We start from the raw sequence: 56,850 nt of genomic DNA, 5'->3' as shown, positions 1-56,850 counted from the left end.
TGGCGCGCGCGGGCGTAGCGGCCGGCGAAGCCGGCGCCCTCCGCGTCGGGCCTGGCCTGGGCCTCGAGGTCGGCCGCCGCATTGGCGACCATCTCGTCGGTATAGGGCGTGCCGAGCGCCTTCTGCGCCGCCAGCCGCGCCTTCATCGACCCGGTATCGAGCGGCCGGTCGAGGAAGGCGTAGGGCGGCATCACGCTCTCCGGCACCAGCGCGCGCGGGCTGCGCAGGTGCGCGGCGTGCCAGTCGTCGGAATACTTGCCGCCGAGCCGCGCGAGGTCCGGGCCGGTGCGCTTGCTGCCCCACTGGAAGGGGTGGTCGAACATCGATTCGGCCGCCAGGCTGTAGGGGCCGTAGCGCTCGGCCTCGTCCCGGAAGGGGCGGACCATCTGGCTGTGGCAGGTGTAGCAGCCCTCGCGCACGTAGATGTCGCGCCCCGCGAGCTCGAGCGGGGTATAGGGCCTGACGCCCTCGACCCGCTCGATCGTGGTCTCGATGGTGAAGAGGGGCACGATCTGCACCAGGCCGCCGATCGAGACCGTGATGAGCGTGAGCACGCCCATCAGGATCAGGTTGCGCTCGATGATGCCGTGGTCTCGGAGGAAGCGGAACATGGATCGGCGCTCCTTCACTCGGCTGCCGCGGGCGCGAAGCCGGGCTGCGCGGCATAGGCCTGCTCAGCCAGGGCCTCGGAGCGCACGGTCTTCCAGAGGTTGTAGACCATGATCAGCGCGCCGCTGAGGTACAGCAGGCCGCCGAACATGCGGATGACGTAGTAGGGATGCATCGCCGCGACGGTCTCGACGAAGCTGTACTGCAGGAAGCCGAGCTCGTCGTAGGAGCGCCACATCAGGCCCTGCATGATGCCGCTGACCCACATCGCGGTGATGTAGAAGACGATGCCGAGGGTCGCCAGCCAGAAGTGCCAGGAGACCAGCTTCTCGCTGTACAGCGCCGACTTCCGCCAGAGCTTCGGGAAAAGGTAGTACATGGCGCCGAAGGTGATGAAGCCGACCCAGCCCATGGCGCCGCTGTGGACGTGGCCGATGGTCCAGTCGGTGTAGTGCGACAGGCTGTTCACCGCCTTGATCGACATCACCGGCCCCTCGAAGGTCGACATGCCGTAGAAGCCGACGGCGGTGACGGAGAAGCGCAGCGCCGGGTTGGTGCGCAGCTTGTCCCAGGCGCCCGAGAGGGTCATCAGCCCGTTGATCATGCCGCCCCAGGACGGCATCCACAGCACGATCGAGAAGACCATGCCGAGCGTCTGCGCCCAGTCCGGCAGCGCGGTGTAGTGCAGGTGGTGCGGCCCCGCCCAGATATAGAGGAAGATCAGCGTCCAGAAGTGCACGATGGACAGCCGGTAGCTGTAGACCGGGCGCTCGGCCTGCTTCGGGATGAAGTAGTACATCATGCCGAGGAAGCCGGCGGTCAGGAAGAAGCCCACCGCGTTGTGGCCGTACCACCACTGGATCATCGCATCCTGCACGCCCGACCAGACGATGTAGGACTGGCCGCTGCCGCCGCCGACCGGCAGGGCCGCGTTGTTCACCAGGTGCAGCATGGCGATGGTGATGATGAAGGCGAGGTAGAACCAGTTCGCCACGTAGATGTGCGGCTCCTGCCGGCGCAGGATCGTGCCGCCGAAGGCGATGAGGTAGGCGACCCAGACGACCGTCAGGAACAGGTCAACGTACCACTCGGGCTCGGCGTATTCCTTGCCCTGTGTCACGCCGAGCACGTAGCCGAGCGCTGCGGTGACGATGAAGAACTGGTAGCCCCAGAACAGGAACCAGCCCATGTCCTCGCCGCCGAACAGGCGCGCGCGGCAGGTCTTCTGCACGACGTAGAGCGAGGTGCAGATCAGCGCGTTGCCGCCGAAGGCGAAAATCACCGCCGAGGTATGCACCGGGCGCAGCCGCCCGAAGGTGGTCCATTCCAGGTCGAGGTTGAGCAGCGGCCAGGCCAGCTCGGAGGCGATGGTCACCCCCACCAGGAAGCCGACCACGCCCCAGAATACCGTGGCGATGGCGAAGGCGCGGATCGGCGCCTCGACCATTTCGAAATCCCGCTCCGGAACCGGTCCGGCGGCGGGGTCTGCATAGCCCGCGACGGCCATGAAGCTGATCTCCCCTAAGGGCGCGGCGGGGAGGCTGGCGGGAAGGTCCGCCACGCCGCGCGTCGCGGCAGATCGCCCGGAAATGCCATCCGCGTCCTTGATCCGGATCAAGCATGCGTGGGCGGAAAACCGTCATGCTGGTATATCGACACGCACCCTTGGGCGGTGGCCCGCGGGGAGGGAAGCCATGACGACAGACACCATTCCGACCACCGGTCAGCCGGCGCCGCGCGTCCGCCCGGTGGCGACCGACCGTCCATGGGTCTGGCTGACGGCGGGCTGGCAGGACATGCTGGCGGCCAGGCCGATCGCGCTGGCCTATGGCGGCGCCGTCTGCCTCGCCGGCTGGGTCGTGTCGCTGCTGCTGTTCGAGGCGGGGACGCTCTGGGCCATCCTGCCGGCCACCTCCGGCTTCTTCCTGATCGGCCCCCTGGTCGCCGCCGGGCTCTATGAGGCGAGCCGGCTGCGCGAGCAGGGCCAGGCGCCGACCTTGGCCGACATGCTCGCGCCGTTCCGCCGCAACGGCGGGCAGATCGCCTTCATCGGCGTGGTGCTGCTGGTCCTGCACCTGTTCTGGGTGCGCATCGCCGGGCTGCTCTTCATGCTGTTCTTCGGCATGAGCGGGATCCCGAGCCTCGAGCGGCTGCCGCATGCGATGCTGAACTCCGGCCAGCTGCTGCCCTTCCTCGTGATCGGCACCGGCTTCGGCTGCATCCTCGCCGCCGCCAGCTTCGCGGTCTCGGCCGTGTCGATCCCGATGCTGGTCGACCGCGAGATCTCGGCGCTAGAGGCGATCACGGTCTCGATCCAGGCGGTGCTGGAGAACTGGAAGCCGATGCTGCTCTGGGCCGGGCTGATCGTGCTCTTCACCGGGCTGGCGCTGGTGCCCTTCTACCTCGGACTGGTGCTGGTCTTTCCGCTGGTCGGGCATGCGACCTGGCATGCCTACCGCGACGTGGTGCTGCGCTAGCGCCCGGAGGCCGCGGCGCGGCGGCGGCTAGAACAGCCAGACCTGGTCCGTCGCCGCCGCCGGCGGCGGCGTGGCCGGGCCGGACGGCCCGCCCGTCCCGGCCCGCCAGGCGCCGTCGGTGCCGAGCGCATCCGCCACCCAGACCCCGCCTTCCGGCTGGTGGCCGAGCGACTCCGCGCCGAGCGCCAGATCCACCGCCAGCTGCGCCCGGCTGACCCCCGCCGCCAGCCGGCCGAGCTGCGTCGCCAGTTCGGCCTCGCCGGGGTCGCGGCCGAGCGCATTGCGATAAAGCGTGCCGACCGCATCCGCGTCGGTGCCCCCGAGCCCCCCCAGCCCCGCCGCGATGTCGGTCCAGGCAACCCCCGCCTCGGCCCGCGCCACCAGCCCGGCCAGCGCCCGCGGCTCCGCCGCCTGGCTGCCCAGCGCCTGGACCAGCGCCGCCGCCTGCACGCCGGTGCTGCCGGCGCCGACATCCTGGAAGCCGTCGACGAACTGCACCCGCTGCACCGCGGGCAGCACGACCTGGGTGCCCTCCTGCAGGGTCAGCAGCCGTTCCCCGCTTGCCAGCGCATCCAACTGCGCCAGGTCGCGGCTCTCGCGCAGCGCCAGCACCGCCCCGGCCTCCACCAGGCCGAAGCCGCCGCGCGTCGCCCCCGGCGGCAGGTCGGCCAGGCGGGCATCCGGGTCGACCACGGCGACCGGCAGCAGGAAGGCGGCCGACTGGTGGCCGTCGGAGACCTCGACGATCAGCGGCCGCTGCGGCATGTCGTCGAGCCCGAGGCTGATGCCCTCGCGCAGCTTCAGCACCCCGTCCACCACCTCGAACCGCCAGTCGTCATCCGGGCCGACGCTGAAGCGGAAGCCGGCGAGGGTGTCGGGGTCGGCGACCGCCAGCCGGCCGATCGCCGCGCCGATCGCCCCCGCCACCACCGTGCCGCCGCTGGCGAAGGTGAGGCCGGTCGGCGCGGTGTCGTCGACGTCCAGCACCGAGACGCTGCGGGTGACCGGGTCGTCCCAGGTGCTGCCATCGGCGAAGCTGAGGCGCAGCGAGACGTTGAGCACCGGGCCGGCGAGCGATTCGAAGTCGACCATCGCGCCCGGGATGATCCGCACCGCGTCCAACCCCGGCAGCAGGCTGGCGCCGAAGCTCAGCGCGTCGCAGCCGAGCAGCTCGACGCCGGTCAGCCCCGCGAGGTCTCCGCCGAGGGACAGGGTCGCCGCCCAATCCCCGGGGCGGCTGTTCTCCACCATGGTGGCGGGCAGCACCCCCGACACCACCAATGCACGCGGCATGCGGCCTCACCTCCTGGGACAATCCCAGAATGCGAGACGAACGGTAAATATCCGGCAAACCATGGGACGGCGTCGCCTGCCGCGCGACGCGTCCCGGCCCCGGATCAGGCCACCAGCCGCGCCGCCATGGCCAGCAGCACCATCCCGTTCAGGGCAAACAGCGCCCCGCCCGCCACCCGCGTCCAGCGGCCTTGCCGGCGCGCGAAGAACCGCCCGAGCAGCGCCACGCCGGCCAGCGCCGGCACCGTCCCGAGCACGAAGGCCATCATCCCGAGCCCCCCGGCCAGCGCGCTGCCGCCCGCCGCCGCAGCCGCCAGCGCCGCGTAGAGCAGGCCGCAGGGCAGCGCCGAGAGCAGCACCCCGAGCAGCACCCCGCGCCACCCCGTCGGGTCCGCCAGCAGCGCGCCGACCCTGTGCTCGATCGCCCGCGGCAGCCGCGGCGAGGCCAGGCCAAGCCGCGGCACCCAGCCGCCGAGCCGCTTCGAGGCCTGCGCCAGCATCAGCAGCGCCGCCAGCAGCAGCAGCGCGGCCAGGGTCCAGCGCAGCCCGCTCGCCAGCGTCACCAGCCCCGCCGCGCCGCCCGCGACCGCGCCCAGCGTGCCATAGCCGAGCATCCGGCCGGCCTGGTAGGGCAGCAGCGCCGCCCCGGCCAGCCGCCGCAGCCGCCCGCCGCCCGCCCCCACGCCGGTCGCGGCCTGGGCCAGCACGAAGGGCGCGCACATGGTCGAGCAATGGGTGGCGCCGCCCGCCAGGCCGGCGAGGAAGAGGGCACCGAGCAGCGCCGGCAATCCACCGGGGCCGAGTGCGGCCAGGTCGTGCAGGCAATCCGCGAGCATGCCGCTTCCTAGCCCAACCGCGAGGCCAGGGGGATTGCGCCGCCGCAAGCCGCCCGTGATAGGGTCGCAGTGTAACGACGGCCCGCCCCTGCCGGGCTGCCGGTCCAAGGGAGGACGACAATGAAGAGCATCACCCTCGCGGCCCTCGCCGCGCTGGCCCTCGCGCCGGGCCTCGCCGCGGCGCAGCCGGCCAACCCGCAGCAGATGACCTTCTTCGTCACCAGCACCAATCCCGGCAAGGGCGGCGACCTCGGCGGCCTCGCCGGCGCCGATGCGCACTGCAAGGCGCTGGCCACCGCCGTCGGCGCCGGCAACCACACCTGGCGCGCCTATCTCAGCACCCAGGGCGCGAATGCGGTGAATGCCCGCGACCGGATCGGCAAGGGGCCATGGCGCAATGCCAAGGGCGAGGTGGTCGCCAAGGACCTGGCCGACCTGCACGAGGGCGCCGCCGGCCTGACCAAGCAGACCGCGCTGACCGAGAAGGGCACCGTCGTCAACGGCCGCGGCGACACGCCGAACATGCACGACATCCTGACGGGCTCGCAGGCCGACGGCACCGCCTTCCCGCCGGGCGAGGACCGCACCTGCGCCAACTGGACCAGCGGCGATGCCGGCAACGCCATGCTCGGCCATGCCGACCGGATCGGGCTGAACGACTCGCCGCCGATGAAGTCCTGGAACACCTCCCACCCCTCGCGCGCCTGCAACATGGACGCGCTGAAGGCGACCGGCGGGGCCGGGCTCGTCTATTGCTTCGCGGCGGACTGACCGGGAAGGAAGGCCGGGGCGAGGTATCCCCCCGCTCCCCCTTCCAAGTCTGTGGGTTTGCCGGCGGCACGGCCGGGACTACATCCCCTGCATGAGCCAAGCCCCCCTCGCGCTTACCATGGGCGAACCCGCCGGCGTCGGCGGCGAGATCGCCATCAAGGCCTGGCACCAGTTGCGCCAGACCGGTCCGGGCTTCTTCCTGATCGACGACGCCGAGCGGCTTTCCGGCGCGCCGGTCCGGCGGATCGAGCACCCCGAGCAGGCCGCCGCCGCCTTCGCCGGGGCGCTGCCCGTGCTGCACCGGCCGCTGCCCGCCCGATCCGTCCCCGGCCGGCTCGACCCCGCCAATGCCCCGGCCGTCATCGCCGCGATCGACGAGGCCGTGGCGCTGGCCAAGGCCGGCCGCGCCGCGGGCATCGTGACCAATCCCATCCAGAAATCCGCGCTCTACGCCGCCGGCTTCGCCCATCCCGGCCATACCGAGTACCTCGCCGAGATCGCCGGCACCGGCGTGCCGCCGGTCATGCTGCTCGCCTGCCCCGAGCTGCGCGTCGTGCCGGTGACGATCCACGAGCCGCTGCGCCAGGCCATCGCCCGCCTCACCCCCGACCTGATCGTCGAATGCGCCCGCCTCACCGCCGCCGGGCTCCGCCGCGACTTCGGCATCGCCGCGCCGCGGCTCGCCATCGCCGGGCTCAACCCGCATGCGGGCGAGGACGGGACCATCGGCACCGAGGACCGCGACATCGTCGCCCCGGCGGTCGCCGCGCTGCGCGCCGAGGGGATCGACGCCCGCGGCCCCGTCCCGCCCGATACCATGTTCACCGCCAAGGCGCGGCCGGGCTACGACGTGGCGCTCGGCCTCTACCACGACCAGGCGCTGATCCCGATCAAGACGCTCGACATGACCGGCGGGGTGAACGTGACGCTCGGCCTCTCGATCGTCCGCACCAGCCCGGACCACGGCACCGCGCTCGACATCTCCGGCCGGGGCGTGGCCCATCCCGGCAGCCTGGTCGCCGCCATCCGCCTCGCCGCCGAGATCGCGGCCCATCGCAGCAAGGCCATCCGATGACCGCAACGCCGGATGGCGCGGGGGTCTGAACCGGCTGGCTTTTTCAGGAACACGCCCGATGCGCCTTTCCGTGAACATCGATCATGTGGCGACCCTGCGGAACGCCCGCGGCGGCAGCTTTCCCGATCCGGTCGAGGCCGCCCGCATCGCCATGGCGGCCGGCGCCGACGGCATCACCATGCACCTGCGGGAGGACCGCCGGCATGTCCGCGACCAGGACCTGCACCGCGTCGCCGCCGAGGTCGAGGCCCGCCTCAACTTCGAGATGGCGGCGACCGAGGAGATGGTCGGCATCGCCACGCGGCTCCGCCCGCCCGCCTGCTGCCTGGTGCCGGAGAAGCGCCAGGAACTGACCACCGAGGGCGGGCTCGACGTCATCGCCGCCGGGCCGCACCTGGCCGAGGCGGTGCGGCGCCTGGCGGGCGCGGGGATCGAGGTCTCCATCTTCATCGAGGCCGACCCGCGGCAGATCGAGGCCGCCGCCCGCATCGGCGCCCAGGCGATCGAGCTGCACACCGGCACCTATGCCGATGCGCCGGCCGCCGACCGCCCGCCGATCCTGGCACGGCTCAGGGCCGGCGCCGCGGCCGCCGCCGCCGCCGGGCTGCAGTGCCATGCCGGGCACGGCCTGACCTACGACACCGTCGGCGCCATCGCCGCCATGCCCGAGGTCTCCGAGGTCAGCATCGGCCATTTCCTGATCGGCCAGAGCGTCCTCGAGGGCCTGCCCGCGGTGGTGCGGCGCTTCAAGGCGCTGATCGCGGCCGAACGGGGCGGGGTTTAGGATCTGAGGCGCCTAAACCCCACAATTCCGCTCAATTCCCACCAATCCGCTTGAGGCCGATCCGGCCCTGATCCGCGGCCGGCCAGGCTGGGCGCCGGTTTCGCGCCGCGCCGGCTTTGGACTTCAGGACTTGAGGAATTGAAGCGCGGCCCGGCGGGGCGGGGCGGGCGGGCACGGCTGCGCCGCTGACGGCGGCAGCCTGCCACGACCCGCCGGGAAACGCCAGGAATCGTTGCGGCGGGCTAGGCGCCAGGCCGCCCCCGGCTTCGCCTCGGGCAACAGCGGCCCGGGCTGCGGCAGCTTCCGGCGTGACGCCCTTTCCCGGCCCCTGCCCCGGCATCCCCCTGGGCGCGGCCGCGCCGACCGGGCCGTGCTGCGCCCCCGCCGCCGGCATGCTGCCGGTTCAGCGCCTGTGCCGGCGGGACGAGCCTCTCCGGCCGGGCCAGCCCCGCCACCGGAAAGCCGCATGTCGCCATCGGCGCGGGCGCGGAGCGGCGGGGCGGTCGGGGCGATCTCGAAGCGCCGGTCACAGGACAGCCCGCCAGCGGCCGCCGCGATCGGCACCACCTCGGGGACGCCGTCCTGGATGAGGGCGATCCGGCCGGGGGCGATCGGCGGCCTCCCCGGCCCGGCGCCTTCGGATGGCGGCAGCTCGCGCCGTGCCGCAACCGTGGCCCCGACGCAGGACGGGGCGGCGCCGTCCCCGGCGCCGCCCCGTGGCTTCGCCCGCATCGCCGGGTCAGCGGCGGCTTGGTGCGATGTCCCGCTGCGCCAGCATGCTGGCGCGCGCCTCGGCCGGGCTGCGGGTCAGGGTGCGGTCGTCGCCGCCGCCCTGCAGCGTGGCGAAGGCCGACTGGCCCTGGGTGCTGCGCGGCGCGTAGGTCGCGCTGCCGTCGTCGCCGCCGCCCTGCAGCGTGGCGATGCCGCCGCCGGCCAGGTTGTCGCGCGCCCCGCCGGTCCACCGCACCTCGAAGCTCTCGCCGCCCTGCAGGACCTGCATCTCGTGCGCCGCGGCGGCCTGGGCCAGGCCGAGCAGCGCGCCCAGCGCCAGGACAGGACTCAGCTTGTGCATCATGATCGTCTCTCCTCCACCGGGGGCCGGGATGGCCCTGCCGATGGGCGGACTATTATCTTTCGCCCGTCGCATTTTCTGTGCGTGCCGGCACAGGCGCCGAACGGCTGGCGCCGGGCGCCGCCGCCGCGCAGGATGCCGCCGAGCAGCACGACGGAGAGCCCATGCGACCGCTGGAATTCGGCTGGTACCTGCCGAGCAACGGCGACACCCTCAGCTATGCCGAAGGGACCGACGTGGTCCCGGCCGGCACCCCGATGTTCGACCGCGTGGTGGCCGCGGCCGAGGCGGCGGGATTCGAATACATGCTGGTCCCCGTCGCCGTCCCCTGCTGGGAGGCCTGGGTCACCACCGCCTTCATGGCGGGACGGTCCGCCTCGATCCGCATGCTGGTCGCGGCCCGGCCGGGCTACGTGAACCCGGTGATGCTGGCGAAGATGGTCACGACCTTCGACCAGCTCACCGGCGGCCGCATCGCGGTGAACCTGATCGCCGGGCAGTCGGAGGCGGAGAACGCCGCCGACGGGATCCGCTACGGCAAGGAGGACCGCTACGCCCTGATGGCGGAGGAGGTCGCCATCATGAAGGCGCTCTGGACCGCGCGCCGGCCGCTCGACTGGGACGGCGCCTTCCACACCCTGCGCGGCGCGCGCGTGATCCCGCCGCCCTTCCAGCAGCCGCATCCGCGCTTCTACCTCGGCGGCGGCAGCGCCCAGGCCTGGGCGATCTCGGCGCGGCATGCCGACGTGCACCTGTTCTGGGGCGACCGGCCGGAGACGGTCGCCGGCCAGATCGCCGAGATCCGCGCCCTGGCCCGCGACCACGGGCGGGAGGAGCGCTTGGGCTTCGGCATGCGGCTGCAGATCATCTGCCGCGAGACCGAGGCCGAGGCCTGGGAGGCCGCCGACCGCCTGGTGCGCGGCGTCGGCGAGGCGCGCAGCGCCGCGGTCAGGGCGAACGTGGCGAATTCGGTGGCGAACCAGCGGGTGCAGGCGCTGCTGGCGGAAACCGGTGGGCTGATCGCGCCGAACCTTTGGGCGGGGCTGGCGCGGGTGCGCCAGGGCGCCGGGGTCGCGGTGGTCGGCGACCCCGCGCAATGCGCCGCGGTGCTGCAGCGCTTCATCGACGTCGGCTGCCACAGCTTCTGCCTCTCGGGCTACCTGCACGACGAGGAGGCGGAGCGCTTCGGGCGGCTGGTGCGGCCGATCCTGGCCGAGCAGAATGCCGGGCGGATGGTTGCCTGAGCACGGGCGCGAGCGGCTGGAGGCGACGGCCGGTGCCCGCCCGCGGCGACGGCCCGGGTGGCCTTCCCCGCCGCCGGCGCCGGGCGGATCATCCTGCGGTCGTCCCGCATCGCCGCGGCGGAGGCAGGCGGGATGGCCCTCGCCCGCCGTCAGGGAGCGTGCTGCGCGGCCAAGGCACCCGCACGCGACGCCGCCGGTGTCTAGCCCGGTGACGGGCTGCTCGACGCCGCACGCGACCGGCGTCAAGCGCCATGCGGTCCGCCCTGGCGTCATCGCGCGCCCGGGCCGCCGGGAGCACGTGCCCGTCAGCGCGGCGGCGACGCCCCGCCTCGGCGCGGTGCCGAGGCCGTCCCCGCCGCGACGGTGGGTGGAGGCGACCGCGCGGAGCACGTTGGCTGGCCCGGCGCGGCCCGCTCTCCGGGCGCTCGCAAACGTCCATGCGGCGGACGACCGGCCTCCGCGCCGGCACCCGACCTGGAAGGCCCGGCGGGAATGGGCACCGAGATGTGAAAATGCGGTGCGTGGTTCCCATGGCCCGGCTGCGCCGCCCGGCATGGTAGCCTGGCCCGGCATTAGAGCACGGGCTGCATAAAGCGGAGGGGCGTATGACGCTGCTCGTAAGGCTGCTGGCCGGCATCACGCTTGAACGAACGACTGTTCTGGCAGCGATCGCAACGCTGTTGTGGGCCTATCCGGCCCGGTCCGTCGATATATGGACGGTCGGCATCGACAACACCCGCCAGGGCTGGAACAAGTTCGAGACGATACTGAAGCCCGCGAACGTGCCGGGGCTCAGGAAGACCCGCGAGTTCATCGTCGACGAGAAGATCGACGTCACGCCGCTCGTCGTCGGCAACAAGCTCTACGTGTTCACGATGACGAACACGGCGTTCATCTTCGACGTCAACACCGGAGCGCAGATCGCCAGACGTCAGCTCGCGCCGCCGTTCGACCCCGCCGACATCGCCAACCCGCGGGGTCCGAATTGCTGCGGCATGGACAAGTGGAACATCTACCGGAACTGGGGCATCACCGCGACGCCGGTGATCGACGTCGCGACGAACACGATCTACGCGACGACCTTCGGAAAGCCCGCCGCGGACAGCAGCAACCAGGAGCGCATCAACATGCTCTGGGTGCTCAACGCGGACACGCTCGACAACCGGCAGGAGCCCGTCCTCATCGAGGGCGAGGCCGACAACGGCGGCGGCGGGATCGCAAACCGCTTCGCCGTACCCTACCAGAAGATGCGGGCGGGCCTGGGGCTGCTGACCGAGCCCGGCGGCAACAAGGCCGTGGTCATCTCGTTCTCCATGAATGGCGAGAATCCGCGTGGGCCGGGACACGGCTTCGTCGTCGCCTACGACGTGCGCGGCCTCCACCGCCAGGCCGGCTTCGCGCCGAGGCCCGCGATCTGGAACGTCACGCCGGGGGGCGGCGCCGGCGGCGTGTGGATGTCAGGCTCCGGCCCTGCCATCGACGGCAACGACATCTACCTCGCCACGGGCAACGGGATGGATCCCGGCAAGGCGAGGGCCGAGAACCTGCCCGACAGCTTCGCCGAGAGCTTCGTGAAGCTTCGCTACACCGCCGGCACGCCGAACGCCAACGACGGGAAGCCGACGCTCGCCGTCGCGGACTTCTGGAATGCGTTCAGCGACTTCGGGCGCGCGGACGAGGACCAGGACCTCGGCGCCGCGGGGATCGTCCTGGTGCCCGAGCGGGGCAACCTGATCGGCGGCGGCAAGGACGGCATCCTCTACAACCTGAACAAGGACAACCTCGGCCAGACCAGCTGGAATCCCCACTTCAATCTGCCCTTCGTGGCGACGTACCTGCCCAACCTGCCCAACAACAAGGCGGGCCTGGCGACGAATGCGGCGGTCGATCCGCAATGGCCCATCGTCGACCTCGACCGCAACACCCCCGCGCGGACGCCGAACGGCAAGAGCTTCCACATCCATGGCACGCCCGTGTACATGGAAACGGCGACGGGCGGGATCGTGTATCTCTGGGGCGAGAACGAGCGCCTGAAGGCCTACAACCTCGACTTCGCCACGAAGCGCATCGCGGGGTTCCGTGCCCAGGGGGCGCAGTTCGCGTCGGGCGCCAACATGCCCGCGCCCGGCGGCATGCCGGGCGGCCGCCTCGTGGTCTCTTCCAACGGCACGGCCAAGGACACGGGCGTCGTCTGGGGCGTGTATCCGACCGACGGCGACGCGAACGCCGGAAGCCGTCCCGGCGCGCTCGTTGCCTACGACGCAACGACGATCATCGGCGGCAACCAGATGAGGCAGCTTTTCCACAGCGGCAACAATGCCAACAAGCTGGGGAATTTCGCGAAGTATTCCACGCCGGTCGTCGCCAACGGGAAGGTCTATGTCGGCACCTTCGGCACACCCGGTCCCGATGGCCAGCTGATATACAAGGTCGTGCAGTACGGCCTTTGAGGAACCATCGGTCCGGCCCGTCCGACGCGTCGCGTCTTGCGCCCTGCATCGACAGAGCTTGATGACGGATGTGGACGCAAGATCTACCGCTTCATTCCAAACCCAGGTTCGCCGGGAGGCCCCGATGAGGAACGTCATGGTGTCCGCGGCCATGGCCGTGCTGGCCTGCAGCGTGATGCATCCTGCACGGGCACAGCCGGCGGCCCAGGCACAGGAACAATCCGCCGCGAACATCGCATCGGGACGTGATGGCCTGGGCGACCTGGAGAAGATGACGTTCGACTGCCCCAGGGCCGGACTGAACGCGGCGGCCCGGGAGGCATCGAAGCATCCCTCCCAGGGATCGTATCAGTTCGCCTACTTCAAGATCATCAACGGCTCCCACCACTCATCCTATGAGATCGCCTTCCAGAGCAACCAGGACGCCGAGCCGGAACTGAAGTACTGCGTGTCCGTCTACTGCCAGCAAGGCTGGGATCCGGCGAGCAAGACCTCGGTCACGCTGATGCCCAGCGGGCGCCCGCCCAAGGGAGCGTCGGCCCACGTCGCGGCCTGCGGTCGCGGCCATGCCCCCGTGAAGCGTTGATCGGCACGATGCGGGTGCGGGTCGAGAGCGGCGCCGGCGGATCCTCGGCAGCGGCATTGCTGGCCGGCGCGTCCTGAGCGGCACCGTCGCCCCGGCTGGGCGCAGGCTGCCGGATGCGGGCCGCCTCGGCCCGGCGCCGCGCGTCCCGAAGCCAGCCGGCGCGCTGCGCCGGCTGGTGGAAGGGGGCGGCACGCCGGCGTGCCGCCCGCGGGTGCAGGACAGCCTGCTCGCCCTGCCAGGCGGGGCGCCGAGGGTCGTGTCCGGCGACAACACGGAGGCAGCGGCCGTCAGCGCGGCACGGGCCCGGGCCGAGCCGCACCCATCCTGCGGCCGGCATCCGCCACCGGCGGCCGGAACGCGCCCCGGCCTCCTGCCAACCGCGCGACGGGTGAAGCGTCGCGCGCGTCAGGCGCCGGGCCGACCGATTCCGCGGCCCTCGGCGCCGCCATGCCGGCGGCGGGTCCCGCGGGTCGGAGGTCGGAACTTCGGGCGCCGGGCCTCAGCCGCCGACCGGCTTGAAGTCGTAGGTGCCGACGCCCTGCAGGATGGCGAAGCGCGCCCGGCCGCCATCCTGGCCGGTGACGCGGTGCGCGGTATGCGGCGGCACCGCGTGCATCTGGCCCGGCTGCAGCACGGTCACGCTGTTCGGCGCCCGGGTCTCGATCACCATCGGGCCCTCCATGCACCAGAAGGTGTCGGTCACCTCGGAATGCCAGTGCCAGGGCACCTCCTGCCCCGCCGCCAGGGTCAGGATCTGCATGCGCAGGCCGGCGGCCTCGGCGACCAGCTCGCGCTGCTCAAGCGGGTACATGGCGTTCACTCCTGGGCCGGGTGGGTGGCGAGCCAGTGGCGGGCGATCTCGGCGCGGCGGCAGACCCAGACGTCGCGGTGGCGCGCCACGTGCTCGAGGAACCGCTCGAGCGCCGCGGCGCGGCCGGGCCGGCCGGCGAGGCGGCAATGCAGCCCGACCGACATCATCTTCGGCGCCTTCGCCCCTTCCCGCATCAGGAAGTCGAAGCTGTCCGTGAGGTGCCGGGTGAAGCCCTCGCCCGAGGTGAAGCCGGGCGGCACCGCGAATTTCATGTCGTTGTTGTCGAGCGTATAGGGCACGACCAGCAGCGGCCTGCCGGCGCAGCGGACGTAGTAGGGCAGGTCGTCGGCGTAGCTGTCGCTGTCATAGAGGAAGCCGCCGTGCTCGGCGACCAGGCGGCGCGTGCGCAGGCTGATCCGGCCGGTGTACCAGCCGACCGGCTTCTGGCCGGTGGTGCGCTCGATCACCTCGACGCAGCGGGCGATCTCGGCGCGCTCCACTGCCTCGGGCACGTTCCTGTAGTCGATCCAGCGCCAGCCATGGGACGCCACCTCGTGCCCGGCCTCGGCGAAGGCGCGGGCGACCGTCGGGTTCAGCTCGAGCGCGCGGCCGACGCCGTAGATCGTCAGCGGCAGGTCGCGTTCCTTGAACAGCCGCAGGATGCGCCAGACCCCGGCGCGGGCGCCGTAGTCGAACTGCGTCTCGGTCGAGAGGTCGCGCTCGGGGCGGGACGGGCCGCCCGGGACCTCGTGCAGGTACTGCTCGGAGCCGGCATCGCCGTTGAGGACGGTGTTCTCCGCCCCCTCCTCGTAGTTCAGCACGAAGGAGAGGGCGAGGCGGGCGCCGCCGGGCCATCGCGGGTCGGGCGGGGTCGGGCCATAGCCGAGGAAGTCGCGGGGGTGTTCGGTCTCGGCGGCGAGGATGGTCATGCCGGGGATGCTACGCCGCTACGTTACGGCCGCAAGCGGCAAGGCCGGGGGAGACGGTGTTCTCCCCCGGGCCCCCTCATCCATTCTTCCGGGTCCGGCATCCGCCGCGCCGCGAGTGCCGACCGGACGCTCAGTTCTTCGCCTTGTCGACCAGGGCGTTCTTCTTGATCCAGGGCATCATGGCGCGCAGCTTCTCGCCGACGTCCTCGATCTGGTGCTCGGCGAGCTTGCGGCGGGTCGCCTTGAAGCTGGCCTGGTTCACCTTGTTCTCCAGCATCCAGTCGCGGGCGAACTTGCCGGTCTGGATGTCGGCCAGCACGCGCTTCATCTCGGCCTTGGTCTCGGCGGTGATGATGCGCGGCCCGGTCACGTACTCGCCGTACTCGGCGGTGTTGGAGATCGAGTAGTTCATGTTGGCGATGCCGCCCTCGTAGATGAGGTCGACGATGAGCTTCACCTCGTGCAGGCACTCGAAGTACGCCATCTCGGGGGCGTAGCCCGCCTCGACCAGCGTCTCGAAGCCGGCCTTGATCAGCTCGACCAGGCCGCCGCAGAGCACGGTCTGCTCGCCGAACAGGTCGGTCTCGCATTCCTCCTTGAAGGTCGTCTCGATGACGCCGGCGCGGCCGCCGCCGATGGCGCTGGCATAGGACAGCGCGATCTCGAGCCCGTTGCCGGACGGGTTCTGGGCGAGGGCCACCAGGCAGGGCACGCCGCCGCCGCGCTGGTATTCGCTGCGCACGGTGTGGCCCGGGCCCTTCGGCGCGATCATGAAGACGTCGAGGTCGGGGCGCGGGTCGAGCAGGTTGAAGTGCACGTTCAGCCCATGCGCGAAGGCGAGCGCCGCGCCCTGCTTCATGTTGGCGTGCAGGTGGTCGCGGTAGAGGTCGCCCTGGCCCTCGTCCGGGGTGAGCACCATGATGACGTCGGCCCACTTCGCGGCCTCGGCCGGCGGCAGCACCTTGAAGCCCGCGGCCTCGGCCTTCTGGGCGGAGCCGCCGGGGCGGAGGCCGATGACGATGTCCTTCTGCCCGCTGTCGCGCAGGTTCATCGCATGGGCATGGCCCTGGCTGCCGAAGCCGATGATGGCCACCTTCTTCGACTTGATCAGGTTCACGTCGGCGTCGCGGTCGTAGTAAACGCGCATGGCTGCGCTACTCCCTCTCTCTTCAGGATAGTCGTGTCAGGCCTGCAGGCCGCCGGGGCCACGCGCGATGGCGACGACGCCGGTGCGCGACACCTCGGTCAGCCCGATCGGCCGCATCAGCTCGATGAAGGCGTCCAGCTTCTCGCCCGCGCCCGTCATCTCGAAGACGAAGCTCTCGGTCGTCGCGTCCACCACCCGGGCGCGGAAGGCGTCCGCCAGGCGCAGCGCCTCCATCCGGTGCTCGCCGCGGCCGGCCACCTTGATCAGCATCATCTCGCGCGCGAGGTGCGGCCCTTCGAGGGTCAGGTCGGAGACCTTGTGCACCGGCACCAGCCGGTCGAGCTGCGCCTTGATCTGCTCGATCACCATGTCGGTGCCAGAGGTGACGATGGTGATGCGCGACAGCCGCCGCGCCTCGTCCACCGGCGCCACCGTCAGGCTCTCGATGTTGTAGCCGCGGCCGGAGAAGAGGCCGACGACGCGCGCCAGGATGCCCGCCTCGTTCTCGACGAGCACGGCGATGGTGGCGTTGCGGAAGGTCGTGTCGGTGGAAGCGGGCATGATCGTTCTTCGGTCGGGGCGTGCATTAGGGAAGGCGGGGAGGCCTGTCCATCCCCCGCCGCGCGGTCGGGCCTCAGGCGGCCCTCAGACCAGGACCTTCCCCTCATCCGTCACCCCGGCGACCCCGCCGGCCTGGCCCGGGGCCAGGATCATCTCGTTATGCGCCGCGCCCGAGGGGATCATCGGGAAGCAGTTCTCGTCCTTGGCGACGGCGATGTCGGCGATGACCGGGCCGGGATGCGCCAGCATCTCGCGGATCCCGGCATCGAGGTCCTCGGCCCGCGTCACCCGGATGCCCTTGGCGTGGAAGGCATCGGCCAGCTTGACGAAGTCGGGCAGCGCCTCGGAGTAGCTCTCGGAATAGCGGCTGCCATGCAGCAGTTCCTGCCACTGCCGCACCATGCCCATGTACTCGTTGTTCAGGATGAAGACCTTCACCGGCAGCCGGTACTGCGCCAGCGTCCCCATCTCCTGGATGTTCATCAGGATCGAGGCCTCGCCGGCGATGTCGATCACCAGCGCATCGGGGTGCGCGATCTGCACGCCCATCGCCGCCGGCAGGCCGTAGCCCATCGTCCCCAGCCCGCCGCTCGTCATCCAGCGGTTCGGCCGGTCGAAGCCGAAATACTGCGCCGCCCACATCTGGTGCTGGCCGACCTCCGTCGTGATGAAGGTTTCCTGCCGCATCTCGCGGGTGATCTCATACAGCCGCTTCACCGCGTGCTGCGGCTTGATGATGCTGCCTTCCTGGCGGTACTGCAGGCAGCGCGTTTCGCGCCAGCCCTCGATCTGCCGCCACCAGCCGGCGATGGCCTCGCGGTCCTGGCCAGCGCCCTCCTCGCGCCAGGCCTCGACCAGCGCCGCCAGCACGCGCGCCGCGTCGCCGACGATCGCCACGTCCACCTTGACGTTCTTGTTGATGCTGGACGGGTCGATGTCGGCGTGGATCTTCTTCGAGTTGGGCGAGAAGGCGTTCAGCCGCCCGGTCACCCGGTCGTCGAAGCGGGCGCCGATGTTCAGCATGACGTCGCAGCCATGCATGGCGAGGTTCGCCTCGAAGGTCCCGTGCATCCCGAGCATGCCGAGGAATTGCGGGTCCGTGGACGGATAGGCGCCGAGCCCCATCAGCGTGTTGGTGCAGGGCATCCCCGTCATGCGGACGAACTCGCCGAGCAGGCGGGACGCCTCGGGGCCGGAGTTGATCACCCCGCCGCCGGCATAGACCACCGGGCGCTTCGCTCCCTTCAGCAGCTTCACCGCGGCGCGGATCTGCCCCGCATCGGGCTCGGTCATCGGCCGGTAGCTGCGGTGCGCGGTCTTCGGCGCCTCGCTGTAGGGCCCCTTGCCGATCAGGATGTCCTTCGGCAGGTCGATCACCACCGGGCCGGGCCGGCCGGACTTGGCGACGTAGAAGGCCTCGTGCACCGTGGACGCCAGCTTGCCGATGTCCTTGACGAGGTAGTTGTGCTTGGTCGCGGGGCGGGTGATGCCGGTGGTGTCGGCCTCCTGGAAGGCGTCGTTGCCGATCAGGTGGGTCGGCACCTGGCCGGTCAGGCAGATCACCGGGATGCTGTCCATCAGCGCGTCCACCAGGCCGGTCACCGCGTTGGTGGCGCCGGGGCCGCTGGTCACCAGCACCACGCCGACCTTGCCGGTGGAGCGCGCATAGCCCTCGGCCGCGTGGACGGCGGCCTGCTCGTGCCGCACCAGGATGTGGCGGATGGCGTTCTGCTGGAAGATCGCGTCATACAGCGGCAGGACCGCGCCGCCGGGATAGCCGAAGATGACCTCGACGCCCTGGTCCTTCAGCGCCTGGAGGACGATCTCCGCACCGTTCATGGTGCGGGCCTCGGTCTCGGTCTTCAGGGTGGCGGACATGGGGGTCATCCTCGGGCATTGGCTGCCGCCCGGCTTTTGCCCGGCGGCGGCGAGGGCCGGAGCACTACGCCCCCTGCTGCGCCGCGTCAACGCCCCCGATCAACAAACGCGAAGATTTCCGGCGCGTCGCTTTCCTGAAATTGCGTCTGACTGCTTATTCGCGCATGGATGATATGCGTGAGGCTCGGGTCGGCCCCGGGATGGGTCAGCCGGTGGTGGCGGAACCAGGTCGCCTGGCGCTTGGTGTACTGCCCGGTGTTCAGCACCGCCCGCTCCCGCGCCGCGGCCAGCGGCAGCCGGCCGGCCAGGTGCGCCAGCAGCTCCGGCACCCCATGCGCCCGCATCGCCGGCAGCGCGGGGTCGAGGCCCAGCGCGCCGAGCGCCGCCACCTCCGCCAGCGCGCCGCCCGCCAGCATGGCGTCGAAGCGGGCGGCGATGGCGGCCCGCAGCGCCGCGCGCGGCGGGTCGAGCAGGATGGCGGCGAAGCGCCAGGGTGCGGGGCCGCTATGCGCGCCCTCCCGCTGCCAGGCGGCCAGCCCATTTCCCGTCGCGGCCAGGACCTCCCAGGCCCGGGCCAGGCGCTGGCTGTCGCCGGGGCGGAGGCCGGCGGCCGTTTCCGGGTCCAGGGAAGCCAGCCGGGCATGCAGCGCCGGGGCGCCGATCTCCGCCAGCAGCGCCCGCGCCGCCTTTCGCGCCTCGGCCGGCACCGGCGGCAGCTCGGACAGGCCCTCGGTCAGCGACAGGAAATAGAGCCCCGTGCCGCCGCAAAGGATCGGCAGCCGCCCGGACGCGCGCGCCGCCGCCATCTCCTCCAGCGCCCGCCCGCGCCACCAGGCGACGCTCGCCGCCTCGCCCGCCGGGCGCACGCCGTAGAGGCGGTGCGGCACCAGCGCCTCCTCGGCCGGGGTCGGCCGCGCCGTCAGCACCCGCAGCCCGGCGTAGAGCTGCATGGAATCGGCGTTGATGACCGTCCCGCCGAGGCGCCGCGCGAGGCCCAGCGCCAGCGCCGACTTGCCGCTCGCGGTCGGCCCGGCGACGATCAGCGCCCTTGGCAGCCCCCTTGGCAGCGCCCCGCCATCGGCTGATTGCGTCATGCGGCGCGCTTCGCCATAGGGGGCGCCGCATGTCCCAGATCCTCACCCTGATCGCCACCCCGGGGGGGCTCGGCCAGTCCCACCTGCTCCGCAGCCGCGGCGCGCTGCAGGCGCTCGGCGCCGATGCGGGCACGCCCGACTGGCTCTCGCCCGGGGAAGCCGCCGACATCCCCTTCGACGGGCTGGCCGCCGAGCAGGCGACCGCGGTCGCCACCCAGGCGCTCGAGGGCGCCGCGGTCGACGTCATCGCCACGGCGGCGGAGGGCCGCCGCAAGCGGCTGTTGCTGGCCGACATGGACAGCACCATCGTGACGTCCGAGACGCTCGACGAGATCGCCGCCTTCGCCGGGCTGAAGGAGCGGATCGCCGGGATCACCCGTCGCTCGATGAACGGCGAGCTCGACTTCCGCACCGCGCTGATCGAGCGGGTCGGCATGCTGGCCGGGCTCGAGGTCTCGGCGCTGGAGCGGACCTGGGAGGCGACCGAGCTGACCGGCGGCGCGAAGGCGCTGGTCGCCACCATGCGGGCGAACGGCGCGCATTGCGCCATCGTCTCCGGCGGCTTCACCTTCTTCACCGGCCGCGTCGCTGATCTCGTCGGCTTCCATGCGCACTACTCCAATACCCTGGAGATCGCCGATGGCAGGCTGACCGGCAAGGTGGCGGAGCCGATCCTCGACCGCGACGCCAAGCTGGCGACGCTGAAGCGCCTGGCCGCCGAGCATGCCCTGCCGCTCGAGGCGGCGCTGACGGTCGGCGACGGCGCCAACGACCTGGCGATGATCCAGGCGGCGGGGCTCGGCGTCGCCTTCCGCGCCAAGCCGGTTGTGGCCGCCGCGGCGCGGGCGAGGCTCGACCATGCCGACCTGCGCGGGCTGCTGTTCGCCCAGGGCTACCGCGCGGCGGAGATTCTGCCGGGCTGAGCCGGCCGGCGCGGCCCGCCGCCGCGCCCTGCCTGGACGCGGGTTGCGGTCCGGCCTGACCGCAAGCCGCGGCAGCCCGTTGCGTCCAGGGCAGGGTCACGCATCCGGGCGGTCCCGCCCTGCCCCGCCCTAGCCCAGCCGCGGCGCCACCCGCGCCCGCCAGCGCACCTGCCTCGCCGGCAGGCTCAGGGTGCAGCGCAACCCGGTCTGGTCCCAGTCCATCTGCAGCCGGCCCTGCAGCTGACGCACGATGGTGCTCTGGATCAGGCCGGTGCCGAAGCCGCGGCGCGCCGGCGGCGCCTCCAGCGGCGGCCCGCCCCGCTCGTGCCAGATCAGCACCAGCCCCTGCGTCGCCGGCTCCTGCGACCAGGCGATCGAGACATGCCCGCCCGGCCGCGACAGCGCGCCGTACTTCGCCGCATTGGTCGCCAGCTCGTGGATCGCCATGGCCACCGCCTGCGCCGCCCCCGGCGCCAGCCCGACCAGCGGCCCGTCGAGCTGCACCGCCGCCTCCAGCCCGCCGCCGCCGCGATAGGCCGCCAGCTCCTCGGCCAGCAGCGCCCGCAGGTCGGCGCCGTTCCAATTCTCGCGCGCCAGCAGGGTATGCGCCAGCGCCATGGCGGCGATCCGGCCCATCACCGCCTTCTTGAAGGCCGCCGGGTCCTCGGTGCGGGTCAGGGTCAGCACCGACTGCACCACCGCCAACGCGTTCTTGGCGCGATGGTCCACCTCCCGCGCCAGCAGCATCTTCGCCTCCTCCGACCGCTTGCGCTCGGTGATGTCGACGGCGGAGGGGATCAGGTGGGTGACCCGCCCCGCGGCGTCGCGCAGCGGCGCCACCTGGAAGTCGATCGCCATGCGGCTGTCGCCGGCCATCCGCACCTCGACGTCGTAGCGCGACGCCTCCCCGGCCGCGGCGCGCCGGCAGGCCGCGCGCACGCCCGCCGCCACCGCCGGGTCGTAGGACCACCAGTAGGCCTCCCAGAAAGGCCGGCCGCGCACCTCCTCCAGCGTGATGCCGGCGGCGTCCAGCGGCGCCCGGTTGGCATCCAGCAGCGTGCCGTCCGGGGCCAGCACGCCGACAAAGGCGAAGAGGTTGTCGAGCACCCGGCGCAGCATCGCCTCGCTGTCGCGGACCACGGCCTCGGCCGCGACGCGCTCGGTCACGTCGCGCACCAGCGCCGCGACGCGCTCCGGCCCCGGGCTGAAGATCCGGATGCTCAGCCGGCGGCCGATCGAGCGCCCCTCCTCCGCCTCCAGCACCTGCGGCTCGCCGGTCCCGGCGGCGCGGACATAGGCGTCGAGGACATGCGGCGCCATGTCGGGGAAGAGCCCGCGCATGGTCCGGCCGATGCAGGCCTGCGGCAGCCGCCCGGTCAGCCGGTCGGCCGCGTCGTTGCGCTCCAGCAATCGGAAATCGACGATCGCGCCAGCCTCGTCGCGCGTCGCCTCCCACAGCGCGAAGCCCTCCTCCATCCGCTCGAACAGCGTGCGGAAGCGTTCCTCGCTCGCCGCCAGCGCCGCTTCGGCCGCCTTCCGGGCGGCGATGTCCTCGATGACCGAGATGAAGCGGTCCGGCCGCCCCGCGGCATCCCGCAGCACGGAGACGGTGAGGTTGACCCAGGCCACGGCGCCATCGGCCCGGATGTAGCGCTTCTCCATCGCGTAGGTGCCGAGCCGGCCGGCCAGCAGCGCGTCGCCCTGCGCCAGGTCGGCGGCGAGGTCGTCAGGATGGGTGATGTCCTGGAAGGTGAGGCGGAGCAGGTCCTCGCGCCGGTGGCCGGCGATGGCGCAGAAGCGGTCGTTGACCCGCAGCCAGCCGCCGTCCAGCCCGACATGGGCGATGCCGACCGCGGCCTGCTCGAAGGTGGCGCGGAACTCCGCCTCGCTGGCCGCCAGCGCCTCGCGCGCGCGCCGCTCGCCGTCCACGTCCACCAGGGCGACGACGCCGCCGACCAGCCGGCCCTCCGCGTCCCGCACCGGCCGGCCCATGATCCGCATCCAGGCGCGGGTCCCGTCGCCGCGCTGGTAGTGCACCTCGATCGAGGGCGCCTCCTCCCCGGCCAGGACCATCCGCGCCAGCGGGTATTCGTGCCCCGCCACCAGGCTGCCATCGGCGTGGAAGGCGACCCATCCGCCGTCGCCGCCGAGGTCGGGCGACTGCGGCAGCGGGTGGCGCACCAGCGTCCCGACATGGGCATTGGCGCCGAGGATCCGGCCGGAGGGCAGTTCCGCCATGATCAGCCCGACCGGCACCGTCTCGACGATGGTCCGCAGCCGCGCCTCGCTCTCGGCCAGCGCCCGCTCCGCGGCGACCCGGGCGCTGACGTCGCGCAGGATGCCGGTGACCAGGCGCCGGCCGCCGGCGGCGAAGCCGGCGACCGAGGCCTCGACCGGGAACTCGCTGCCGTCGGCGCGGCGGGCGGTCAGCGTGCGGCCGGGCGCCATCTCCGGCGCCCCTTCCGGCCGGATCAGGCCGGACAGCCAGGCGCCGTGCCGCCCCGCCGTCCCGGCCGGCATCAGCAGGCCGAGGTCCTGGCCGACCAGCGCCTGCGGCCCGGGATGGCCGAACATCCGCGCCGCGGCCAGGTTGGCCGAGACGATGACGCCCGCCTCCGTCGCCACCACGATGCCGTCCAGCGCGCTGTCGACCACCGAGCGCAGCCGCGCCTCGCTCTCGGCCAGCGCCTCCCGCGCCGCGTGCAGGGCGGTGACGTCGGCGACGCTCTCGGCCACCGCCACGGCCCGGCCGGCGGCGTCGCGGCGCAACGCCTTGCGCGCCACCACCACCACTTCATCGCCATCCCGGCAGCGCTGCCGCAACTCGCCGAGCCACTCGCCGTCGCGCAGCAGGACCGCCTCGATCTCCGGCAGCGGCACCGGGAAGACGGTGCCGAGCAGCTGGTGCGCGCTGCGGCCCATCGCCTCGGCCGCGGTCCAGCCGTAGAGCAGCTCGCAGCCCTTCGACCAGAAGCGGATGGTGCCGTCGACGTCGCGCGCCATGGCGGCGGCGAGGTCGAGCGTCGAGAGCAGGTCCTGCAGCCGCGCCGCGTTGTCGGCCAACGCCGCCTCGGTCATGCGGCGCTCGGTCACGTCCTGGCAGCTGCCGACCACGCGGCGGAATCGGCCGTTGGCATCCGGCCTGGGCGAGGCCAGCTCCTCGACGATGCGGATCGTGCCGTCGGGCCGGCGGATGCGGTGCTCGATCCGGTAGGGCCGGCCGCTCCGCAGCGCCTCCCGCAGGGTGGCGCGGACCTGCGGCCGGTCGGCCGGCGGCACGGCCTCGAGGAAGACCGCGGTGTCGACCGGCGCGCCCGGCGCCAAGCCGAAGATGCGACAGGTCTCCTCGGTCCAGCGCAGCGTCGCCGCCCCGGGATCGGTCAGCTCGGCGTCCTCGGCAGCCGTCTCGGCCACCTCCCAGGTCCAGCCGCCGACGCCGGTGAGCTGCTGCGCCGAGGCCAGCATCGTCTCCTTCTCGGCCAGCGCGGCATAGGCCCGGCGCTCGGCCTCGACCCGCCGCTGCAGCGCCGCCTCGGCGGCGGCGAAGCCCTGGCGCAGCGCTTCCAGCTCGGCGACCGGAACCGGCGGCAGCTCGGCCGCGGTGCCGCGGTGCCGCTCGGGGTCGAGCGCCACGCCGCGCGCATGCGCCGCCAGCGAGCCGAGCGGCCGCAGCAGCCGCCGGGCCAGCAGCAGGGCCAGCCCGCCCGAGGCCAGCAGGGCGAGGCCGATGCCGCCGGCCATGCCGAGCAGCGGTTCCAGCCAGCTGGCGCGGTAGACGGCATGGGGGACCGAGACGGTCACGCTCCAGCCCGGCGCCGCGGCCAGGGCCATGTTGGCGAAGAGCCTGTCCTCCCCGTCGAGGCCGGTGCGGCGGACGATCCCGCCGGTGCCGCCGAGCACGGCCCTGAGGTCCGGCGGCAGGACCGTGCCGCGGAAGCGGCCGTCCGAGCGGGCGATGACGGTGCCGGCGGCATCGACCAGCCCGGCGAAGGCGCCGGGTTCCAGCTGCTGCGCGGCGAGCATGGCGTCGAAATGCCCGGGGTCGAGCGAGCCGCCGGCCGCGAGCAGCGGCGGCGCGCCATCGGTGCGCGGCACCGGCACCACCACGGCGACCACGGGGTAGCGGACCAGCGGCCCGGCAATCAGGTCGGAGACCACCGGCTGGTCCTGCCGGATGGCGGCGCGCAGCACCTCCGCGGCCACGCCGGTATCCGGCAGCGGCATGCCCGGCGGCACCTGGTGGTGCAGCAGGAAGCGGCCATCCCGGTCGGCAACCACGATCCGCATGCCGCTGGCGGCGGCGACCCGGACGGCATGGGCATGCGCCGCGGCCGGGTCGGCGATCCGGCTGCCGTCGCCGAAGGCGGGCGAGGTGGCGAAGGCGGTCAGCGCCTGGGTGCGGCCGCGGATATCGGCGTCGACCGCAAGGGACAGCGCCCGGGCGGTGTCGCGCAACCGGGCCTCGAAGGTGGCGCGATAGGCACCGGCGGCGGTGTGCAGGGCCAGGCCGCCGGCGGCGAGTGCCGGCAGCAGGGCGGCAATAAGGATGCCCGCCAGGTGCAGCCGCAGGCCGAACGGAGCGGGCGCCGCGGATCCGGGCCGCACACCCCGCCATTCATCGCCCTGCTGCAGATCGTGATGTTCTAGCAACGAATCGGGCATGGGCTCCGTCGTGTGACGCTCATGTCAAGCTGGAATGGAGCAGGGATTTCCAAGCGAATGACGGCAAGGCGCAGTCGATGGAACGATAAAGGAATGGTTCCAGAACGCTTCACGCAATATGCTAATATAGTATATATTATCTGGCTACATTCAAGCCGCGCGGTGGAGCCGCCGCAGCAGGGCGGGCAAGGCCTTGCCCGCGCCGAGACAGGGCGGCCTTTCCCCCGCCTCGCAGGGGAGGTCGAGGCCGGCCCAACCGGCCGGCCGCTGCAGGCGCGTCGCGCCGGGCGGCGTCGCCCGGCGGGATCCAGGCCGGGCCGGGCGAGACCGCCCGGCCGGGCTCAGCCGGGGCTGCCCTTCTCGCCGCGCAGCCGCAGCGGCACGAAGCGCTGGCCCTGCGCGGTCTCGATCAGCAGCAGCGCGGTCGGCCGGTTCTGCTTGCGCAGCGCGTCGAGCCGGGCCTGGACCTCCTGCGGGGTGTTCACCCGCTCCTGCTGCACCTCGACGATCACGTCGCCCGGGCGCAGCTCGCGCTCGGCCGCCGGGCTGTCCGGCGCGACCTCCACGATCACCACGCCCTTCTGCTCGGGACGGAGGGAAAAGCGGTCGCGCGTTTCAGGCGAGATCGGCCCGACCCGGAGGCCGAGGCCGGCCAGCTCGGTCGGCCTATTGGCCGGCGGCGGGGTGGCGGCGGCCTGCTGCGTCTCGGCCGGAAGCTCGCCCACCGTGACCTGCAGGGTCTCCTCCTTGCCGTCGCGCCAGACCACCACCGGCACGGCACGGCCGACCGGTGTGTCGGCGACGATGCGCGGCAGGTTGCGCATCTCCTTCACGTCCTGGCCGTTGAATTTCAGCACCACGTCGCCGTTCCGGATGCCGCCCTTGGCGGCCGGCCCGTCCTCCTGCGCCCGTGCCACCAGGGCGCCGCGGCCGCCGCCCTTCAGCCCGAGGCTCTCGGCGATCTCGTCCGTCACCTGCTGGATGTTCACCCCGAGCCAGCCGCGGCGAACCTTGCCGCCCGGCTCCTGCAGCTGCGCGGTGATGTTGCGCGCGAGGTTCGAGGGGATCGAGAAGCCGATGCCGATCGACCCGCCGGAGGGCGAGTAGATCGCGGTGTTGATGCCGACGACCTTGCCTTCAAGGTTGAACAGCGGTCCGCCGGAATTGCCGCGGTTGATGGCGGCATCGGTCTGGATGAAGTCGTCGTAGAGGCCCTGGCGGATGTCGCGGCCGCGCGCCGAGACGATGCCCGCGGTGACGGTGCCGCCGAGGCCGAAGGGGTTGCCGATCGCCAGCACCCAGTCGCCGACCTGCGCGGTGTCGCTGTCGCCGAACTGCACGGCGTGCAGCGGCTTGTCGGTCTCGATCTTGAGCACGGCGATGTCGGTGCGCGGGTCGGTGCCGAGCAGCTTGGCGCGGATCGAGGTATTGTCCTGCAGGATGACGTTGATCTCGTCGGCGCCGTCGATGACGTGGTTGTTGGTCACCACGATGCCGCTGGTGTCGATGATGAAGCCCGAGCCGAGCGACTGGGCGCGGCGCGGCCGCTGCGGCTGGGCGGGGCCGCCCGGGCCCTGCCCCGGCCCCTGCCCGTCCGGCCGGTTGCGGTTGAAGAAGTCGCGGAAGAATTCCTCGAAGGGGCTGCCCGGCGGGGCCTGCGGCAGTTCCGGCGCGTCCGGCCGGTTGCCGCGCGCCTGCACCGTCTGGGTGGTCGAGATATTGACCACTGCCGGCAGCAGCTGCCGGGCGAGCGGCGCGAAGGAGGAGGGCGCATCCCGCATCGGCACCGCCACGGGGGCGTTCCTGGGCGTCGCGTCGGCGGGAGCGGGGGCGGGTTGCGCGCCCGCCGCCATGGGCAGGGTGGCGAGAAGGGCGGCCAGGACGGCGGGAGACAGGCGCATCGGGGGTTCCTCGACTGCGGAAAGGGAGGGAACGGGATGAACGCCGTTCGGTGCCCAAGGCTAGGTCAAATGGGCGGTGCCGGCCATCGCGCCGGGCACCCGTGGGCGGCGCGCGGGGGATCCGCGCGCCGCCGCAGGCTTCGGGGGTGACGGGCTACTTCGCCGCGGCCGGCGCCGCATCCGGCGACAGGCTGCGGAAATACTTGAAGAAATCGCTGTCCGGGCTGAGCAGCAGGCGGGAATCGCCGTCCGCGAAGGCCTCCCGCCAGGCCTGCATGGTGCGCCAGAACTGGTAGAAGTCCGGGTCGCGCCGATAGGCATCGGCGAAGATCCGGATCGCCACCTGCTCGCCCTCGCCGCGCAGCGTCTCGGCGCGTGACTGCGCCTCGGCGATCAGCACGGTGCGGTCGCGCTCGGCCGCGGCGCGGATGCGCTGGGCCTGCTCGGCACCCTCGGCGCGCTGCTCGCGGGCGACGCGTTCGCGCTCCGACTGCATGCGCGACAGGATGGCCTGGGTATTCTCCTCCGGCAGGTCGGCGCGGCGGATGCGGACATCCGTCACCTCGATGCCGAAGCTGCGGGCCTCGGCGTTCACCCGCTGGCGGATCTCGCCCATGATCCGCGCGCGGTCGGCCGAGAGCACCGCCAGCAACGGCTCGTTGCCGAGCGTGTTGCGCAGCGAGGAGGAGACGATCGGGCCGAGCCGCAGGCGGATGCCGTTCTCGGTCGCGCCGACCGTCTGGTAGAAGCGCAGCGGGTCGGTGATGCGGTAGCGGGTGAAGGTGTCGACCACCAGGCGGCGCTGGTCGCCGAGGATGACCTCCTGCCCCTGCGCGTCGAAGTCGAGCAGCCGGCGGTCGAAGCTGATGCCGGTCTGGATGAAGGGCACCTTCCAGTTCAGCCCGGGCTGGTCCGCAACGCGGATCGGCTGGCCGAACTGGGTGATCAGCACCTGCTGCGTCTGGTGCACCGCAAACAGCGAGGAGGCGGCGACGACGACGATGACGCCGAGCGCCACGGCGGCGATGACGAGGCGGTTCATCGGGCGGCCCCCTGCGGGCGGCTGTTGACGAAGGGGGGCGGCGTGGCGGCGGCCGGCGCCGCGGGCCGCGGCGCCCGCGCCTGGTCGCCGAGGTTCAGGAAGGGCACCAGGCCCTGCAGGCGGTCGTCGACGATGACCTTCGGGTTGCGCCGCAGGACTTCCTCCATGGTCTCGATGTAGAGCCGCCGGCGGGTCACGTCCGGCGCGGCGCTATAGGCGCCGAGCACGCTGGTGAAGCGCGCCGCCTCGCCCTTGGCGCGGGCTTCCTGGCTGTCGCGGAAGCCCTGGGCCTCCTGGATCATGCGCTCCGCCTCGCCGCGGGCGCGGGGGATGATGTCGTTGCGGTAGGCCTCGGCCTCGTTGCGCTGCCGCTCGCGGTCGGCCGCGGCGCGCTGCACGTCGCGGAAGGCCTCGATGACGGCGGCGGGGGGATCCACCTTCTGCAGCTGGACCTGGGTGATCGCCACGCCCGCCTTGTACTGGTCCATGATCGCCTGGGTCCCGGCGCGGACCTGGTCCTCGATCTGGCCACGCGCCTCGGTCAGCGCGGGCTGGATCGGCGTGCGGCCGATCACCTCCCGCATCATGCTCTCGGCGGCGGACTTGATCGTGTTCTCCGGGTTGCGGGTGTTGAACAGGAAGTCGCCGGCGTCGCGGATGCGCCAGCGCACCACGAAGTCGATGTCGATGATGTTCTCGTCGCCGGTCAGCATCAGCGATTCCTCCACCACGTCGCGCCCGACCGGGCCGCGGACGGAGGCCGGATCGCCGGAGCGGAAGCCGATGAAGACCAGGTTCTCGGTCGTGACGCGCGGCGTCTCCACCGTCTCGACCGGCCAGGGGATGTGGTAGTTCAGGCCCGGCGCCGCGGTGCGGTCGAAGGCGCCGAAGCGCAGCACCACGCCCTCCTCGTCCGGCTGGACGCGGTAGAAGCCGCTCGCGGCCCAGAGCGCGACGACGATCAGGGCGAGGATCGCCAGGCCCTTGCCGCCGGCGGCGCCGCCGCCGCTCGGGATGATGCGGCGGACCGCATCCTGCGCCTGGCGGATCAGGTCATCCAGGTCGGGACCGGGTCCGCGGCTGCCGCCACCGGGCGGGGTCGGCGGAGGCGACCCCCAGGGCCCGCCCGGTCGGGGATTGCCCCACGGGCTGGGTCCGCCGTTGTTCAGCGCCATGGATCGAGCCGGCCTCCACCTTTGTTGGTCTGGATCTTCGTTCTGCGCACCACGCGCCCGCGCCCCGATAGGGGCTGGATGCCACGGCGGTGCCCGTCCATATCACCTGACCAGGGGGCGCGCGAACCGCGCCCCGGCCGGCGTGTCCCGGACAGGGGCGATATTGTTGGATCGAGAGGGCTTTTCAAGCGATGGGCGAGTCTCTGGTCGAGGCGGTGCGGCAGGCGCTCCTGACGGTCCGTGACCCCGTGGGGGGCGGGAACGTGGTGGAGGCCGGGCTGGTGCAGGGCCTGACCGCCCGGGACGGGCTGGTGCAATTCGCCATCGCCGTGCCGCGCGAGCGGGCGCGGGAGATGGAGCCGCTGCGCCAGGCCGCGGAGAAGGTGGCGGCCGGGGTTCCCGGCGTCCTGAGCGCGACGGTGGTGCTGACCGCGCACCGCGAGCCGCCCGGGCCGAAGCCGGGCGGCGCCGGCCGGGCCGGGCCGCCGCCGGCCGCGGGCGGGCATGGCCATGGCCACGGGCCGATGGCGCCGGCCGGCCAGGGCGCACGCCCGCCCGCGGGCCAGGGCCCGATGCTGCTGCCCGAGGTCGGGAAGATCGTCGCCGTCGCCTCCGGCAAGGGCGGCGTCGGCAAGTCGACCACCGCGGTGAACCTGGCCGTGGCGCTGGCGGCGCAGGGGCTGCGCGTCGGGCTGCTGGATGCCGACATCTACGGCCCCTCGCTGCCGCAGATGCTGGGCGCGCAGGAGAAGCCGCGCACCGAGGGCAACACGATCATCCCGCTGCAGCGCTGGGGGCTGAAGGCGATGTCGATCGGCTTCCTGGTGGATGCCGAGACGCCGATGATCTGGCGCGGCCCGATGGTGATGGGCGCGCTCGAGCAGATGATGGGCCAGGTCGCCTGGGGCGCGCTCGACATCATGGTGGTCGACATGCCGCCGGGCACCGGCGACGCGCAGCTGACGATGAGCCAGCGGGTGCCGCTGGCCGGCGCCGTCATCGTCTCGACGCCGCAGGACGTGGCGCTGCTGGATGCGCGGCGCGGCGTCCGGATGTTCGAGAAGGTCGATGTCCCCGTGCTCGGGGTGATCGAGAACATGTCCTACTACTGCTGCCCGAAATGCGGCGACCGGGCGGAGCTCTTCGGCCATGGCGGGGCCAGGGCCGAGGCGGAAAGGATGGGCGTGGAGTTCCTCGGCGAGCTGCCGCTGAAGCTCGACATCCGGCTGCTGGCCGATGCCGGCACGCCGATCGTCGCGGCCCGGCCGGAGACCGAGGAGGCGCAGGCCTATCGCCGCATCGCCGCCCGGCTCTGGGACAAGCTGCAGGGCGCGGGGGCCACGGCGGCGCCGCGCTTCGTGGTGGAGTAGGGAACAGGTCGGGAAGGGAAGATCATCGCCTTCCCGAACCCTGCCCCGCCCTTCGGGAGGCCAGCCGCCGCCGCACGGCGCCGGTCGAACCAGCCAGGCCGGAGGCGGGGTCCGGGGAGGATACCTCCTCCCCCGCCGTCAATAGGCGCTGGCCAACTCGCCCGCCTGGGTCTCGACCGGCAGGCAGACCAGCCGCGTGCCGTGCCGCGCCTTGAGGTGCAGGGCGGCATCCTCGCAGGCCTCGACCGTCGCATAGGTGCGGAAGCCCACGGTGGGCGCCGGGATGGGAATGGCGGGCACGGCTGGGCCGCCGGAGGCGATGCCGGCCAGGGCGGCCACCACGATATCGAAATCAGCCATGACGTTTCTCCGCGCGCCGGCCATCCGGCAGGTGGGAAAATGTCACATCGGCGACTTTGCTGCCGTGCGCTGCAGCACATGACGAATAATCCATACTAAGCCAGAAACCGTTCCGTTTCCGCCGCCGCCGGCATCGCCGCCGCCGCGCCTGGCCGGGTGCAGGCCAGCGCCGCCGCGGCCGAGGCGCGCCGCATCGCCGCCTCCAGCGGCAGCCCGCGGTCGAGCGCCGCGGCCAGCACGCCGCACCAGGCATCGCCGGCCCCGGTGGTGTCCACCGCCCGCACCGGAAAGGCCGGGACGCAAAAGGCGCCCCCGGCCGTCATGGCCTCCGCGCCCGCCTCCCCCAGCGTGACCGCGACGTCGATGCCGAGCGCCCGGTGCAGCCCGGCGGCATCCGCGGCGCAGGAGAGCCGGGCGGCGAGCCAGGCCGCCTCGTGCTCGTTGGCGACCAGCAGGTCGAGCGCGCGGAGCGCCGCCGCGTCGATCTCCGCGGCCGGCGCCAGGTTCAGCAGGACGCGGGCGCCACGGGCACGGGCGCGCCGGACCAGCGCGGCATTCTCGGCCGGCGGCACCTCCATCTGCAGCAGCAGGATGGTGGCGGGGCCGAGCGCCGCATCCTCGACCTGGCGCGCGCGGGCGGCGAGGTTGGCGCCGCTGCCGACGGCGATCTGGTTGCGGCCCCCGGGATCGACGCAGACCGCGGCGCAGGCGGTGGGCGCCTCGACGGTGGCGAGGCGCGAAAGGTCGACGCCGGCGCCGCGCAGCCCGGCCAGCGCGACCTCGGCCATGGCATCGGCGCCGACCGCGCCGGCAAAGGCGGTGGCCGCGCCGTCCAGCGCCGCGGCGACCGCCTGGTTGGCGCCCTTGCCGCCGGGCAGCGCGGCATAGCCCGGCCCGAGCACGGTCACGCCCGGCGCCGGCAGCGCCGGCAGGGCGAAGACCAGGTCGGCGACGACCGAGCCGAAGACGAGCACCGGCATGCGGCTAGGAGGCGCGGCGGCGCCGGTCCCGCAGGATGCCGAAGGCGAGCAGCAGCGCGATCACCGCGCAGGCGATCGGCGCCGCGGTGCCGAGCACCTGGGGAAACCAGGCGAAGGTGCCCCAGGACAGGCCGAGCGCGGTGACCGCCGCGCCGAAGCCGTAGAACCGGGCCAGCGCGAAGCTGCCGGCGAGGCTCGCCACGATCAGGGCGGCGATCATGGCGCGGAATGCCCGGTTGCCGGGTCTGCCGAAGACGTCCTCATGCCGGGAGCCTAGCAGCGCCCGCCCCGCGGGTTCAACGCGCCGTCCAGCGCCCCAGCAGGAAGCCCAGCAGCAGCGTCGCGCCGAGCAGCGCCACGACCTCGCCGAACAGCGCATGCGCCAGCGGCAGGCCGATCACCGCGGCGACCACCAGGATCGCCACCCAGCGCCAGCGGCGCCAGCCGACCAGCGGCGGCGGACCATGGGGCATGCCGCGGGGCGCGGGCTGGCGCGGCGCCGGGCGCGCGGCGGGGCGTCCCTTCGGCGCCTGCCGGGCGCGGGCGCTGCCGCTCATTCCGGCAGCATCCCGCCGGCCCGGGCGCGGCCGTAGAGCGCGCCGATCAGCGTGGCGAAGGCCGGGTCCACCGCCATGGCCGGGTCCATCCGCGGCGCGGTGTCCGCGCGGGTCACGCCATGCGCCCGCCAGGCGGCGCCGTCGCTCAGCACGTTCTGCAGGAAGCCTTGCATGCGGTCGCAGCCCATGGCGAAGCGCGCCTCCGGCGTCGCCCCGGCCTCGAATTCCTCCCAAAGGGCGCGGAGCGTCCGGCCGAGGTCCACCGGCAGGGCGCCGAAGACGATGGCGGCCGCGGCGGTCTCGCGCTCCGCCTGCGTCGCGCGGCCGGCGGGGTCGTAGGCATAGGTGTCGCCGGCCTCGATCTCGACCAGGTCGTGCACCGCGATCAGCGACAGCGCGTGGCCGAGGTCGATCTCCGCCGCGACCTCCCGGTGCAGCAGCACGGCGATCAGGGCGAGGTTCCAGCAATGCTCGGCGCTGTTCTCCCGCCGCGCGCCGCCACCGGGCAGTGGCACCAGGCCGCGCCGCTCCACCGTCTTCAGCCGGTCGGCGAGCGCGAGGAAGTCGAGCAGCGCGGCGGCGCGGGCCGGGTCCATGCCGGCGCTACCTGCGGGCGGCGCCGCGGCCGATGGCGATCCCGGCGCCGAGCGCCAGCAGGATCGCCAGGACCGGCGAATGGAAGACGAAGGTGACGATGCTCCAGACCAGGCCGGCGACGGCGAGCGTCACCCAGATCGCCAGCGCCACGCCCATGAAGACCATTGCCAGCGGCAGGCCGATGACCAGCAGCAGGCCGAGGAGGATCCAGCCCATCGCGGTCAGGCCTCCCGTCCCAGCGTCTCCATCAGCTCACGCCACTCGCGCTTCGACAACCCGCTGCCGGCCTGCTGCACGGCCTCCCCGGCCAGCATCCGCCGCACGATCGACAGCATGCCGGAGGAAAGCGTCACCGCGCCCATGCGGTAGTCGCGGAAGGCTTCGGTGCAGGCGGGAACCCAGGCCTCGGCGGTCTGCAGCATGGCCTCGGCATAGACGCGGATCTCGTACTGCGCATGCGGGTCGGCGCGCAGCCTGAGGAAGTGGAAGAGGTTGTGGAGGTCGGTCTTCCAGTACCACTGCGTATAGGTGTTGAGCGTCAGGTTCATCCGCGCCAGCTCGCGCGCCAGGCCGTCGCGGCCGGGGTCCACCGGGTTGCCCGCCTCGTCCTCGTTCAGCATCCAGGCATAGTGGTCGTAGGTCTGCGTCGCGTCCTGCCGCAGCAGGTCGAGCACCCGCGCGGCCTCCTCGCCCTGCAGCAGCTCGCCGCGGCCCTGGCGGTTGCTGCTGGACTGCGCCGCGAGCTGGGCGGGCCCGGGGATGTAGAACTCGCGGTCGAGGATGGAGTAGCGCGCGGAATACTCGTTCACGTTGGCGGTGCGGTGGCGGATCCACTGCCGCGCCACGAAGATCGGCAGCTTCACGTGGTACTTGATCTCGCACATCTCGAAGGGCGTGGAGTGCCAGTGCCGCATGAGGTAGCGGATCAGGCCGCGGTCCTCGGTGACGGCGCGGGTGCCCCGCCCGTAGGAGACGCGGGCGGCCTGCACCACCGCGGCGTCGTCGCCCATGTAGTCGATCACCCGGACGAAGCCGTGGTCCAGCACGGGCAGCGCCTGGAACAGCAGCGCCTCCAGCCCCGGCGCCACGGGACGGCGGGTGCGGCCCTCCGCGGCGCGGGCGGCCTCGATCTCCTGCATCTGGGCATCGGTCAGCGGCATCCGGGGGTCCCCTGCTGGCCGCGGCAACTCCCCCGGGGAGGGAAGCCGCGGCGCCGGGCCTTCTAGCCCGCGGCCCGGCCGCGAGGGAACAGCCCAGCCGAGTCGCCCGGCCCGGGATGGCGCCGGCGGCGACGGGGGGGCAGGATGCCCCCTGCCCCACCCCGCCGAGGAAGCCCGATGTCCCTGCTGGACGCCATCCGCCGCCACCACCCCGAGCTGACCGCGATCCGCCAGGACCTGCACGCCCATCCCGAGCTCGGCATGGCCGAGCACCGCACCGCCGCCCTGGTCGCCGAGAAGCTGGAATCCTGGGGGATCGAGGTGCATCGCGGCGTCGGCGGCACCGGCGTCGTGGGCGTGCTGCGCGCCGGCCGCGGCAACCGCGCGATCGGCCTCAGGGCCGACATGGACGCCCTGCCGCTCGAGGAGCTGAACGACGTTCCCTACCGCAGCACCGCGCCGGGGCGGATGCATGCCTGCGGCCATGACGGCCACACCACCATGCTGCTCGGCGCCGCCCGCCACCTGGCGGAAACGAAGAACTTCGACGGCATCGTCCACTTCATCTTCCAGCCCGGCGAGGAAGGCTGCGGCGGGGCGCTGGCGATGCTGGAGGACGGGCTCTTCGAGCGCTTTCCCTGCGATGCGATCTACGGCATGCACAACCGCCCCGGCATGCCGGTCGGCGACTATGCCATCCGCCCAGGCCCGGTGGCGGCCGGCGGCGCCTTCTTCGACATCACCGTGACGGGGAAGGGCAGCCACGGCGCGCGGCCGGAGGCCAGCATCGACCCGGTGCTGACCGCCTGCCACATCGCCACCGCGCTGCAGAGCATCGTCTCCCGCACCGTCAACCCGCGCGACCCCGCGGTCGTCAGCGTCACCAAGGTGCAGGGCGGCGAGGCCTACAACGTCATCCCCGAGACCGCGACCATCGCCGGCACCGCCCGCTTCTTCTCGCGCGAGGTCGCCGGGCAGATCGAGGCCGGGCTGGCGCGGATGGCGGAAGGCGTCGCCGCCGGCTTCGGCGCGACCGCGAGGCTCGACTGGCGGCTGATCTTCGCGCCGACGGTGAACGACCCGGAGCAGGCGGAGGCCTATGCGCGGGCCGCCGCCGCCCTGGTCGGCGAGGCGAAGGTCGCGCGCGACAAGCCGCCGGGCATGGGCTCGGAGGACTTCTCCTTCATGATGGAGAAGGTCCCCGGCGCCTATATCCATGTCGGCAACGGCGACAGCGCCTCGGTCCACAACCCGCGCTACCAGTTCAACGACGCCGCCATCCCCTATGGCGCCGCGCTCTATGCCGAGGTGGTGGAGCAGGGGCTGAGGAAGGCCGAGGCGTAGCGGCGCCGCGCCGCGAATGAGGGGCCCGGGGAGGATGCCGCCTGCCCGGCCCCGCCTGCCTCATTCAGGCAGCCCGGCGGCCCGCAGCGCCTCGGCATAGGTCCGCGCCATCGCCTCCAGCGGCACCGGGATGCGGGCGAAGAAGCCCGAGACCGTCAGCCCCGGCTCGATCCGCAGCAGGTCCTGCACCGCCCGCGCCGCCCGTTCCGGCTGGCCGGCCTTGACCAGCGCCACCGCCAGCACGCGGAGCGCCGCGGCGAAGCGCGGGTTCTGCGCCAGCGCCCGCTCCGCCCAGGCCACCGCCCCGGCATGGTCGCCCTCGATCACCGCGGCGATCGCCATGGTCCCGGTCATCAGCCAGCCCCGCGGGTCGCGCGGGTTGAGCCGCAGCGCCCGCGCGACCATGCCGCGGCCCGCCTCGCCGTTGCCGCACATCGTCTCGATCCAGCCGGCAAGGGTCAACGCCATGGCGGAATTCGGGTTGAGCAGCAGCGACCGGGCGAAGAGCGCCCGCGCCCGCTCGCCTGCCTCCGGCGCCATGTTCCACAGCGCGAAGGCGGCCATCCAGAGCACCTGCGCGTCGTCCGGCGCGCACCCGGCCGCCGCCCGGGCGAGCCGCACCGCCTCGGCCCGGCCCGCCGCGTCCTCCGGCGCCCAGCCCTGGACATGCCGCTGCGCGTGGCAATAGGCCGCGGCGGCCATGGCCTGCGCGTTGTCCGGCTCGAGCGCCAGCGCCTGGCCGAGGCAGTCGAGCGCCGCCGCCATGCCCTCGGCGGTGAAGGCGGCCTCCAACGCCCGGGCCCGCAGCAGCAGGTCGTAGGCATCGAGCCGCCCGGGCCGGGCGCGGCCGATCTCGGCGGCCTGCAGCGCCGGCTCGATCGCCGCGACGACGTGGGCGGCCACCCGGTCCTGCAGGGCGAAGACCTCGCCGGCATCGCCCTCGAAGCGGTCGGCCCAGAGCTGCGCGCCGGAGCCGGCATCGACCAGCCTCCCGGCGATCCGCAGCCGCTGCCCGTCGCGGCGGACGCTGCCGTCCAGCAGGTAGCCGACGCCGAGCTCCTGCCCGGTGCGGCGGAGGTCGGCCGCCCCGTCCCGGTAGGCGAAGGAGGAATTGCGGGCGATCACGGTAAGACCGCCGACGCGCGACAGCGCGACCAGGATCTCCTCGGCCATGCCCTCGGCGAAGTAGTCCTGCGCCGGGTCGCCGCCCAGGTTGGCGAAGGGCAGGACGGCGAGCGCCGGCGGGCCGCGCCCCGCTGCCGGCGCGTCGGCCGCCTCGGGCGGCGGCTGGGCCACCTCCGCCACCGCGCCGACGAAGCGGAAGCCCTTGCGCGGCAGGGTCCGGATCAGCCGCTGCGCCGCGCCGCTGTCGCCGATGGCGGTGCGGGCCGCGTTCACCCGGCTGCTCAGCGTCGCCTCCGAGACGATGCGGCCCTGCCAGACCGCGGCCAGCATCTCGTCGCGGCCGACCACGCGGTCGCGCGCCCGGACGAGCAGCGCGAGCAGGTCGAAGACCTGCGGCTCGACCGCGACCAGCGCCTCGCCCCGGCGCAATTCCCGCCGGGCGGTGTCGAGGACCAGGTCGTCGAAGCGATAAAGCACGATGCGGCCGCCGCTGCTGTTCCGCAGGCTAGCGCGGATCGCGCGCACCTCCGAACGGCGATCCGCGCGCCCGGGCCTTCACGCCCCGCGGCGGCCGGCCTGCCGCAAGAATCAACCCCGCCCGAAGGTCTGCTCCAGGGCATCTCCAAGCGGCGGGCGGGCGGATCCGGCAGACTGGGGCCCGCCGCAACCGAGAGGGAGGATCCCCGCCATGCCGACCGATGCCATCGACCGAGGCCGCCGCCGCCTGCTCGGCGCCGCCGCCATGACGCTCGCGGCCGCGCCGTCCGGGCTCCCCCGCCCGGCCCGCGCGCAGGCCGCGGCAGCGCCCGGCGGCGAGGCCGCCTTTGCCCCGCTGCGGCAGGTCGAGGCCGGGCCGCTCAGCATCGGCTATGCCGAGGCCGGGCCGCCGGCCGGCCCGCCGGTGATCCTGCTGCATGGCTGGCCCTACGACATCCACACCTATGCCGAGGCCGCGCCGCTGCTCGCCGCCGCCGGATACCGGGTGATCGTGCCCTACCTGCGCGGCTACGGCACGACGCGGTTCCTGTCGGAGGCGACGCCGCGCAACGGGCAGCAGGCGGCGCTGGCGACGGACATCCTCGCGCTGATGGACGCGCTCGGCATCCGGCAGGCGATCCTCGGCGGCTGCGACTGGGGCGCCCGCACGGCCTGCATCCTGGCGGCGCTCTGGCCGGAGCGCTGCCGGGCGCTGGTCTCGGTCAGCGGCTACCTGATCGGCAGCCCGGCGGCCAACCGGGCGCCGCTGCCGCCGCGCGCCGAGCTGGCCTGGTGGTACCAGTTCTACTTCTCCACCGAGCGCGGCGAGGCCGGCTACGCGAAGAACCGGCGGGAATTCGCCCGGCTGATCTGGCAGCTCGCCTCGCCGCGCTGGGCCTTCGACGACGCCACCTTCGACCGCAGCGCCCGGGCTTTCGACAACCCGGACCATGTCGCCATCGTGATCCACAACTACCGCTGGCGGATCGGCCTGGCGGCGGGCGAGCCGCGCTACGATGCGGCCGAGGCGCGGCTGGCCGAGGCGCCGGCGATCCGGGTGCCGACGATCACCCTCGAGGGCGACGCCAACGGCGCGCCGCATCCGGAGCCGGCGGCCTATGCCGGCAGGTTCACCGGCCGCTACGCGCACCGGACGATCGCCGGCGGCATCGGCCACAACCTGCCGCAGGAAGCCCCGCGCGACTTCGCCCAGGCGGTGACCGACGTCGCCGCCGCCTGACCCGACGCGCCACGGAGGACGCCATGCCGACCCGCCGCTCGCTCGCCCCGCTGCTGCTCGCCGCCGGCCCGCTGGCCACCGGCCGCGGCGCCGCGCAATCCCCCGCCGGGGGGCCGGCGCCGGAATTCGCCGGCCTCGACGGCTGGCTGAACAGCCCGGCGCCGCTCACCCTCGGCGGGCTGCGCGGCAAGGTCGTGCTGGTCGATTTCTGGACCTATTCCTGCATCAACTGCCGCCGCACCATCCCCTACCTCAACCGCTTCCAGGCGGAGTACGGGGCGCGGGGCCTGCAGGTCGTCGGCATCCACACGCCGGAATTCGGCTTCGAGCGCATGCGCCGCAACCTCGAGCCGGCGCTGCGCGAGCTCGGCATCGCCTATCCGGTCGGCCAGGACAACGACTTCCGCACCTGGCGGGCCTGGAGCAACCGCGCCTGGCCCGCCTTCTACCTGCTCGACCGCGACGGGCGGATCGTCCTGGTGCGGGAGGGCGAGGGCCATGCGCGGGAGCTGGAAGGCGCGATCCGCGCGCTGCTCGGCCTTGCCCCCGCCGCCGCCCGGCCGGGCGACGACCCCGACCTGTCGCGGGTGCGCTCGCCCGAGGTTTATTTCGGCGCGCTGCACCCGACGCCGCAGGACCGCGCCCAGTCGCCCCGGCGCGGCGAGGCGACCTATGCCTTCCCGGCCAGGGGCCCGGCGCTCGATGCCTACCAGCTCGACGGCGCCTGGGCGCGGGAGGAGGAGGCGCTGGTGCTGCGCTCCCCGCGCGGCGGCCTCCGCCTGCGCTTCTCGGCGGCCAAGCTGCACCTTGTGGCGGGCGCGCCCGATCCCGTCCGGCTCGGCGTCGCGGTGGATGGCGGCGCGGCGCGGGCGGTCGAGGTGGGGCGGCCGACGCTCTACACGCTGCTGGACGGCACGGCCCATGGCGAGCACCTGATCGAGCTCACCGCCGGGACGCCGGGCCTGTCGCTGTTCAGCGCGACCTTCGGCTGAGCCGTCAGAACGGCGCGGGCGCGCCGCGCCGCATCACCGCGACAAGGCCGAGGCAGGCGAAGGCGCCGAGCGCGGCGACGGCGAAGCCGTCGGCATAGGCGAGCACGCTGGCCTGGGTCGTGACCGCCGTGGCCAGCAGCCGCTCCGCCTGCGCCGCCGCCAGCGCCTGGTCGGCCGCATGCGCCCCGAGCCGGGCGGCATAGGCGGCCAGCCGGTCGGCGACGGCGCCGGTGCCGTCGGCCACGTGCAGGCCGATCAGGTTGGCATGCACCTGTTCGCGGATGCGGACGAAGCTCTGCATGAAGGCGGTGCCGACCTCGCCGCCGAAGAGCCGGCTGATCTGCAGCAGGCAGCCGATGGTCAGCGCCTCGGCCGGGACGATGCTGCGCACCAGCAGCACCACCAGCGAGGTCAGCGCGAAGGACTGGCCGAGCGCCTGCAGCACCTGGGAGGGCAGGAAGTCGGCCGTCGCCCATTGGCTGGTGACCTGGCTCGCCATCAGGCAGGCGGTGCCGATCAGCGCCGAGCCGAAGCCCAGCACCCAGCGGCCGTCGATCCGGCGCAGCAGCATCGCCAGCGGCAGCGCGATGACCAGCTGCGGCAGGGCGATCCAGAGCAGGACCTGGCCGACCTGCAGCTCGCGGAAGTTCTGCACCGTCTGCAGGTAGGCCGGGATGATGTAGGCGGTCGACAGGATCATGAAGCGGAAGCCGGCCAGCAGCAGCATCAGGATGGCGAGGTTGCCGCGCAGCAGCATGCGCAGGTTCAGGAAGGGGCGCGGCGTCGTCAGCTCCCGCACCAGGAAGGCCAGCGTCAGGATGCCGCCGCCGGTGGCCAGCCCGACCACCACGCCGCTGCCGCGCCAGTCCAGCCGGTTGCCCTGGTCGAGCGCGGCATAGAGCATGGCGAAGCCGCCCATGGCATAGGCGAGGCCCCACCAGTCCAACTGCCGCAGCAGGCCGGTGTTCACCTTCTCCCGCGGCACGCCGTGCCAGATCGCGGCGAACATGACCGGCAGGGCGACGCAGTACTGCCAGGTGATCCAGTGCCAGGAAAGGGTGTCGGCGTACCAGCCCTCGAGCGAGGCGGCGACGTTCTGCGACAGCTCGGAGTTCATGGCGTAGATCGCCAGGCCGAAGATCACCATGCGCACGGGCAGGCTGCGCACCACGAAGATGATGGTCAGCGGGATGAATGTGCCGGACCCCAGGCCCGAGAGGAATTGCATCGCCAGGAAGGCCGGCAGGTCGTCGGTCAGCGGCCCGATCAGCGAGGTCGTGAAGAACAGGATGATGCCGAGCAGCAGCACCCGCCGCGCGCCGAAGACCGCGCCCAGATAGGGCGAGGCGACGCCCACCACCATCTGGCCGATGCCGAAGCTGGTGGTGATCCAGGCGCCCTCGTCGAAGCCCGCATGCAGCGCGCCGCGCAGGTCGGCCAGGCCGAAGCTGGTCACGCGTGCGCCCAGTGTGCCCATGATCGACCCCAGCAGCACGCCGACCAGGCCGACATAGGGCCGCCAATTGGTGATCTCGAGCCGCGGCGGCGCGAGATGCGCGACCTGCTGCAGCGCCCGGCCGGCGGCGGTGACCGGCGCGAGGTGCTGGCTCACCGCGCGGCCGCCACGGCGGCGCCGGCCTCGCCCTCGCCGGTGTCGATGGTCGCCACAACGGACATCCCCGGCCGCACCAGCGTGCCGAGCGCCGCGTCGGGCTCCAGCACCAGCTTCACCGGCACGCGCTGCACCACCTTGGTGAAATTTCCCGTCGCATTGTCCGGCGGCAGCAGGGCGAAGGTGCTGCCGGTCCCCGGCGACCAGCTCTCGACCCGGCCGCGCAGCACGAGGTCGGGGAAGGCGTCCACCGTGATCCGCGCGGGCTGGCCGACGCGCACCCGGGTCATCTGAGTTTCCTTGAAGTTGGCGATGACCCAGATCCCCGGCAGCGAGACCACGGTGACCACCTGGGTGCCGATATTGACGAACTGGCCCGGTCGCACCTGGCGCTGCCCGGCCATGCCGTCGGCCGGCGCGGTGATGCGCGTGTAGCCGAGCGCGTTGCGCGCCAGGTCGCGCTGCGCCTCGGCGGCGCGCACCTGCGCTTCCAGTTGCTTCTGCTGCACGTCGAGCCCGGCCAGCAGCGCCTTCTGCTGGTCGAGCTGCGCGGTGTTCAGCGCGAGCTGCGCCGCGGTGCGCTTCTCGTTGGCGTCGGCCTGCTCGACCAGCTGCGGCGTGCCGGCCAGGCGGTCGCGGATCAGGTCGCGCTGGCGCTGGGCTTCGAGGTGGTAGCGCAGCAGGTCGGCGCCGGTCGCCTGGATGGTCGCCTCGGCCTGGCGCTGCAGGGCGCGCTGCACGTCGCGCTGGTTGGCGAGGTTCGCCAGGTTGGCCGCCGCCGCGGCGATATTGGCCTCGGCCTGGGCGAGCTGCGCCCGGTAGTCGGAAGGCTCGATCTCCACCAGCAGGTCGCCGCGGCGGACCGCCTGGTAGTCGGCGACGAGGACGCGGGCGACATAGCCGGAAACCTTGGCGGCCAGCGGGGTGAGGTCGCCGGCGAGGTAGGCGTCGTCGGTGCGGGCGTAGCGCACCGCCCCGGTCCAGCGGTTCCAGTTCTCGGCGATCCCCCAGGCGGCGAGGCCGGCACCGATCACCAGGGCGACGCGCAGCAGCGGCCAGAGCCAGCCGAGGCGGGACGGCACGCTGGCGGGGCCGGTCGTCTCGCTCATGCAGGTCACCTTTCGCCGCTATCCGCGCGCCAAGGGATAACCCGGCCGGCGTCGCCGTCGACGATGACGTTGCCGCGCGAAACGCCGGCGGGAACGGCGATGGCCGGGCCGCCAGTCAACGCCCTGGGCGTTTCCGTCCGGGACGATCGCGTGATGTCAGCGGCCCGGCGATTCACGCCCGGGCGCTTCCGCCCGGGACGATCGCGGGCTACGGCGCGTAGGGGTTGGACAGCGTCCCGATGCCCTCGATGGTGACGTCCACCTGCATCCCCGGCCGCATCGGCAGCGCGCCGACCGAGGTGCCGCAGGCGATGACGTCGCCCGGCTGCAGCGTCATCTCGCGCGACAGCAGGGCGACGATGCGGGCGGGGGAAAGGATCATGTCGCTGAGCGGATAGTCCTGCCGAACGCGGCCGTTGAGCGCCACCTTCACCCGCAGCGCGGCCCAGTCGAGCCCGGTGGCGACCGCCGGGCCGATCGGGCCGAAGCTGTCGCAGCCCTTGGCCCGCGCCCATTGCGGGAAGGAGGCATCGGCAAACAGCAGGTCGAGCGCGGTGACGTCGTTGACGCAGGTCAGGCCGAAGATGGCGGCCTCAGCCTCGGCCTCCTCGGCGTTCGACACCTGGCGGCCGATGACCAAGCCAAGCTCGCCCTCGTACAGCACCTTGCCGGCGTAGGTGGCGGGCGGGCGGATCGCCTCGCCCGGGCCGATGACGCTGCGGCTGTTCTTCAGGAAGTAGAGCGGCCCCTCGGGGATGGCGTTGCCCTGCTTCGCCGCCGCCTCGTGGAAGTTGTTCCAGAGGCCGATGAAGGCGCCGGGGCGGACCGGCGCCAGCAGGCGGATATCGGCGAGCGGCAGGCTTTCCCCGGTCGGGGCGGCATTGCCCAGCATGTCGCCGGCATGCACGGCGATGGCCGCGTCCTCCAGCGTGCCGAAGCCTTCGCCACCGTCGCGTGCGAAGCGTACCCAGAGGGCCATCGATGTCACTCCCTTGCGTCGCGCCGGGGTCTACCGGCGGGGCGCGGGGTGTCAACTTGCGCGGACGATCGGGCGCGGCAGGGAGAACAAACGCAGGGAGGAAAGGGTATTCCCTCCCTGAGCCCTTCCCTTCCTTTTCGTGGGCCGGGCGCCACCGCGCGGAGGGTGCCGGACCCAGAAAGGCGGATGAGGGGTCGCGGGGAGAATGCCTTCTCCCCCGGCCTTCCTTAACCGAAGGGCAGCTCCAGCCCCGGCTCGCCCCAGGGCATCGCCGCAAGCTTGCCGCTGAGCGAGAGGGTGACGTAGGCGGTCCGCATCCCCGGCCCGCCGAAGCAGATGTTGGTCGGCATCCGCTCCGGCATCTTCACCACGCCCACGATCTCGCCCTTCGGCGAGACGGTGGTGATCTCGCCGGAGACCAGCGTGGCGACGCAGATGTTGCCCGCTGCCGTCGCCGCGATGCTGTCGAGCCGGCGGTAGCCGGGGAACTGGCAGATCACCCGCCCGCCGTTGCTGGACGGCCAGGGGTCCTTCCGCACCACGCCCGGTCCCTCGATGTCCCAGGCCCAGAGCCGGCCGGTCTCGGTCTCCGCGGCATAAAGCGTGCGGCCATCCGGCGAGAGCGCGATGCCGTTGGCCCCGCCGAAGATCGGGAAGGCGGCCTCGACGATCCTCGAGCCGTCGCTCGCCGCCCAGTAGACGCCGCCATGGTCGCGGTCGCGCGCGCGGACCTTGCCGAGGTCGCTGAACCAGAAGCCGCCCTCCCCGGGCGAGCCCTTGGGCGCGAAGACGATGTCGTTCGGGCCCTTCAGCGTATTCTCGCCGCAGCGGTCGTACAGCACCTTCACGCTGCCGCTGGCGGGGTCGATCACCTCGATCCGGCCGCCCTTGTAGTCCGCCGGCACGCCGTGCGGGCGGAGCCCCTCGGGACCCTCGTGCCAGACGAAGCCGCCGTTGTTGCAGCAGTAGATCTGCCCGCCCGGCCCCATGGCGATGCCGTTCGGCCCGCCGCCCGGCGTCGCCACCGTGGACTTCGTCCCGTCCGGCGCGACCTTGGTCAGCTTGCCCGCGGCGATCTCCACCAGGATGACGCTGCCGTCCGGCAGGGCGATCGGCCCCTCCGGGAAGCGCAGCCCCTCGGCCATGATGGCCAGGCCGGTCGCGTCGCTCATTGGATGTTCCCCCCGCATGTCTTCTGCAAGGGATGATGCGTCAGGCCGGCGGCGCTGCAAACCCGCGGCGCGATGCCGCTACTTCGGCCGCCACAGCTCGACCGGCCCGCGCTCCTCGGCCACCGTGGTGTCCAGCACATAGTCGCGGTTCAGCGTCTCGGTCAGGATCGCCGCCGCGCTCGGGCGCAGCTGCGCCCACCAGCCGCGGTCCACCACCACGATGCGCGGCTTCGTCGCCAGGATGCGCCGGACCTCGGCATCGGTGTCGATGTCGGCCACCTGGGTGAAGCCGCCGGTCAGGTGCGCCGGGAAGACGAAGCGGGTCGGCAGCGCCGCATCGGTCAGCGCATAGACCACGGGGTGGTAGTTGGCGATGAAGATGGCGTCGCCGGGTGCGATCCGCGCGCGGACCGCCTTCGCCACCTCGGCCACCGGGTCCGGCAGCCAGATGCCGAAGCCGCGGCCGACGCGCACCGTCGCCTCCTGCCGCCAGGCCTCCACCGCCACCACCGCGACCAGCGCGACGAAGATCGCCGCGGCGATCCGCGGCCGGGCCAGCCGGGCCAGCCACCAGGCGCCCATCGCCGCCAGGATCGCCATCGGCGGCATCCAGATCAGGAAGTAGTGCGGGTAGTAGAAGCCGGGGCCGACGATCGCCAGGCAGCCGCAGCCGAACCAGACCAGCGCCAGCCGCGCCAGCCGCCCTTCGCGGCCCCGCCGCCAGCCCCAGCGGGCCAGTGCCAGCCCGGCCAGCAGCATCGGCCAGAGCAGCACCAGCAGCGCCACCTGCACCCGCTGCAGCGCCTCCCGCAGGCTCAGCCGCGCCTCGGCATAGCGCAGCGGGGCGAGGAAGGAGCCGTCGAGGAACTCCTTCAGGTCATCCCGCGCCAGGTAGGCGAGGGCGAACAGCGTCGTCGGCAGCAGCACCAGCCCGGCATAGGCCGCCGCCATGGCCAGGGCCCGCCGCCACGGCAGGACCCGCCGCCACAGCGCCGGGACGGTCAGCAGGGCGAAGGCCAGGCACCCCTCCGGCGTCACCACCGGCTTGATGGAGAAGGCGCAGCCCATGGCCAGCCCCATCGGGACCAGGTCGCCCCAGCGCGGCCCCTGCGCGTCCTCGAGCGCCCGCACCGCCGCCCGGGTGCCGAGCGCCATGGCCGAGACCACCAGCGGGGCGAAGAGCACCTCGGTATTGCTGGCGAGGCCGAAGAGCAGGACGGTATGGGCGATGTAGAGGATGGCGGCGGCAAGGCCGACCGGCCGCGGCCCGCCCGCCGCCCGCACCAGCCCATAGAGCGCCCAGCCGGCCGCGGCGACGGTGGTGACGCCCAGCATGCGGATCGTGGCGATGCTCTCGCCGAACAGCCAGATCGCCGCGGCATAGACCGCCGGCGCGCCGATCGGGTGCATGTCCCAGACCGCGACCAGCGGCCAACTGCCGCGCAGCCATTCCCGCGCCTGGACCAGGTAGAGCCCCTCATCCGTGTCGATCACCGTCACGGTGAAGCCGATCCCCCGCAGCAGCAGGGAGGCGCCGAACAGGATCAGCGGCACGAAGGCGGCCTCGACCCAGGCGCGCGCGCGGGTCGCGGGCGAGGCGGCCGGGCCGGGCCCGGGCCGGCTCCCCGCCTCCGGGTTGCCGCTTTGGCCGCGCAGACAGGTTGTGCTCATGCTCTCCACGCCGGGCGGACGGCGTCCCGGGACGGGCGCGACGGCCCGGCCTTATCACGGTTTCCTGAACTGGCGGTGCGATATTCCGCCGCCCCGGCTTGACGGCAGCGGCGGGCGCGGCCGAGCCTTCCCGCATGGCCGATCCCACCGCAACCCCCGGCCGGGCCCCCATGCCGGACCCGGTCACCCTCGCCGTCCTCGACAACCGCCTCCGCGCCATCGTGGAGGAGATGGGGGAGGCGATGCTCCGGACATCCTATAGCCAGATCCTCAACTCCTCCCGCGACTTCTCCATCGCGCTCTGCGACGCGGACTGCCGGCTGGTGGCGCAGGCCGACCACATCCCCGTGCATGTCGGCGCCATGCCCTGGGCGGCCAGGGCCGTGGCGGAAGCCTTCGCCGGCGACATCCGCGACGGCGACACCTTCCTGCTGAACGACCCCTATCACGGCGGCAGCCACCTTCCCGACCTCACCATCATCATTCCCGTCCATGCGGAAGGGGCGTTGCGCTTCTGGTCCGTCGTGCGCGCCCACCAATCGGATATCGGCGGCGCAACCCACGGAGGTTACAACCCCGGCGCGACGGAGATCTGGCAGGAGGGGCTGCGGATCCCCCCGATCCGGCTGGGCGAGGCCGGCTCGCTGCGGGAGGATCTGCTGCGCATGCTGGCGACCAATACCCGCATCCCGCGCGACTTCCGTGGCGACCTGATGGCAATGGTCGGCGCGGCGCGCCTCGGCGAGCAGCGGCTGCGCCCGCTGCTGGCGCGATACGGCGCCGATGCGCTGGATGCCGCGGTCTCCGCCATCCTCGACCTGTCGGAGGCGCATGCCCGGCGGATCCTGGCCACCTGGCCCGACGGCACCTGGCTGGGCGAGGCCATGCTCGACGACGACGGCTTCGACCGCCGCGACATCGCCATCCGCGCCCGGGTCACCAAGCGGGGCGAGGGCCTCACGGTGGACCTGTCGGAGAGCGACCCGCAGACCAAGGGCTTCGTCAATTCCAGCTACCCCAACATGCGCAGCGCCGTCGCGATGGCGTTCGCGTTCCTGCTCGACCCCGACCTCGCCAAGAACGACGGCGCCTTCCGCCCGCTCGAGGTCATCGCCCGGGAAGGCACCGTGGTCTGGGCGCGGGAGGGCGCGCCAGTGACCATGTGCACCAGCCATTGCTCGAACGAGATCGTGGAAGCCATCGTCCGCGCGCTGCAGCACTGCTGCCCCGACCGCGCCATGGGCGGCTGGGGCCGCCGCTTCCGGGTGGCGATCACCGGCCAGGATGCCAGGCGGCCGGGGCGCCGCTTCGTCTGGCACATGTTCCATGCGAGGCCGGGGGGCGGCGGCTCCTCCGGCGGCGACGGCTGGTCCGGCGCGGGCGAGTGGCATTCCGCCGGCGGCCTCAAATTCGGCAGCGTCGAGATGGCCGAGGCGCGCTTCCCCCTGCTCTTCGAGACGCATGAATTCCTCCCCGGCTCGGCCGGGGACGGCCAGCACCGCGGCGGCCTCGGCGGCCAATTGTCGCTGCGGATCGAGAGCGAAGGCCCGGCCGCGGCCAATACCGCCGGCGACGGGGTGCGGCACGGCGCCGCCGGGATGCGCGGCGGGCGGGACGGCCGGCCGCACCACTACCGCCTGCGCCATGCGGACGGCACCGAGCGGGTCCTGCGGACCAAGGAGGTCGGCATCCCCGTCCGGCCCGGCGACCGCCTGCTGGTCGAGGCCGCCGGCGGCGGCGGCTGGGGCCCGCCCGAGGCGCGCGCGCCCGAGGCCCGGGCGCGCGACGCGGCGGAGGGCTACGTCTGATGGCCGCGTCCGATAGCCAGGCGGCCGAACGGGCGCAGCAGAATGGCCTGACGATCGGCATCGATGTCGGCGGCACCTTCACCGACGTGGTCTGCATCGCGGCCGGCGGCGCCCAGACCCTGGCCAAGGCGGCCAGCACCCCGGCCGACCAGTCGGAGGGCGTGGTCGAGGGCCTGCGCAACCTCGCCGCCGCGCTCGGCCTCGACCTCGCCGCGCTGCTGGGGCGCACCGCCCGCATCGTCCACGGCACCACCGTCGCCACCAACGCCCTGCTCGAGCGTAAGGGCGCCCGGATCGGCCTGCTGACCACCGCCGGCCACCGCGACGTCATCGAGATGCGGGAGGGACTGAAGCCCGAGCGCTACGACCTCCGCCTGGCCGCGCCGGAGCCGCTGGTGCCGCGCCGCCTCCGCCTCGGCGTCGCGGAGCGGCTGCGGCCGGACGGCAGCGTGGAGGTGCCGCTCGACCCCGCCTCGCTCGACGCCGCCATCGCCGCGCTGAAGGCCGGGCAGGTCGAAGGCGTCGCCATCGGCTTCCTCCATAGCTGGGCGGCGCCGCAGCACGAGCACGCCGCCGCCGCCGCGGTGGCCGCCGCCATGCCCGGCGCCTTCGTCACCTGCTCGGCCGACGTGCTGCCGCAGATCAAGGAGTTCGAGCGCTTCAGCACTACCGCGGTGAATGCCTATGTCGGCCCCGTGGTTTCCCGCTACCTCGGCAAGCTGGCCGGGCGGCTGGAGCAGGCGGGCTACCGCGGCCCGCTCTTCGTCATCCTCAGCCATGGCGGCGTCGCGCCGGTGGAGGAGGCGGCGCGGCGCGCGGTCGGCACCGCGCTGTCCGGCCCGGCCGGCGGCGTCGCCGCGGCCGTCGCGCTGGCGGCGCAGGGGCTTGGCCAGGACCTCGTCACCTTCGACATGGGCGGCACCTCGACCGACATCGCGCTCGTCACCGGCGGCGAGGCGGCGCTCGGCCGCGGCCGGGTGGTGGGCGGGGAGCGGATCGCGCTCGAGAGCCTCGACATCGTCACCCTCGGCGCCGGCGGCGGCTCGATCGCGCATCTCGGCCCCGGGGGCACGCTGCAGGTCGGGCCGCGCTCGGCCGGCGCGGTGCCGGGGCCGGCCTGCTACGGCCTGGGCGGGGCGGAGCCGACGGTGACCGACGCCAACCTGGTGCTCGGCTACCTCGACGCCGGCAACTTCCTCGGCGGCGCCCGCCGGCTGGACCTGGCGGCGGCCGAGGCCGCGGTCGCCGGCCTCGCCGCCCGGCTCGGCATCACCCCGGCGGCCTGCGCCGCCGGCATTCACGACCTGGTCAATGCCCGCATGGCCGATGGCGTGCGGCTGGCCACCGTCCGCCGCGGCGTCGACCCGCGCGACAGCGCCCTGCTCTCCTTCGGCGGCGCCGCCGGGCTGCACGCGACCGCGGTGGCGCGCGAGCTCGGCCTCCGCCGCGCCGCCGTGCCGCTGTTTGCCGCCGGGCTGTCGGCCTGGGGCATGCTGCACACCGACCTGCGCTACGAGCTGACCCGCAGCGCGGTGACGCCCGCCGGCATGCCCGCCGACGCCGCGCTGCGCGCGCTGTTCGACGGGCTGGAAGCCGAGGGCCGCGGCCGGATGGCGGGCTGGCATGGCGGCGAGACCGCCGCGCGGCGCAGCGCCGACATGCGCTACGGCGAGCAGGTCTTCGAGATCGCCGTGCCGCTCGACGGCATCGACTGGGCCGGCCCCGACCTCGGCGCGCAGATCCGCGCCGCCTTCCACGCCCGCCACCGCGCGCTCTTCACCTACGACCTGCCGGAGGAGGAGGTGGTGCTGGTCAATGCCCGCCTCGCCGTGGTCGGCCTGCTGCCGCGCCATGCCGCGGCGGGCGGCGCCGCGGGCGAGGCGGCGGCCCCGGTGGCGCAGCGCCGCATCCGGCTGGACGGCGCGGCGGTCATGGCGCCGGTGCACCGCTTCGAGGCGCTGGCGCCGGGCCAGGCGGTGGCCGGGCCGGCGATCGTCGAGAGCGCCACCACCACCGTGCTGCTGCGCCCGGGCGATGCCGCGCGGATGGATGCGCGCGGCTGGCTGGAGATCGCGGTGCCGCCGGGCTGATCAGCGCGGATCGCGGCGGGGCAGGATGCCGCCCGCTTCGAACCCGGCGTGATGCCCGCCGGCCGCTCCGTCGCTCGGCACCCCGCGCGCGGTCCCGCCGGTCAGGCGCGCCCGTAGCGCAGGGTGACCGTCGCCGCCGTGGCCGCCACGCGGCGCGGCGCGAGCGCGGCATCCGATCCCGGCTGGCCGCCCAGCCAGCCGCCATGCAGCCCTTCCAGCACCGCCGCGATCCAGGTCCCGTTGGCCTCCGTCCCGGCGGCGATCGATGGCGCGGCATTGTGGCTCAGCACCAGGGCCCGGTCCTGCGGGTCGAGCCCGATCTCCACCCAGCCCCAGTCGCAGCCGGCCAGGCATTCATTGATGCGCGCCTCCAGCTCCGGCAGGCTGCCGCAGGCCGGCAGCGGCATCAGCCCGGCCATCCGCGCGCCCACGGCGCGCAGCAGCGCATCGCGCGAGGCGCCATCGAGATTGGCGTCGAGCGTTTCCACCAGCGCCCGCAGGAAGCCACGCCACTGCGCGGCGACGCCGCGCCGGGCCAGGTAGGACAGGGAACGCTGCTCGTCGACGGCCGTCATGCAACACCTCCGGTAATCGCCGCGGCGGGCCATGCCTGGCCGCCGGTCGTCATGACCGGGACAGGGGCCCGGCCACCGGTTGGTCGCGCGCGCCTGCGACCGGCCGCGCGCCACCTCACCTCGCTCCACCGCATCCTGCCCTTCTCCTGGCGGGTCAGCGATCGAAGCGGTAGCGCGCGAAGACCAGCCCGCGCGCCTCGTTCCAATTGGCCGTGCGGTCGTAGCGCAGCAGCCCGCCGATCCGCAGGTTGGGCGTCACCGAATACTCCACGTCGGCGCGCACGCCGCCGCTGACCCCCGAATGGGTCGAGGCCGGCAGCGTCGAGCGCAGGGTGGGATCCGCGGCCGCGGCGAGATCCGCCTGCGCCTGCATGGCGCTGTCGAGCGGGAAGTACTTCGCCGCGCTCTCGCGGTAGGCCTGGTAGCCGATCGTGCCGCCCAGCCGCCAGGCGAGGTTGCCCTTGCGCGCCCGCCAGTCCAGCGGGAAGAGCGCCGCGGTATAGCTCTGCGGGCTGAAGTACCCGCCATTGCCGTAGGAGAAGAGCCGCTGGTTCTTGTCGTAGGCGAAGTAGACGAGGTCCATGCCGGCGATCAGTTCCTCGTCCGGCTCGCGGTAGACGACCCAGGAGGCACCGGCACCCGCTTCGATGCGGTTGTTCTTCGCCACCTGCGTGCCGTCGAGGCCCGAATAGCCGCCGCCGACGTAGAAGGAGACCGGCTGGGTCCCGACCTCGAGCTGCGCCCTGCCGCCGGTGCGGACCACGCCGCCCCAGCTACGGCCGGAATTCACGTCCCGCATGCCGGACCAGGACAGCAGGCTGTCCGTGACCGGCCGCCGCTCCCCGGTCACCCGCAGCTTCAGGGTATCGGTCAGCGCCGGCGCGATCTCGACGCCGCCGATGATGTTCTGCTCGCGGAAGCCGAGCGGCGTGGTGCCGATATCCGCGGTGAAGGCATTGCGCGAATAGGCGAGGCCCAGCCCGACGCCGGAGGCGGTGTCGTCGCGCGGCGTGTAGCGGTCGCGGGTCGCCTGGCTCGGCCCGGCGGCCTGGCCGGCCGGCTGGCGCAATTCCGGCACGAGCATGTTGGTGCCGAAGCTGCGCAGCGTGCTGAGGTTGCCGTTGTCGAGCTGGCCGGTCGAGATCGTCACCGGCGTCACCGTGGCGGTGAAGCGGCCGCCGAGCGCGCCGACGGGCAGCGAGGCGCTGACCGGCGCGCTGACATCCGACAGCCGGTCGAGCCCGGCGGTGCCGGAGCGGAAGCGCATCGCCAGCGCCCCCTGGATGCGGCCGGAGGCTTCCTCCCGCACCGAGGCGAGCTCGCGCGCCACCTCGGCCGCCACCGGATCGGCGCCGGGGACGACCGAGGAGGAAGCGCTGCCCGGCACCGCGCCGCGGAAGGGATTGCCCGGCCCGCCGACATTGGCCGAGACCTGCACCACCTTGCCCTGGCTGCGGAGCTGGTCCTGCGCCCGTTCCAGCGCCCGCAGGGCGCGGCCGGAATTGCCGCCGGCGCGGGCGATCTTCGCCTCCATCAGCGGGACGCGCGGATCGTTCGGATTGAAGGCCCGCGCCTCGACCAGCAGCGCCTCGGCGCGGCCCCAGTCGCGCTGGGAGATCGCCGCATCCACCGCGGCCATCCGCGCATCCATGCTGCGCGGGTCGCCCCGCAGCACGGCTTCGGCGACCTGCGCCGCCTGGTCCGGCTGCCGCGCGCCCTGGTACAGCCGGGCCAGCGCGAGATTGGCCTGCGGGTTGGTCGGGTCGCGGCCCAGCACGGGCGCCAGCGCCTCATAGGCCGCGGCCTGGTTGCCCTGCTCGTTCAACCTGTCGGCGGTGCGGATGGCGAAGCCCGCCTGCAGCGCCGCCGCCTGCCGGCGATCCTCGGCCGAAAGGCCGGGCTGGCTTTCGACCGAGCGGGCGATCTGCACCGCCTCGCGCTCGGCCCCCGCGCCCAGCAGCGCGCCGGCGATGGCCAGCCGCGCCGCGGCCGGAGCGCCGGCATTGGCCGAAACGGCGGCCCGCCCGGCTTCCGCCGCGCCCTGTGCGTCGCCCAGCGTGCCGAGCGCCCGCACCGCCAGCGCGCCGGCGCCCCCCGTCGGGTCCGGCCGCGCCGCGATGGCGACCAGCGCCGCGCGCCCCTCGGCCCGCGACCCCATCCGCCAGGCCGACACCGCGCGGTCCACCTCGGACGCCACCCGGCTGCGGGCGAGCTGGCGGCTCATGTCCGCCGTGCGCTGCTTCGCCGGGATGCGGTTCAGGTAGGCCGCGGCGTCATTCGGCCGGCCATCCTCCTCGGCGAAGAGCGCCGCGGCGTGCAGCCCCTCCGCCCCGCCGCCGGCGCCGAGCGCGCCCATCAGCTCGCGCGCTTCCGCCTGCTGGCCTTGGCGCGACAGCAACCGCGCCAGGTCGAGCCGGATCCAGGGGCTGCCGGGGTCGAGCGCCAGCGCTTCCCGCAGCCGGACCAGCTGGTCCTCCGGGTCGTTGGCGCGCTGCGCCTCGGCCCGCAGCTGGCTGGCGCGGCCGGCATTGGTGCCGGCCTCGTTCGCGGCCTGGCGGACCCGGCCCTGCAGCGCCTCGGCCTCGGCAAAGCGGCCCTGCTGCTGCAGCACCTCGTAGAGGCCGCTGGTGGCGGCGCCGAGGTTGGGCCGGCGCGCCAGCGCGGCGCGATAGCGCGTCTCCGCCCCGGCATGGTCGCCGCGGCGGAGCGCGATGTCGCCCAGCAGCGCCTCGGCATCGGCGCGGTCGGCGGCGTCGCGGCTCAACGCGCGGCGCAGGCTCTGCTCGGCGGCGTCGAGGTCGCCGGCCTGGATCTGGCTGCGCGCGCCGGCAAGGTCGGCGGCATAGCCGGCGCCGTCCAACGCCTTCTGCCACTGCGCCCGCTTCGCGGGATCGAGCCGGATGGCGCGCTCCAGCAGGCTGCGCGCCTCCCCGTAGCGGCCTTCGCGCAAGCGCACGATGCCGAGCCCGCCGATCGCATCGGCATCCCCGGGGTTGGCGGCGATCGCCGCCTCGAAGTCGCGGCCGGCATCGCGGGCGCGGTTGGTGTTCAGCAGCTCGAAGCCGCGCAGCCGCGCGGTGGCGGCCTCGTCCGGCGGGCCGCCGGGCTGCGGCGCGCGGATCTCCTGCAGCCGCTGGGCCACCGCTGGGTCGTTCGGGTTGCGCGCGAGGAAGGCCTCGAGCTCCGGCGCCATGGCCGGGTTCGGCCCGGCCCAGAGCAGCGCCTGGCGCCAGGCATTGGTCGCGCCGCCGCCGGCATCGCTGCCGGAGGCGAGGCGGCGCAGCCGGGCGATGCCATCGGCCCGGGTCGCGTCGCGGTAGGTCAGGATCTGCGCATAGGCGAGTTGCAGCCGGGCATCGCTCGGCGAGCGCTCGACCAGCCGGGCGAGGCCGGACCGCGCCTCCTCGTACCCGCCTTCGGTGCCCGCCAGGGTGGCGTAGAATTCCTGGGCGTAGGAATCCGGCGGCGTCGGGCTGCGGAACAGCTCGCGGTACTGCGCCACCGCCTCGGCGCCCCGGCCGGCCTGGGCGAGGCGGCGGGCTTCGAGCAAGGCATTCTGGTCGACGGTGGCGGCACGGACGGTGACATCCGTCTCCTGCAGCCGCTGGTCGGCGGGGGAGACGGCGCGCAGCCGGGCGATCAGCGCATCCGCCGCCGCGCGGTTGCCGAGCTGCGCCTGCGCCTGGGCTGCGCTGGCCAGGGCTTCCACGTTGCGCGGATCGGCGGCGAGGACCCGGTCGAGCGCCCTTACCACCTGGTCCGGCCGGTTCTGCAGGCGCCAGTAGTTCGCCTGCTCCAGCAGCGTGGCGATCGCCTTGTCGGTACCCGGCGGCGTCGCCACGGCGAGTACCTGCGCCGAGGCCGGATCGCTGGCGAGCAGGAGAAGGACCGCCGGGGCCAGGGCGGCGCCGGCGAGCAGTCGGGTGCGGTGGGTCACGCCGTGCGCTCCCGCAGCCGGCGGGCGGCACGGCGGCGCAGCAGCCAGTAGACCGGCCCGGCCATCAGCAGCGGCGCGATGACGAGCATCACCAGCAGCGACAGCGGGCTGTCGCCCAGCAGGTATTGCGGCCAGAGCCAGAAGGGCAGCCAGCCGACGGTATAGCGGTTGCCGAGCGCATAGCCCTGCACCTTGCCGCCGGTCAGCAGCACCATGTCGCCCTGCACGCGCGGCAGTTGCTCGGGATCGCGCAGCGCCTGCACCATGGCCTCCACCGCGGCCGGCGTGCTGCCGCTGAGGGCGACGACCGAGCGGCCGGGGGTGAGCGGGGATTCGAAGCCGATCAGGGCACCCAGCCCCTCGCCCGGCGCCAGCAGCTGCGCCGCCGCGCGTTCCGCCAGGCCACGCTTGTCGACGCCGCCGAAGACATGCCGGATATTGGCCACCGCGTCCGGCAGGGCGACGGACAGGCGGTTGCCATCCAGCTGCACCGGGCCGTCCTTCAACAACTGCTGCAACGCCGGCTGGCGGCCGAGCGCGCCGACCACGATCAGGTCGAGGCCCGCCACCTGCGGGATGCCCTGCGGCCGCACCACCTGCAGGCCCGTCGCCGGCAGGCCGACGATCGCCGAAAGCCGACCGATTAGGCCGAGGAAGGCCGACATCTCCTGCGGATGCGGCCGGTCCGGCAGGACTGCGGCGGTGCCCGACAGGTCGGCCTGCTTGGTGAAGGGGAAGCCCGCGCCGGCGAAGAAGGCCAGGTTCGGCAGGGTGGTGAAGCGATAGCTATCCGACAGGTCGATCGTGCTGTCGGGGTCGATCGAGGCGCGGATGTCGCCCGGCACCGCGACGCAGTCGCCGCGCGCCATCGGTTTCATGTCGAAGCGCAGCTGCAGCTCGTTCTGGCCGAAGACGATCCAGGGCGGCATCCCGGCCTGGCCGCTGCGGCGGTCCGGCTGGCCGATCTGCTGGCTGATCCATGACCAGGGCCAGGACGGCTCGGCGCCCTGCAGCGGGAAGCTGCGGAGGTAGAGATCGTTCACCGCCACGTCGAGCCGCGAGACGGAGGTGTCGATGATCGGCCCGGGCGGACCGCGGTAGCGGATATCCGTCCTGAGCGGCCGGTTGCGCCAGGTATAAAGGTCGGGCGCGGTGCGGAAGGGGACGGAGATGGCGCCCGGCGAATAGCCGAAGGCCTGCAGCTCGGACGGGTCGACCAGTTCGCCGAGGCGGACCGGGCGGTCGCCGTGCACCCAACGCGGCGCGTCATAGGGTTGCCGCGGCGTGACCTCGGGCGGCTGGACCAGCGCGAGCTCGCCCGACAGCGCGGCACGGCCGACCGCGAGCGCCGTGGCCGCGCTCGCCGCCTCGGCCCCGCTGCGGCCGCCGATGACCAGGATCGTGCCATAGGGGTCGCCCGGATGCGGCACCAGCGCGATGGTCGGGCCATCGAAGCGCGGCAGGGTGAGGCCCGGGACGGCATCCGGCCCGGCGGCGATCACCACCGCATGGCCGCGCGAGGGCAGCGAGGCGGAAACCGGGAATTCGGCGCCGCGGTAGTCCGCCTGCACCGCGAACCAGGAGGCGGCGACGGCCGCGGCGCGGATGGCTTCGTTGCCGGCGCCTTCGGGCAGCACCACCGGCAGGTTCAGCGGGCTGCGGATCAGCCGCTGGTCGAAGAAGGGCTCCGGCAGCCGGGCCAGGTCGCGGGTCGGCGGCAGCTTCTCCAGCAGCAGGTGCAGCGTGGAGGTATCGGAGATGGTCGACCAGAGCAGGCCCGAGAGCGGGTCGTTGCACTCCACCGCGTAGCGGCCGGAGAAGCGGAAGTTCAGCCGGTTGGTATCGGCGAAGAAGACCGGGTTCACCGGGAATTCCATCGGCCCGAAGCTCGGCCGCGAGCGGTCGGGCTGGATCGCGCCGACGAACTGCTCGTTCAGCGCGACGGCGATCTGGCTCAGCTCGGGGATCAGCGCCGGGGAGGTCGCGCCCTGCAGCACCAGCCGCGCCTGGGTCACCACCTCGTCGCCGCGGATGCCGAAGAGCACGCCCTGCAGGTCGGTGGTGCCGCGCAGCTGCATCGGCGCGCGCAGGCCAAGCTGGCGCAGCGTATAGGAGATCCGCCGGGTGCCGGCACCGGCGTCCTGGCCGGCGGGTGCGGCGGCGACCGGCGCGGGGAATGTCGGCGCGACGTAGGCCGGAGCGGGCGCGGCGTAGGCCGGCGGTGCCGCGGCGGGTGACGGCGCCGCGGGCACCATCGCGGCAGGTGCCGATGGGGCGGGCGCCAGCGGCGCCGGCGCCTGGCCACGCGACTGCGCCGTCGCCGCACCGGGCAGCGCCAGGCCGAGGGCCAGCAGCCAGGCCGCGGCGCGGCTGCC

45 protein-coding genes (1 of these 45 only partly in view) are annotated in these 56,850 nt (G+C 73.4%); 14 read left to right on the top strand and 31 right to left on the bottom strand.

Translation table 11 applies throughout. The features are described from left to right. A protein-coding gene (ccoO, locus tag E2C06_RS19560; RefSeq protein WP_133290297.1) for a cytochrome-c oxidase, cbb3-type subunit II crosses the window boundary here: on the bottom strand, nt 1–611 show its 5' portion. The gene continues 124 nt to the left of window position 1, outside the view; only the first 611 of its 735 coding nucleotides appear in the window; the start codon lies at nt 609–611; the stop codon falls past the left edge of the window. A gap of 14 nt (nt 612–625) precedes the next feature. Beyond that, entirely contained in the window at nt 626–2,116 is a 1,491-nt protein-coding gene (gene ccoN, locus E2C06_RS19555; protein WP_193560478.1) for a cytochrome-c oxidase, cbb3-type subunit I, read from the bottom strand. A 187-nt stretch (nt 2,117–2,303) separates the two neighbouring features. Between ccoN and E2C06_RS19550 the strand changes: the two genes are divergently transcribed. Further along, nucleotides 2,304–3,086 carry a DUF2189 domain-containing protein gene (locus E2C06_RS19550; protein WP_165982504.1) on the top strand — a complete coding sequence of 261 codons (783 nt, stop codon included), beginning with the start codon at nt 2,304–2,306 and terminating at the stop codon, nt 3,084–3,086. A 27-nt stretch (nt 3,087–3,113) separates the two neighbouring features. Here E2C06_RS19550 and E2C06_RS38510 read toward each other — a convergent pair whose 3' ends face one another. After that, complete coding sequence (locus E2C06_RS38510; protein ID WP_133290295.1) at nt 3,114–4,379, bottom strand: DUF4214 domain-containing protein; 1,266 nt, start codon at nt 4,377–4,379, stop codon at nt 3,114–3,116. Nucleotides 4,380–4,483: 104 nt separating this feature from the next. Further along, entirely contained in the window at nt 4,484–5,215 is a 732-nt protein-coding gene (locus E2C06_RS19540; RefSeq protein ID WP_133290294.1) for an urease accessory protein UreH domain-containing protein, read from the bottom strand. Between the two features lie 120 nt (nt 5,216–5,335). On the opposite strand from E2C06_RS19540, the gene E2C06_RS19535 reads away from it, so the two are divergent. The 3 genes from E2C06_RS19535 to E2C06_RS19525 all read left to right on the top strand — a co-directional run bounded on the left by E2C06_RS19535 (nt 5,336) and on the right by E2C06_RS19525 (nt 7,845). After that, entirely contained in the window at nt 5,336–5,986 is a 651-nt protein-coding gene (locus E2C06_RS19535; RefSeq protein ID WP_133290293.1) for a lectin, read from the top strand. A 91-nt stretch (nt 5,987–6,077) separates the two neighbouring features. Continuing rightward, nucleotides 6,078–7,061, top strand: a complete 984-nt coding sequence (pdxA, locus tag E2C06_RS19530; RefSeq protein WP_133290292.1) for a 4-hydroxythreonine-4-phosphate dehydrogenase PdxA — start codon at nt 6,078–6,080, stop codon at nt 7,059–7,061. Nucleotides 7,062–7,119: 58 nt separating this feature from the next. Beyond that, nucleotides 7,120–7,845: a pyridoxine 5'-phosphate synthase gene (locus E2C06_RS19525; protein WP_133290291.1), complete on the top strand. Its 726-nt coding sequence runs from the start codon at nt 7,120–7,122 to the stop codon at nt 7,843–7,845. 739 nt (nt 7,846–8,584) lie between these two features. On the opposite strand, the gene E2C06_RS19520 is transcribed toward E2C06_RS19525, so the two are convergent. Further along, the gene (locus E2C06_RS19520; RefSeq protein WP_133290290.1) at nt 8,585–8,920 is read right to left on the bottom strand and encodes a hypothetical protein; all 336 of its coding nucleotides are present in this window, start codon (nt 8,918–8,920) and stop codon (nt 8,585–8,587) included. A 77-nt stretch (nt 8,921–8,997) separates the two neighbouring features. Between E2C06_RS19520 and E2C06_RS19515 the strand changes: the two genes are divergently transcribed. From E2C06_RS19515 to E2C06_RS19505, 3 genes are all read left to right on the top strand, one after another. Beyond that, the gene (locus E2C06_RS19515; protein ID WP_206664602.1) at nt 8,998–10,161 is read left to right on the top strand and encodes an LLM class flavin-dependent oxidoreductase; all 1,164 of its coding nucleotides are present in this window, start codon (nt 8,998–9,000) and stop codon (nt 10,159–10,161) included. Between the two features lie 605 nt (nt 10,162–10,766). Next, the gene (locus tag E2C06_RS19510) at nt 10,767–12,611 is read left to right on the top strand and encodes a hypothetical protein (RefSeq protein ID WP_133290289.1); all 1,845 of its coding nucleotides are present in this window, start codon (nt 10,767–10,769) and stop codon (nt 12,609–12,611) included. Nucleotides 12,612–12,735: 124 nt separating this feature from the next. Further along, nucleotides 12,736–13,197: a hypothetical protein gene (locus E2C06_RS19505; protein ID WP_133290288.1), complete on the top strand. Its 462-nt coding sequence runs from the start codon at nt 12,736–12,738 to the stop codon at nt 13,195–13,197. A 499-nt stretch (nt 13,198–13,696) separates the two neighbouring features. Here the strand turns inward: E2C06_RS19505 and E2C06_RS19500 are convergent, their stop codons facing one another. From E2C06_RS19500 to miaA, 6 genes are all read right to left on the bottom strand, one after another. Next, nucleotides 13,697–14,008, bottom strand: a complete 312-nt coding sequence (locus E2C06_RS19500) for a cupin domain-containing protein (protein WP_133290287.1) — start codon at nt 14,006–14,008, stop codon at nt 13,697–13,699. 5 nt (nt 14,009–14,013) lie between these two features. Beyond that, a complete protein-coding gene (gene puuE / locus E2C06_RS19495; RefSeq protein WP_133290286.1) occupies nt 14,014–14,937 on the bottom strand; it encodes an allantoinase PuuE in 924 nt (307 codons plus the stop codon). Nucleotides 14,938–15,067: 130 nt separating this feature from the next. Further along, complete coding sequence (gene ilvC, locus E2C06_RS19490; protein WP_133290285.1) at nt 15,068–16,084, bottom strand: ketol-acid reductoisomerase; 1,017 nt, start codon at nt 16,082–16,084, stop codon at nt 15,068–15,070. A gap of 36 nt (nt 16,085–16,120) precedes the next feature. After that, the gene (ilvN, locus tag E2C06_RS19485; protein WP_133290284.1) at nt 16,121–16,645 is read right to left on the bottom strand and encodes an acetolactate synthase small subunit; all 525 of its coding nucleotides are present in this window, start codon (nt 16,643–16,645) and stop codon (nt 16,121–16,123) included. An 84-nt stretch (nt 16,646–16,729) separates the two neighbouring features. After that, nucleotides 16,730–18,523, bottom strand: a complete 1,794-nt coding sequence (locus tag E2C06_RS19480) for an acetolactate synthase 3 large subunit (RefSeq protein ID WP_133290283.1) — start codon at nt 18,521–18,523, stop codon at nt 16,730–16,732. 86 nt (nt 18,524–18,609) lie between these two features. Next, complete coding sequence (miaA, locus tag E2C06_RS19475) at nt 18,610–19,617, bottom strand: tRNA (adenosine(37)-N6)-dimethylallyltransferase MiaA (RefSeq protein WP_133290282.1); 1,008 nt, start codon at nt 19,615–19,617, stop codon at nt 18,610–18,612. Between the two features lie 29 nt (nt 19,618–19,646). Here miaA and serB point away from each other — a divergent pair, with 29 nt between their 5' ends. Beyond that, nucleotides 19,647–20,540 (top strand): phosphoserine phosphatase SerB, encoded by an 894-nt coding sequence (gene serB, locus E2C06_RS19470; protein ID WP_133290281.1) that lies wholly within the window; start codon nt 19,647–19,649, stop codon nt 20,538–20,540. A 129-nt stretch (nt 20,541–20,669) separates the two neighbouring features. Here the strand turns inward: serB and E2C06_RS19465 are convergent, their stop codons facing one another. The 4 genes from E2C06_RS19465 to hflK form a co-directional block, all read right to left on the bottom strand. After that, a complete protein-coding gene (locus E2C06_RS19465; RefSeq protein WP_133290280.1) occupies nt 20,670–25,145 on the bottom strand; it encodes a PAS domain S-box protein in 4,476 nt (1,491 codons plus the stop codon). A 398-nt stretch (nt 25,146–25,543) separates the two neighbouring features. After that, nucleotides 25,544–27,103, bottom strand: a complete 1,560-nt coding sequence (locus tag E2C06_RS19460; RefSeq protein WP_133290279.1) for a DegQ family serine endoprotease — start codon at nt 27,101–27,103, stop codon at nt 25,544–25,546. Nucleotides 27,104–27,257: 154 nt separating this feature from the next. Next, the gene (gene hflC, locus E2C06_RS19455; RefSeq protein WP_133290278.1) at nt 27,258–28,145 is read right to left on the bottom strand and encodes a protease modulator HflC; all 888 of its coding nucleotides are present in this window, start codon (nt 28,143–28,145) and stop codon (nt 27,258–27,260) included. Continuing rightward, complete coding sequence (gene hflK, locus E2C06_RS19450; RefSeq protein ID WP_133290277.1) at nt 28,142–29,320, bottom strand: FtsH protease activity modulator HflK; 1,179 nt, start codon at nt 29,318–29,320, stop codon at nt 28,142–28,144. The genes hflC and hflK overlap by 4 nt, the downstream gene beginning before the upstream one ends. Before the next feature lie 191 nt (nt 29,321–29,511). Between hflK and E2C06_RS19445 the strand changes: the two genes are divergently transcribed. After that, nucleotides 29,512–30,690 (top strand): Mrp/NBP35 family ATP-binding protein, encoded by a 1,179-nt coding sequence (locus E2C06_RS19445; protein WP_133290276.1) that lies wholly within the window; start codon nt 29,512–29,514, stop codon nt 30,688–30,690. A 138-nt stretch (nt 30,691–30,828) separates the two neighbouring features. Here E2C06_RS19445 and E2C06_RS19440 read toward each other — a convergent pair whose 3' ends face one another. The 7 genes from E2C06_RS19440 to thyX form a co-directional block, all read right to left on the bottom strand. Beyond that, nucleotides 30,829–31,050, bottom strand: coding sequence for a hypothetical protein (locus E2C06_RS19440; protein WP_133290275.1), 222 nt, complete (start codon nt 31,048–31,050; stop codon nt 30,829–30,831). 95 nt (nt 31,051–31,145) lie between these two features. Beyond that, nucleotides 31,146–32,030 carry a PfkB family carbohydrate kinase gene (locus E2C06_RS19435; RefSeq protein ID WP_133290274.1) on the bottom strand — a complete coding sequence of 295 codons (885 nt, stop codon included), beginning with the start codon at nt 32,028–32,030 and terminating at the stop codon, nt 31,146–31,148. Between the two features lie 4 nt (nt 32,031–32,034). Then, nucleotides 32,035–32,250 carry a hypothetical protein gene (locus E2C06_RS19430; protein WP_133290273.1) on the bottom strand — a complete coding sequence of 72 codons (216 nt, stop codon included), beginning with the start codon at nt 32,248–32,250 and terminating at the stop codon, nt 32,035–32,037. A 76-nt stretch (nt 32,251–32,326) separates the two neighbouring features. Further along, on the bottom strand, nt 32,327–32,587 hold the full coding sequence (locus tag E2C06_RS19425) for a hypothetical protein (protein WP_133290272.1): 261 nt from the start codon (nt 32,585–32,587) through the stop codon (nt 32,327–32,329). Then, a complete protein-coding gene (locus tag E2C06_RS19420; protein WP_133290271.1) occupies nt 32,584–33,183 on the bottom strand; it encodes an HD domain-containing protein in 600 nt (199 codons plus the stop codon). Before E2C06_RS19420 ends, E2C06_RS19425 begins: the two co-directional genes overlap by 4 nt. Nucleotides 33,184–33,190: 7 nt before the next feature. After that, nucleotides 33,191–33,400, bottom strand: a complete 210-nt coding sequence (locus E2C06_RS19415) for a hypothetical protein (RefSeq protein WP_133290270.1) — start codon at nt 33,398–33,400, stop codon at nt 33,191–33,193. Between the two features lie 5 nt (nt 33,401–33,405). Then, nucleotides 33,406–34,344: an FAD-dependent thymidylate synthase gene (gene thyX / locus E2C06_RS19410; RefSeq protein ID WP_133290269.1), complete on the bottom strand. Its 939-nt coding sequence runs from the start codon at nt 34,342–34,344 to the stop codon at nt 33,406–33,408. A gap of 177 nt (nt 34,345–34,521) precedes the next feature. Between thyX and E2C06_RS19405 the strand changes: the two genes are divergently transcribed. Next, nucleotides 34,522–35,688, top strand: a complete 1,167-nt coding sequence (locus tag E2C06_RS19405) for a M20 aminoacylase family protein (RefSeq protein ID WP_133290268.1) — start codon at nt 34,522–34,524, stop codon at nt 35,686–35,688. Nucleotides 35,689–35,748: 60 nt separating this feature from the next. Here E2C06_RS19405 and E2C06_RS19400 read toward each other — a convergent pair whose 3' ends face one another. Further along, nucleotides 35,749–37,338 (bottom strand): winged helix-turn-helix domain-containing protein, encoded by a 1,590-nt coding sequence (locus E2C06_RS19400; RefSeq protein WP_206664601.1) that lies wholly within the window; start codon nt 37,336–37,338, stop codon nt 35,749–35,751. A gap of 163 nt (nt 37,339–37,501) precedes the next feature. Here E2C06_RS19400 and E2C06_RS19395 point away from each other — a divergent pair, with 163 nt between their 5' ends. Both E2C06_RS19395 and E2C06_RS19390 read left to right on the top strand, forming a co-directional pair. Then, the gene (locus tag E2C06_RS19395) at nt 37,502–38,530 is read left to right on the top strand and encodes an alpha/beta fold hydrolase (RefSeq protein WP_133290267.1); all 1,029 of its coding nucleotides are present in this window, start codon (nt 37,502–37,504) and stop codon (nt 38,528–38,530) included. Nucleotides 38,531–38,553: 23 nt separating this feature from the next. Then, nucleotides 38,554–39,522: a redoxin family protein gene (locus E2C06_RS19390; RefSeq protein WP_133290266.1), complete on the top strand. Its 969-nt coding sequence runs from the start codon at nt 38,554–38,556 to the stop codon at nt 39,520–39,522. Between the two features lie 4 nt (nt 39,523–39,526). Here the strand turns inward: E2C06_RS19390 and E2C06_RS19385 are convergent, their stop codons facing one another. The 5 genes from E2C06_RS19385 to E2C06_RS19365 form a co-directional block, all read right to left on the bottom strand. Further along, nucleotides 39,527–41,134, bottom strand: a complete 1,608-nt coding sequence (locus E2C06_RS19385) for an MFS transporter (RefSeq protein ID WP_206664600.1) — start codon at nt 41,132–41,134, stop codon at nt 39,527–39,529. Then, nucleotides 41,131–42,243 (bottom strand): HlyD family secretion protein, encoded by a 1,113-nt coding sequence (locus E2C06_RS19380; protein ID WP_133290265.1) that lies wholly within the window; start codon nt 42,241–42,243, stop codon nt 41,131–41,133. Before E2C06_RS19380 ends, E2C06_RS19385 begins: the two co-directional genes overlap by 4 nt. Nucleotides 42,244–42,451: 208 nt before the next feature. Further along, complete coding sequence (locus E2C06_RS19375) at nt 42,452–43,222, bottom strand: fumarylacetoacetate hydrolase family protein (RefSeq protein WP_133290264.1); 771 nt, start codon at nt 43,220–43,222, stop codon at nt 42,452–42,454. Between the two features lie 227 nt (nt 43,223–43,449). After that, on the bottom strand, nt 43,450–44,394 hold the full coding sequence (locus tag E2C06_RS19370; RefSeq protein ID WP_133290263.1) for an SMP-30/gluconolactonase/LRE family protein: 945 nt from the start codon (nt 44,392–44,394) through the stop codon (nt 43,450–43,452). 78 nt (nt 44,395–44,472) lie between these two features. Next, the gene (locus E2C06_RS19365; RefSeq protein ID WP_133290262.1) at nt 44,473–46,065 is read right to left on the bottom strand and encodes an ArnT family glycosyltransferase; all 1,593 of its coding nucleotides are present in this window, start codon (nt 46,063–46,065) and stop codon (nt 44,473–44,475) included. 134 nt (nt 46,066–46,199) lie between these two features. Between E2C06_RS19365 and E2C06_RS19360 the strand changes: the two genes are divergently transcribed. Beyond that, nucleotides 46,200–47,873: a hydantoinase B/oxoprolinase family protein gene (locus tag E2C06_RS19360; protein WP_241671366.1), complete on the top strand. Its 1,674-nt coding sequence runs from the start codon at nt 46,200–46,202 to the stop codon at nt 47,871–47,873. Further along, on the top strand, nt 47,873–49,963 hold the full coding sequence (locus E2C06_RS19355; protein ID WP_133290261.1) for a hydantoinase/oxoprolinase family protein: 2,091 nt from the start codon (nt 47,873–47,875) through the stop codon (nt 49,961–49,963). Before E2C06_RS19360 ends, E2C06_RS19355 begins: the two co-directional genes overlap by 1 nt. Before the next feature lie 101 nt (nt 49,964–50,064). On the opposite strand, the gene bcsD is transcribed toward E2C06_RS19355, so the two are convergent. From bcsD to E2C06_RS19340, 3 genes are all read right to left on the bottom strand, one after another. Then, nucleotides 50,065–50,538 carry a cellulose biosynthesis protein BcsD gene (bcsD, locus tag E2C06_RS19350; protein ID WP_165982503.1) on the bottom strand — a complete coding sequence of 158 codons (474 nt, stop codon included), beginning with the start codon at nt 50,536–50,538 and terminating at the stop codon, nt 50,065–50,067. Between the two features lie 154 nt (nt 50,539–50,692). After that, complete coding sequence (locus tag E2C06_RS19345) at nt 50,693–54,475, bottom strand: cellulose biosynthesis protein BcsC (protein WP_133290259.1); 3,783 nt, start codon at nt 54,473–54,475, stop codon at nt 50,693–50,695. Further along, nucleotides 54,472–56,850 (bottom strand): cellulose biosynthesis cyclic di-GMP-binding regulatory protein BcsB (locus E2C06_RS19340; protein WP_133290258.1); only part of this gene is annotated, 2,379 nt, incomplete at its 5' end. The genes E2C06_RS19345 and E2C06_RS19340, both read right to left, overlap by 4 nt.

Source organism: Dankookia rubra, assembly GCF_004355005.1.
Lineage (GTDB): Bacteria > Pseudomonadota > Alphaproteobacteria > Acetobacterales > Acetobacteraceae > Paracraurococcus > Paracraurococcus ruber_A.
Note: the sequence above shows the minus strand (reverse complement) of the source record. Positions and strands in the feature narration are given on the sequence as shown.

Excerpts from the sequence above, each read along its gene's own strand:
- E2C06_RS19460 (WP_133290279.1), bottom strand. The coding sequence starts at position 27,103 with ATGCGCCTGTCTCCCGCCGTCCTGGCCGCCCTTCTCGCCACCCTGCCC.
- E2C06_RS19445 (WP_133290276.1), top strand. The coding sequence starts at position 29,512 with ATGGGCGAGTCTCTGGTCGAGGCGGTGCGGCAGGCGCTCCTGACGGTC.
- E2C06_RS19365 (WP_133290262.1), bottom strand. The coding sequence starts at position 46,065 with ATGAGCACAACCTGTCTGCGCGGCCAAAGCGGCAACCCGGAGGCGGGG.
- E2C06_RS19425 (WP_133290272.1), bottom strand. The coding sequence starts at position 32,587 with ATGAGCGGCAGCGCCCGCGCCCGGCAGGCGCCGAAGGGACGCCCCGCC.
- E2C06_RS19435 (WP_133290274.1), bottom strand. The coding sequence starts at position 32,030 with ATGCCGGTGCTCGTCTTCGGCTCGGTCGTCGCCGACCTGGTCTTCGCC.
- E2C06_RS19535 (WP_133290293.1), top strand. The coding sequence starts at position 5,336 with ATGAAGAGCATCACCCTCGCGGCCCTCGCCGCGCTGGCCCTCGCGCCG.
- E2C06_RS19540 (WP_133290294.1), bottom strand. The coding sequence starts at position 5,215 with ATGCTCGCGGATTGCCTGCACGACCTGGCCGCACTCGGCCCCGGTGGA.
- E2C06_RS19390 (WP_133290266.1), top strand. The coding sequence starts at position 38,554 with ATGCCGACCCGCCGCTCGCTCGCCCCGCTGCTGCTCGCCGCCGGCCCG.
- E2C06_RS19370 (WP_133290263.1), bottom strand. The coding sequence starts at position 44,394 with ATGAGCGACGCGACCGGCCTGGCCATCATGGCCGAGGGGCTGCGCTTC.
- E2C06_RS19375 (WP_133290264.1), bottom strand. The coding sequence starts at position 43,222 with ATGGCCCTCTGGGTACGCTTCGCACGCGACGGTGGCGAAGGCTTCGGC.
- bcsD (WP_165982503.1), bottom strand. The coding sequence starts at position 50,538 with ATGACGGCCGTCGACGAGCAGCGTTCCCTGTCCTACCTGGCCCGGCGC.
- serB (WP_133290281.1), top strand. The coding sequence starts at position 19,647 with ATGTCCCAGATCCTCACCCTGATCGCCACCCCGGGGGGGCTCGGCCAG.
- puuE (WP_133290286.1), bottom strand. The coding sequence starts at position 14,937 with ATGACCATCCTCGCCGCCGAGACCGAACACCCCCGCGACTTCCTCGGC.
- hflK (WP_133290277.1), bottom strand. The coding sequence starts at position 29,320 with ATGGCGCTGAACAACGGCGGACCCAGCCCGTGGGGCAATCCCCGACCG.
- E2C06_RS19430 (WP_133290273.1), bottom strand. The coding sequence starts at position 32,250 with ATGATCGCCGCCCTGATCGTGGCGAGCCTCGCCGGCAGCTTCGCGCTG.
- E2C06_RS19510 (WP_133290289.1), top strand. The coding sequence starts at position 10,767 with ATGACGCTGCTCGTAAGGCTGCTGGCCGGCATCACGCTTGAACGAACG.
- E2C06_RS19380 (WP_133290265.1), bottom strand. The coding sequence starts at position 42,243 with ATGAGCGAGACGACCGGCCCCGCCAGCGTGCCGTCCCGCCTCGGCTGG.
- E2C06_RS19405 (WP_133290268.1), top strand. The coding sequence starts at position 34,522 with ATGTCCCTGCTGGACGCCATCCGCCGCCACCACCCCGAGCTGACCGCG.
- ilvN (WP_133290284.1), bottom strand. The coding sequence starts at position 16,645 with ATGCCCGCTTCCACCGACACGACCTTCCGCAACGCCACCATCGCCGTG.
- ilvC (WP_133290285.1), bottom strand. The coding sequence starts at position 16,084 with ATGCGCGTTTACTACGACCGCGACGCCGACGTGAACCTGATCAAGTCG.
- E2C06_RS38510 (WP_133290295.1), bottom strand. The coding sequence starts at position 4,379 with ATGCCGCGTGCATTGGTGGTGTCGGGGGTGCTGCCCGCCACCATGGTG.
- thyX (WP_133290269.1), bottom strand. The coding sequence starts at position 34,344 with ATGCCGCTGACCGATGCCCAGATGCAGGAGATCGAGGCCGCCCGCGCC.
- E2C06_RS19420 (WP_133290271.1), bottom strand. The coding sequence starts at position 33,183 with ATGGACCCGGCCCGCGCCGCCGCGCTGCTCGACTTCCTCGCGCTCGCC.
- E2C06_RS19525 (WP_133290291.1), top strand. The coding sequence starts at position 7,120 with ATGCGCCTTTCCGTGAACATCGATCATGTGGCGACCCTGCGGAACGCC.
- E2C06_RS19505 (WP_133290288.1), top strand. The coding sequence starts at position 12,736 with ATGAGGAACGTCATGGTGTCCGCGGCCATGGCCGTGCTGGCCTGCAGC.
- hflC (WP_133290278.1), bottom strand. The coding sequence starts at position 28,145 with ATGAACCGCCTCGTCATCGCCGCCGTGGCGCTCGGCGTCATCGTCGTC.
- E2C06_RS19355 (WP_133290261.1), top strand. The coding sequence starts at position 47,873 with ATGGCCGCGTCCGATAGCCAGGCGGCCGAACGGGCGCAGCAGAATGGC.
- E2C06_RS19520 (WP_133290290.1), bottom strand. The coding sequence starts at position 8,920 with ATGATGCACAAGCTGAGTCCTGTCCTGGCGCTGGGCGCGCTGCTCGGC.
- E2C06_RS19500 (WP_133290287.1), bottom strand. The coding sequence starts at position 14,008 with ATGTACCCGCTTGAGCAGCGCGAGCTGGTCGCCGAGGCCGCCGGCCTG.
- ccoN (WP_193560478.1), bottom strand. The coding sequence starts at position 2,116 with ATGGCCGTCGCGGGCTATGCAGACCCCGCCGCCGGACCGGTTCCGGAG.
- E2C06_RS19395 (WP_133290267.1), top strand. The coding sequence starts at position 37,502 with ATGCCGACCGATGCCATCGACCGAGGCCGCCGCCGCCTGCTCGGCGCC.
- E2C06_RS19480 (WP_133290283.1), bottom strand. The coding sequence starts at position 18,523 with ATGTCCGCCACCCTGAAGACCGAGACCGAGGCCCGCACCATGAACGGT.
- miaA (WP_133290282.1), bottom strand. The coding sequence starts at position 19,617 with ATGACGCAATCAGCCGATGGCGGGGCGCTGCCAAGGGGGCTGCCAAGG.
- E2C06_RS19415 (WP_133290270.1), bottom strand. The coding sequence starts at position 33,400 with ATGGGCTGGATCCTCCTCGGCCTGCTGCTGGTCATCGGCCTGCCGCTG.
- E2C06_RS19440 (WP_133290275.1), bottom strand. The coding sequence starts at position 31,050 with ATGGCTGATTTCGATATCGTGGTGGCCGCCCTGGCCGGCATCGCCTCC.
- pdxA (WP_133290292.1), top strand. The coding sequence starts at position 6,078 with ATGAGCCAAGCCCCCCTCGCGCTTACCATGGGCGAACCCGCCGGCGTC.
- E2C06_RS19360 (WP_241671366.1), top strand. The coding sequence starts at position 46,200 with ATGGCCGATCCCACCGCAACCCCCGGCCGGGCCCCCATGCCGGACCCG.
- E2C06_RS19550 (WP_165982504.1), top strand. The coding sequence starts at position 2,304 with ATGACGACAGACACCATTCCGACCACCGGTCAGCCGGCGCCGCGCGTC.